Source organism: Streptomyces sp. NPDC005706, assembly GCF_040631045.1.
Taxonomy (GTDB): Bacteria; Actinomycetota; Actinomycetes; order Streptomycetales; family Streptomycetaceae; genus Streptomyces.
This window is the reverse complement of the sequence record NZ_JBEXYS010000001.1, coordinates 229,640-287,310: the sequence shown is the minus strand read 5'-3', so window position 1 is coordinate 287,310 and position 57,671 is coordinate 229,640. Positions and strand designations below refer to the sequence as shown.

At 72.2% G+C, this 57,671-nt stretch carries 43 protein-coding genes and 2 pseudogenes (2 of these 45 running past the window's edge); 21 read left to right on the top strand and 24 right to left on the bottom strand.

Features of this window, described 5'->3' with window-relative positions; translation table 11 throughout:
• The 9 genes from ABZ478_RS01255 to iolC form a co-directional block, all read right to left on the bottom strand.
• Positions 1-425 carry the 5' end (the start) of an AMP-binding protein gene (locus ABZ478_RS01255; protein WP_359544435.1) on the bottom strand. 1,537 nt of this gene lie to the left of the window's left edge, so the window shows 425 of its 1,962 coding nt (coding positions 1-425); the start codon lies at positions 423-425; its stop codon lies off the left edge, out of view.
• 104 nt (positions 426-529) lie between these two features.
• Positions 530-1,402, bottom strand: a complete 873-nt coding sequence (locus ABZ478_RS01250) for an ABC transporter permease (RefSeq protein ID WP_359544434.1) — start codon at positions 1,400-1,402, stop codon at positions 530-532.
• Positions 1,399-4,050, bottom strand: coding sequence for a CocE/NonD family hydrolase (locus tag ABZ478_RS01245; protein WP_359544433.1), 2,652 nt, complete (start codon positions 4,048-4,050; stop codon positions 1,399-1,401). Before ABZ478_RS01245 ends, ABZ478_RS01250 begins: the two co-directional genes overlap by 4 nt.
• Before the next feature lie 241 nt (positions 4,051-4,291).
• Positions 4,292-5,698, bottom strand: coding sequence for an APC family permease (locus ABZ478_RS01240; protein WP_359544432.1), 1,407 nt, complete (start codon positions 5,696-5,698; stop codon positions 4,292-4,294).
• Positions 5,699-6,068: 370 nt separating this feature from the next.
• On the bottom strand, positions 6,069-7,571 hold the full coding sequence (mmsA, locus tag ABZ478_RS01235; RefSeq protein ID WP_359544431.1) for a CoA-acylating methylmalonate-semialdehyde dehydrogenase: 1,503 nt from the start codon (positions 7,569-7,571) through the stop codon (positions 6,069-6,071).
• Positions 7,572-7,586: 15 nt separating this feature from the next.
• Positions 7,587-9,464, bottom strand: coding sequence for a 3D-(3,5/4)-trihydroxycyclohexane-1,2-dione acylhydrolase (decyclizing) (gene iolD, locus ABZ478_RS01230; protein WP_359544430.1), 1,878 nt, complete (start codon positions 9,462-9,464; stop codon positions 7,587-7,589).
• Positions 9,461-10,285, bottom strand: coding sequence for a 5-deoxy-glucuronate isomerase (gene iolB, locus ABZ478_RS01225; protein ID WP_359544429.1), 825 nt, complete (start codon positions 10,283-10,285; stop codon positions 9,461-9,463). Before iolB ends, iolD begins: the two co-directional genes overlap by 4 nt.
• Positions 10,286-10,293: 8 nt before the next feature.
• Positions 10,294-11,223, bottom strand: a complete 930-nt coding sequence (locus ABZ478_RS01220) for a deoxyribose-phosphate aldolase (RefSeq protein WP_359544428.1) — start codon at positions 11,221-11,223, stop codon at positions 10,294-10,296.
• Positions 11,224-11,234: 11 nt separating this feature from the next.
• On the bottom strand, positions 11,235-12,200 hold the full coding sequence (iolC, locus tag ABZ478_RS01215) for a 5-dehydro-2-deoxygluconokinase (protein WP_359544427.1): 966 nt from the start codon (positions 12,198-12,200) through the stop codon (positions 11,235-11,237).
• 145 nt (positions 12,201-12,345) lie between these two features.
• Here iolC and ABZ478_RS01210 point away from each other — a divergent pair, with 145 nt between their 5' ends.
• The 3 genes from ABZ478_RS01210 (at position 12,346) to ABZ478_RS01200 (ending at position 14,372) form a co-directional block, all read left to right on the top strand.
• A complete protein-coding gene (locus ABZ478_RS01210) occupies positions 12,346-13,260 on the top strand; it encodes a sugar phosphate isomerase/epimerase (protein WP_359544426.1) in 915 nt (304 codons plus the stop codon).
• Positions 13,261-13,556: 296 nt separating this feature from the next.
• Positions 13,557-13,757 carry a MerR family transcriptional regulator gene (locus ABZ478_RS01205; RefSeq protein WP_199210618.1) on the top strand — a complete coding sequence of 67 codons (201 nt, stop codon included), beginning with the start codon at positions 13,557-13,559 and terminating at the stop codon, positions 13,755-13,757.
• Positions 13,758-13,808: 51 nt separating this feature from the next.
• The gene (locus ABZ478_RS01200) at positions 13,809-14,372 is read left to right on the top strand and encodes a GNAT family protein (protein ID WP_359544425.1); all 564 of its coding nucleotides are present in this window, start codon (positions 13,809-13,811) and stop codon (positions 14,370-14,372) included.
• Here the strand turns inward: ABZ478_RS01200 and ABZ478_RS01195 are convergent.
• Together ABZ478_RS01195 and ABZ478_RS01190 are read right to left on the bottom strand one after the other, a co-directional pair.
• Positions 14,353-15,396 carry a zinc-dependent alcohol dehydrogenase family protein gene (locus tag ABZ478_RS01195; protein WP_359544424.1) on the bottom strand — a complete coding sequence of 348 codons (1,044 nt, stop codon included), beginning with the start codon at positions 15,394-15,396 and terminating at the stop codon, positions 14,353-14,355. The two genes, ABZ478_RS01200 and ABZ478_RS01195, sit on opposite strands and share 20 nt — an antisense overlap.
• 49 nt (positions 15,397-15,445) lie before the next feature.
• Positions 15,446-17,677, bottom strand: coding sequence for an MMPL family transporter (locus ABZ478_RS01190; RefSeq protein ID WP_359544423.1), 2,232 nt, complete (start codon positions 17,675-17,677; stop codon positions 15,446-15,448).
• Between the two features lie 160 nt (positions 17,678-17,837).
• Here ABZ478_RS01190 and ABZ478_RS01185 point away from each other — a divergent pair, with 160 nt between their 5' ends.
• The 4 genes from ABZ478_RS01185 (at position 17,838) to ABZ478_RS01170 (ending at position 22,217) form a co-directional block, all read left to right on the top strand.
• Positions 17,838-18,476: a TetR family transcriptional regulator gene (locus tag ABZ478_RS01185; protein ID WP_359544422.1), complete on the top strand. Its 639-nt coding sequence runs from the start codon at positions 17,838-17,840 to the stop codon at positions 18,474-18,476.
• Positions 18,477-18,563: 87 nt separating this feature from the next.
• Positions 18,564-19,511 (top strand): PrsW family glutamic-type intramembrane protease, encoded by a 948-nt coding sequence (locus ABZ478_RS01180; protein ID WP_359544421.1) that lies wholly within the window; start codon positions 18,564-18,566, stop codon positions 19,509-19,511.
• A 75-nt stretch (positions 19,512-19,586) separates the two neighbouring features.
• Positions 19,587-19,826, top strand: a complete 240-nt coding sequence (locus ABZ478_RS01175) for a heavy-metal-associated domain-containing protein (protein WP_359544420.1) — start codon at positions 19,587-19,589, stop codon at positions 19,824-19,826.
• Between the two features lie 87 nt (positions 19,827-19,913).
• On the top strand, positions 19,914-22,217 hold the full coding sequence (locus ABZ478_RS01170; protein WP_359544419.1) for a heavy metal translocating P-type ATPase: 2,304 nt from the start codon (positions 19,914-19,916) through the stop codon (positions 22,215-22,217).
• A gap of 629 nt (positions 22,218-22,846) precedes the next feature.
• Here the strand turns inward: ABZ478_RS01170 and ABZ478_RS01165 are convergent.
• Positions 22,847-24,136, bottom strand: coding sequence for a citrate synthase (locus tag ABZ478_RS01165; RefSeq protein WP_199210623.1), 1,290 nt, complete (start codon positions 24,134-24,136; stop codon positions 22,847-22,849).
• A 239-nt stretch (positions 24,137-24,375) separates the two neighbouring features.
• Complete coding sequence (locus ABZ478_RS01160) at positions 24,376-26,631, bottom strand: ATP-dependent RecD-like DNA helicase (RefSeq protein WP_359544418.1); 2,256 nt, start codon at positions 26,629-26,631, stop codon at positions 24,376-24,378.
• A gap of 148 nt (positions 26,632-26,779) precedes the next feature.
• On the opposite strand from ABZ478_RS01160, the gene ABZ478_RS01155 reads away from it, so the two are divergent.
• The 5 genes from ABZ478_RS01155 to rbsD all read left to right on the top strand — a co-directional run bounded on the left by ABZ478_RS01155 (position 26,780) and on the right by rbsD (position 32,641).
• Complete coding sequence (locus tag ABZ478_RS01155; RefSeq protein ID WP_359544417.1) at positions 26,780-27,808, top strand: LacI family DNA-binding transcriptional regulator; 1,029 nt, start codon at positions 26,780-26,782, stop codon at positions 27,806-27,808.
• Positions 27,805-29,325, top strand: a complete 1,521-nt coding sequence (locus ABZ478_RS01150) for a sugar ABC transporter ATP-binding protein (protein WP_359544416.1) — start codon at positions 27,805-27,807, stop codon at positions 29,323-29,325. Before ABZ478_RS01155 ends, ABZ478_RS01150 begins: the two co-directional genes overlap by 4 nt.
• Positions 29,315-31,264, top strand: a complete 1,950-nt coding sequence (locus tag ABZ478_RS01145; protein WP_359544415.1) for a substrate-binding domain-containing protein — start codon at positions 29,315-29,317, stop codon at positions 31,262-31,264. The genes ABZ478_RS01150 and ABZ478_RS01145 overlap by 11 nt, the downstream gene beginning before the upstream one ends.
• 67 nt (positions 31,265-31,331) lie before the next feature.
• Positions 31,332-32,255 (top strand): ribokinase, encoded by a 924-nt coding sequence (locus ABZ478_RS01140; RefSeq protein WP_359544414.1) that lies wholly within the window; start codon positions 31,332-31,334, stop codon positions 32,253-32,255.
• Entirely contained in the window at positions 32,252-32,641 is a 390-nt protein-coding gene (rbsD, locus tag ABZ478_RS01135) for a D-ribose pyranase (protein ID WP_359544413.1), read from the top strand. Before ABZ478_RS01140 ends, rbsD begins: the two co-directional genes overlap by 4 nt.
• 200 nt (positions 32,642-32,841) lie before the next feature.
• On the opposite strand, the gene ABZ478_RS01130 is transcribed toward rbsD, so the two are convergent.
• Genes ABZ478_RS01130 through ABZ478_RS01120 form a run of 3 tightly spaced genes read right to left on the bottom strand, consistent with a single transcriptional unit; the run spans position 32,842 to position 35,989 of the window.
• Positions 32,842-33,642, bottom strand: coding sequence for a sugar phosphate isomerase/epimerase family protein (locus ABZ478_RS01130; RefSeq protein WP_359544982.1), 801 nt, complete (start codon positions 33,640-33,642; stop codon positions 32,842-32,844).
• 47 nt (positions 33,643-33,689) lie between these two features.
• Positions 33,690-34,841 (bottom strand): dihydrodipicolinate synthase family protein, encoded by a 1,152-nt coding sequence (locus ABZ478_RS01125; protein ID WP_359544412.1) that lies wholly within the window; start codon positions 34,839-34,841, stop codon positions 33,690-33,692.
• Positions 34,838-35,989 (bottom strand): Gfo/Idh/MocA family oxidoreductase, encoded by a 1,152-nt coding sequence (locus tag ABZ478_RS01120; RefSeq protein ID WP_359544411.1) that lies wholly within the window; start codon positions 35,987-35,989, stop codon positions 34,838-34,840. The genes ABZ478_RS01125 and ABZ478_RS01120 overlap by 4 nt, the downstream gene beginning before the upstream one ends.
• Before the next feature lie 278 nt (positions 35,990-36,267).
• Here ABZ478_RS01120 and ABZ478_RS01115 point away from each other — a divergent pair, with 278 nt between their 5' ends.
• The 4 genes and pseudogenes from ABZ478_RS01115 to ABZ478_RS01100 all read left to right on the top strand — a co-directional run.
• On the top strand, positions 36,268-37,320 hold the full coding sequence (locus tag ABZ478_RS01115; RefSeq protein WP_359544410.1) for a LacI family DNA-binding transcriptional regulator: 1,053 nt from the start codon (positions 36,268-36,270) through the stop codon (positions 37,318-37,320).
• Positions 37,321-37,639: 319 nt separating this feature from the next.
• Positions 37,640-38,107 (top strand): annotated as a pseudogene (locus ABZ478_RS01110) (GNAT family N-acetyltransferase); the annotation flags it as partial.
• Positions 38,108-38,123: 16 nt separating this feature from the next.
• Complete coding sequence (locus tag ABZ478_RS01105; RefSeq protein WP_359544409.1) at positions 38,124-38,924, top strand: sugar phosphate isomerase/epimerase family protein; 801 nt, start codon at positions 38,124-38,126, stop codon at positions 38,922-38,924.
• Between the two features lie 9 nt (positions 38,925-38,933).
• Positions 38,934-39,437, top strand: a pseudogene (locus ABZ478_RS01100) (MFS transporter); the annotation flags it as partial.
• 153 nt (positions 39,438-39,590) lie between these two features.
• Here ABZ478_RS01100 and ABZ478_RS01095 read toward each other — a convergent pair.
• Positions 39,591-41,426 (bottom strand): glycoside hydrolase family 3 protein, encoded by a 1,836-nt coding sequence (locus ABZ478_RS01095; protein WP_359544408.1) that lies wholly within the window; start codon positions 41,424-41,426, stop codon positions 39,591-39,593.
• 368 nt (positions 41,427-41,794) lie between these two features.
• Between ABZ478_RS01095 and ABZ478_RS01090 the strand changes: the two genes are divergently transcribed.
• The gene (locus ABZ478_RS01090) at positions 41,795-42,439 is read left to right on the top strand and encodes a dihydrofolate reductase family protein (RefSeq protein WP_359544407.1); all 645 of its coding nucleotides are present in this window, start codon (positions 41,795-41,797) and stop codon (positions 42,437-42,439) included.
• Between the two features lie 76 nt (positions 42,440-42,515).
• Here ABZ478_RS01090 and ABZ478_RS01085 read toward each other — a convergent pair whose 3' ends face one another.
• From ABZ478_RS01085 to ABZ478_RS01070, 4 genes are all read right to left on the bottom strand, one after another.
• Positions 42,516-43,937 carry a S28 family serine protease gene (locus ABZ478_RS01085; RefSeq protein ID WP_359544406.1) on the bottom strand — a complete coding sequence of 474 codons (1,422 nt, stop codon included), beginning with the start codon at positions 43,935-43,937 and terminating at the stop codon, positions 42,516-42,518.
• A gap of 152 nt (positions 43,938-44,089) precedes the next feature.
• The gene (locus ABZ478_RS01080; RefSeq protein WP_359544405.1) at positions 44,090-44,482 is read right to left on the bottom strand and encodes a hypothetical protein; all 393 of its coding nucleotides are present in this window, start codon (positions 44,480-44,482) and stop codon (positions 44,090-44,092) included.
• A 126-nt stretch (positions 44,483-44,608) separates the two neighbouring features.
• Positions 44,609-48,328, bottom strand: a complete 3,720-nt coding sequence (locus ABZ478_RS01075; RefSeq protein WP_359544404.1) for an ABC transporter ATP-binding protein — start codon at positions 48,326-48,328, stop codon at positions 44,609-44,611.
• 123 nt (positions 48,329-48,451) lie between these two features.
• Positions 48,452-49,375 carry a serine hydrolase gene (locus ABZ478_RS01070; RefSeq protein ID WP_359544403.1) on the bottom strand — a complete coding sequence of 308 codons (924 nt, stop codon included), beginning with the start codon at positions 49,373-49,375 and terminating at the stop codon, positions 48,452-48,454.
• A gap of 72 nt (positions 49,376-49,447) precedes the next feature.
• On the opposite strand from ABZ478_RS01070, the gene ABZ478_RS01065 reads away from it, so the two are divergent.
• Together ABZ478_RS01065 and ABZ478_RS01060 are read left to right on the top strand one after the other, a co-directional pair.
• Entirely contained in the window at positions 49,448-49,825 is a 378-nt protein-coding gene (locus tag ABZ478_RS01065) for a hypothetical protein (RefSeq protein ID WP_359544402.1), read from the top strand.
• 169 nt (positions 49,826-49,994) lie between these two features.
• Positions 49,995-50,798, top strand: a complete 804-nt coding sequence (locus ABZ478_RS01060) for an endonuclease (protein WP_359544401.1) — start codon at positions 49,995-49,997, stop codon at positions 50,796-50,798.
• Between the two features lie 70 nt (positions 50,799-50,868).
• Here ABZ478_RS01060 and ABZ478_RS01055 read toward each other — a convergent pair whose 3' ends face one another.
• Genes ABZ478_RS01055 through ABZ478_RS01045 form a run of 3 tightly spaced genes read right to left on the bottom strand, consistent with a single transcriptional unit; the run spans position 50,869 to position 55,054 of the window.
• Entirely contained in the window at positions 50,869-52,554 is a 1,686-nt protein-coding gene (locus ABZ478_RS01055; protein ID WP_359544400.1) for a thiamine pyrophosphate-binding protein, read from the bottom strand.
• 5 nt (positions 52,555-52,559) lie between these two features.
• Positions 52,560-53,531, bottom strand: coding sequence for an agmatinase (gene speB / locus ABZ478_RS01050; RefSeq protein WP_358937901.1), 972 nt, complete (start codon positions 53,529-53,531; stop codon positions 52,560-52,562).
• A gap of 56 nt (positions 53,532-53,587) precedes the next feature.
• Entirely contained in the window at positions 53,588-55,054 is a 1,467-nt protein-coding gene (locus ABZ478_RS01045; protein ID WP_359544399.1) for a sodium:solute symporter, read from the bottom strand.
• A 192-nt stretch (positions 55,055-55,246) separates the two neighbouring features.
• Between ABZ478_RS01045 and ABZ478_RS01040 the strand changes: the two genes are divergently transcribed.
• Both ABZ478_RS01040 and ABZ478_RS01035 read left to right on the top strand, forming a co-directional pair.
• Complete coding sequence (locus ABZ478_RS01040; RefSeq protein WP_359544398.1) at positions 55,247-56,824, top strand: PucR family transcriptional regulator ligand-binding domain-containing protein; 1,578 nt, start codon at positions 55,247-55,249, stop codon at positions 56,822-56,824.
• Positions 56,825-56,927: 103 nt separating this feature from the next.
• Positions 56,928-57,671, top strand: the 5' portion of a protein-coding gene (locus ABZ478_RS01035) for a phosphatase (protein WP_359544397.1). 45 nt of this gene lie beyond the right edge of the window; the window shows 744 of its 789 coding nt (coding positions 1-744); the start codon lies at positions 56,928-56,930; its stop codon lies off the right edge, out of view.

Here is a 57,671-nt window from a genome sequence, read left to right as displayed (position 1 = left end):
CACTTGACCTGCGCGGCGGAGGAGGTCGGGTAGACGGGCACGGACTGGCCGCCGGCCGCCCAGATCGCGAAGTCCAGGACCGTCCACTCGTAGCGGGTGCGGGACATCACCGCGACCCGGCCGCCCGGTTCCAGACCGGCGGCGATCAGCCCCTTGGCGACGGAGGTGACCTCGGCGGCGAAGGCGGCCGCGGTCACCGGGCGCCAGGTCCCCCCGGCGCGGCGGCGCAGGAGTACCGCGTCCGGGGTCCCGGCCGCGTGGGAGTACGGGAGGTCGGCCATGGAGCCGCCGGTGAGCGGTGCCGCCAGGAGCGCTGCCCGCACCTCGCGCACGGTGCCCCCGGGATCCCTGACGATCTCCACCGACCCGCGCGCCGCCAGGTCGGCTCGCCGTCGTGCTCGTTTCAGATCCCTGCGTACGCCCATGACGGCTCCCGGTCGCGGCTGTGGCGAAGGTTCTTACTGCCGGGTCAACTTACCCACAAGTAAGGAAACGTCAATGGGGTGTGCGGCGGCTGGTCCGGCCGTGGTCAGGAGACGATGTCCTTGCGTGCGAAGCCCCGGAAGGCCAGGGCGAACAGCACCACGGCGTACGTCACGGAGACCGTCGCGCCCTGGACCATGCCGGACCACTCCGGGTCCGGCTGCACGGCGTCTGCCCAGGCGAACTGCCAGTGCGCCGGCAGGAAGTCGCGCCAGTGGCCGAGGGCGGTCACGGCGTCCAGGACGTTGCCGACGATCGTCAGGCCGACCGCGCCGCCGACCGCGCCGAGCGGGGCGTCCGTCCTCGTCGACAGCCAGAACGCCAGACCGGCCGTGACCAGCTGGGACACGAAGACGTAACCCACGACCACCACGAGCCGCTGCGCCGCCGTGCCCGGATCGAGCGCGCCGCCGGTGGGGATCTGCAGCGGGCCCCAGCCGTAGGCGGCCGTGCCGACCGCGAGGGCCACGACCGGCAGCAGCACCATCGCGGCGAGGCTCAGCCCGAGCCCCACGGCGAGCTTGGACAGCAGCAGCCGGGTTCTCGGCACGGGAGCGGCGAGCAGATAGCGCAGGGAGGACCAGCCCGCCTCGGAGGCGACCGTGTCCCCGCAGAACAGGGCGACCGGGATCACCAGCAGGAAGCCCGCCGAGACGAACAGGTTGACCGCGGCGAAGTTGGCGCCGGAGGCGGTGGCCGTGTCCATCAGCGTGACCCGGCCGTCGCGGCCCGAGGGCTCGCCGCCGATCGCGAACGCGACGAGCAGCACGAACGGCAGGACCGCGAGGACGCCGCCCATGATCAGCGTGCGGCGCCGCTTGAGCTGGCGGACCAGCTCCACGCGCAGCGGCAGCGTACGGCCCGCGCGGTATCCGGGGGCGACCTCGACGGGCTCGACGGGCTCGGTGAGCGTGCTCACGGGGCACCTCCGATCAGGGTGAGGAAGGCGTCTTCCAGGCGCCGGTGGGGGCCGACCGAGGCGACGGGCACCTCGAGGCGCACCAGTTCCACGACCAGTTCCTCGGCGGTGCCGCCGGGTTCGAGACGGATGAGCAGCCCGTCCTCGGTGCGGACGGCGGAGACGACACCGGGCAGGGCCGTGACCTTCTCCACCACCGGCTCCTCCACGGGCGTGCCGGTGCCGACCAGCAGCGTGTCGCCGGAGCCGACTATCTCCCGCACCGGTCCCGCCTGGACGAGCCGGCCGCGGTCCATCACCACGAGGTGGGTGCAGGACTGCTCGACCTCGGCGAGGAGGTGGCTGGAGACGATGACGGTGCGGCCGGCGGCCGCATAGCGGATCATCACCTCGCGCATCTCGCGGATCTGGGGCGGGTCGAGGCCGTTGGTGGGTTCGTCCAGGATGAGCAGGTCGGGCAGGCCCAGCATGGCCTGGGCGATGGCCAGGCGCTGGCGCATGCCCTGGGAGTAGGTGCGCACGGCGCGGGCGAGCGCGTCGCCGAGGCCGGCGATCTCCAGGGCCTGGTCGAGATGGGCGTCCTCGGGCGGCCGGCCGGTGGCCCGCCAGTAGAGCTCCAGGTTCTCCCGGCCGGACAGATGGGGCAGGAAGCCCGCGCCCTCCACGAAGGCGCCGACTCTCGACAGCACCGGCGCGCCGGGCCGGACGGCGTGACCGAAGACGCGGATCTCCCCGCCGTCGGGCCCGATCAGGCCCATCAGCATGCGCAGGGTGGTGGTCTTGCCCGCGCCGTTGGGCCCGAGCAAGCCGAGGACCTGGCCCTTCTCCACGCGGAAGGACAGCTCGCGCACCGCGTACCGGTCGGCGGACCTGGTGTACCGCTTGCTCAGGTCCGTTATCTGCAGCGGGACGTCGGCGAGCGCCGGATCGGGCGCGGGGGCGGCCGTGGGCCGGCGGCCGGTGACCAGCAGGGCGAGCGCGCCCACCGCCCCGGCCAGGGGCAGCCACCACACCCAGGCGGGCAGCGGGGCCGCCGCGGTGGCGACGGCGGGCGCGGTCGGCACGCTCAGGTCCGACCTGAGCGACACGGTGTACGTGGCCGGGGCGGCCGGTGAGGCGTAGCCGAGGTCGGTGGAGGCGAGGACCAGGCGGAGCCGGTGGCCCTTGCGCACCTCGTGGTCGATCGCCGGGAGGGTGACCGTGACGTCCTTGCCGGCCTTGGCGCCGGTGACCCGCAGGGGTGTGACGAGCTGGGAGGGCAGCACCTGCCGGGTGCCGTCGGGGCCCACGTCGTACACCTTGCCGAACAGGACGGCGTCGCCGGTGCTGGAGGTGACGTGGACGGTGGCGGTCGGCGTGCCGGTGATCCGCAGGTCGCGGGTGAGCGGGGCCGAGTCGAACCGGGCGTACTGGCCGGGGAAGTCGAGGGAGACTCCGACGCCGAGCGCGGAGAGCTGGGAGAGTCCGCCGGAGCCGCCGAGGCCGGGCAGCGCGGAGACGCCGGGCGGGCTGGCGCCGGCCGGGTTGGTCACGTGCTGTTCGCGGCCGGTCAGGGCGATGGCGCGCGGGTGGTCGCGCAGGCCCGGGTAGGCGCCGGCGCTCGCACCGCGCAGCCGGGCGGCGCCGTCGGTGGAGTCGACGCCGCCGGTGCGGGTGACGCGGAAGGCGGGGCCGGTGCCGGCGGACTTCTCGCCCTTGAGGTAATGGTCGAACCAGGCGGTCACCCGCTCCCGCACCCGGCCGTCCTCCATGTCGCCGCCGTCGTGTCCGCCCGCGATCCAGTCGACGTCCACGGGGGCGCCGTTCGCGCGGATCGCCTTCTCGGCGGCGTCGGACTGGGCGAGGGTGAACAGGGAGTCGGTCTGGCCCTGCAGCAGCAGCGTGGGCACCTTGACGCGGCCGGCGACCGCGACCGGCGAGCGTTCCCGGAGCAGTTCGCGGGCGGCGTCGTCCGGGGTGCCGGACTCGGCGACCCGGTCGTACATCCGGCACAGGGCGGGCTCGAATCTGGCACAGCCGCCGCCGGTGTTGAAGAAGACGCCGGCCCAGAGCTTCTTGAAGACGCCGTTCGGGAAGAGGGCGTCGGCCAGGTTCCAGTAGGTGACGGCCGGGGCGATGACGTCGACACGGCGGTCGTGTCCGGCGGCGAGCAGGGAGATCGCGCCGCCGTAGGAGCCGCCGGTCACGCCCACCCGCGGGTCGCCCTCGCCGTCGAGGCGGACCTGGGGCTGCTCGGCCAGCCAGTCGATGAGCCGGGAGACGTCGGCGACCTCGTGCTCCGGGTCGTTCAGGCCGATCTTCCCGGTGGAGCGGCCGAAGCCGCGGGCCGACCAGGTCAGCACCGTGTATCCGGCGCGGGTGAGGTCTTCGGCCTCCTGCCGCACGTCGTTCTTGCTGCCACCGAAGCCGTGGCCGATCAGGACGGCGGGGCGGCGGCCGGCGGAGGCGCCGGTGAAGTACGAGGTGTCCAGACGGGTGCCGTCGGCCATGGTCATGACCCGGTCGGTCCGGCGCACCCCGGGCGGGTCGTCGGACGCGACGGCCGACCACGTCCCGGCCCCGGCGAGCACCACGACGGCGGCCGCGGCGGCCAGCAGCCGGCGCGGCCCCTTCAGCAGTCCCCGCGGTCCGGGCACTCGAAGATCCATGCATCAACGGTACGGGCCGCCACCGACAGCGCATGCGGCCCAGGGGCTGAACGCCCACCCTCCTTGCGGCGTACGGGCGCGCTCCCCCGTACTCCAGGCGTGGTACCGGACCGGGTGGCGCCGCCGCGGAAGGGGGCCGGCGTGAGCCGCGGGAACGAGGTCGCCCTCGCCGCCCGGCGGAGTGCGGGCGGCGAGGGCGAGGGGTCGTGCGCGGTGGTGGCCAGGGGCTTCGGCCGGGTCCTCAGGCCTGCTCGTCCTCCGGGATCGACACCAGCCAGCGGGTGTCGCGGCGCGGGCGCAGGTAGAAGGCCCAGTAGAGGGTGGCGACCGCGGTGATGCCGCCGGTCCACAGCAGGTAGCCCGCCTCCTGCTGGGTGAGGATGTAGGCGAGGACCACGATCAGCAGGATCGGCATCGCGGGCCACAGCGGCATCCGCCAGGCGGAGGTGTGCTTGTGGGAGCCGCGGCGGCACAGCAGGGCGGCGACCGCGACGAGGATGTACATGCCGGTCACGGAGACACCGGTGACGCCGTACAGGGTGTCCAGGTTGACGAAGCAGAGCAGCGCGCCGGGGACACCGACCGCCAGGGTGGCGACCCAGGGGGAGCCGAAGCGGCCGAGCTTGGAGAAGACGTTGTTGACCGGCTCGGGCCAGGCCTTGTCGCGGGCGGAGGCGAACAGGACGCGGGAGTTCTGGATGACCATGACGATGCCCGCGTTGATGATCGCGAGGGCCACGCAGAGGCTCACGAAGGTACCGACCGCCGAGTTGGACCAGGCGGTGACCATGGAGCTGATGTCGCCGCTGGTGAGCTCCTTGATGTCGGAGGCGCCCATGGTGATCGCGGCGACCGGCACGATGATGACGACCGAGGAGATGGCGAGGGTGGCCAGCACCGTGCGGGCGACGTTGCGGCGCGGGTGCTCCAGTTCCTCGGAGAGGTAGACGGCGGTCGAGAAGCCCTGGGTGGCGAAGAGGGCGATGGCGAGCCCGGATATGACGAGCATGGCCGTCACCGGGTCGGTGTGGCCGCTCGGGCCGGCCACCTGCATGGAGACCAGGCTGCCGACGCCGCGGTGGCTGTGCGAGAAGCCCAGCAGGGCGACCACGCCGGCCGCGATGACCTCGAGGACCAGGAAGATGCCGGTGATCCAGGCGTTGGCCCGCAGGTCGAGCAGTCCGGCGAGGGTGGCGAGCAGCATCACGCCGGCGCCGGTCATGGCCGGGTCCAGGTGGACGATCGGGGCCAGGTAGTCGGCCGTGCCCATCGCGATCACGGGCGGGACGATCATCACCACCAGCAGGGACAGCACGAAGACCAGCCAGCCCGCGAGCCGCCCGGCCATCGTCGACACCATGGCGTACTCGCCGCCCGCGCTGGGGATGAGGGTGCCCAGCTCGGAGTAGCAGAACGCCACGGCGATACAGAGGAGGGAGCCGATGGCGATCGTCAGGGCGGTGGCGGTGCCGAGGGAGCCGAACAGGTCCGGGATGACCACGAAGAGCGTGGACGCGGGCGTGACGCACGAGAGCGTCAGCAGGGTGCCGCCGACGACGCCGATGGAACGCTTGAGCTTCTGGGGGCCGTCAGGGATGCCGGAAGCGTCTGTGACGGCTGTGTCGACAGGGCGGAGCGTGTCGGTCATGCGGCGGGGTTCCGATCGACTCGTGCGACTGAGGTGGGGGTCGGGAGCGCTATCGCCTCCGGCGGATCGTCGTACGTCTCTCTCGTCCGCTCCCGGCGCTGCTTAGAGAACCCCTTCGAAAACCGCCGCGTCAATGGGGGTTTACCTTCGGATTCCGCACTCGTAAAGCGACGCAGTTCACATCGCTTTCGTAGGCACTGATCACACAGCAGTTCATTCAGCAAGTCGAAGGGATCAATGACCTTGCTTTCGAAGGCAAGAGACAGATCCCTCATGGCTTGCCCGTTTCATCCGCGAAAACGGGAACCGCAGGTGCCGGGGCAAAAAAATGTCGGGCCGTCCGGTATCCGGACGGCCCGACGGGGCGTTCTCAGTGGTTGCGCGGGAAGCCCAGGTCGACGCCCGCGGGGGCGTCCGCCGGGTCCGGCCAGCGGGTGGTGACGACCTTGCCGCGGGTGTAGAAGTGCGTGCCGTCGTTGCCGTAGATGTGGTGGTCGCCGAAGAGCGAGTCCTTCCAGCCGCCGAAGGAGTGGTAGCCGACGGGGACCGGGATCGGGACGTTGACGCCGACCATGCCGGCCTCGACCTCGAGCTGGAAGCGGCGGGCCGCGCCGCCGTCCCGGGTGAAGATCGCGGTGCCGTTGCCGAACGGCGAGGCGTTGATGAGGGCCACGCCCTCCTCGTACGTCTCGGCGCGCAGCACGCACAGGACGGGGCCGAAGATCTCGTCCTGGTAGGCACTGGCGGTGACCGGAACCCTGTCGAGCAGCGAGAGGCCGATCCAGTGGCCGTCCTCGAAGCCCTCCACGGTGTGGCCGGTGCCGTCCAGCACCACTTCGCAGCCCTCGTCCGCGGCGCCCTTCACGTAGGAGGCGACCTTGTCGCGGTGGACGGCGGTGATCAGCGGGCCCATCTCGGACGCCGGGTCGTTGCCGGGACCGATCTTGATCTTCTCGGCCCGCTCGCGGATCTTCTCCACCAGTTCGTCGCCGATCGCGCCGACCGCCACGACCGCGGAGATCGCCATGCAGCGCTCGCCGGCCGAACCGTAGGCCGCCGAGACCGCCGCGTCGGCGGCCGCGTCCAGGTCGGCGTCCGGCAGCACCAGCATGTGGTTCTTGGCGCCGCCGAGGGCCTGCACCCGCTTGCCGGCCGCGGAGGCGGTGGTGTGGATGTAGCGGGCGATCGGGGTCGAGCCGACGAAGGAGACGGCCTTGACGTCCGGGTGCTCCAGCAGCCGGTCCACGGCCACCTTGTCACCGTGCACGACGTTGAAGACACCGTCGGGCAGTCCGGCCTCGGCGAGCAGCTCGGCCAGCCGGACGGCCGCCGACGGGTCCTTCTCGCTCGGCTTCAGCACGAACGTGTTGCCGCAGGCGATGGCGATCGGGAACATCCACATCGGGACCATCGCCGGGAAGTTGAACGGGGTGATGCCCGCGACGACACCCAGCGGCTGCCGGATCGACGACACGTCCACCCGGCTCGCCACCTGCGTGGACAGCTCGCCCTTGAGCTGCACGTTGATGCCGCAGGCCAGCTCGACGATCTCCAGGCCGCGCGCCACCTCGCCGAGGGCGTCCGAGTGCACCTTGCCGTGCTCGGCGGTGATCAGCTCGGCGATCTCGTCCCGGTGCGCGTCGAGCAGCGCCCGGAACTTGAAGAGGATGTTGGTCCGCTGGGCCAGCGAGGACCGGCTCCAGGTCTGGTAGGCGTCCTTGGCGGCGGCGACCGCCGCGTCCACCTCCTCGACCGACGCGAACGCGACCTTCGTGGTGACCGCGCCGGTCGCCGGGTCCGTGACCGGCCCGTACGTACCCGACGCGCCTTCGGCGGTCTTGCCGCCGATCCAGTGGTTGACGATCTTCGTCATGCCCTAAGACTCCTTCTACAGATGGCGGCGTCGGGTCGAGACGTGCCGTTCGTACAGCTCACGTGCCTTGACCGCGGACGATCGGGTCGCGGTCTCGGCCACAGGAACATCCCACCAGGCCTGCGCCGGAGGCGCGCCCGACACAGTGTCGGACGTTTCGGTCTCCACGTAGACACATGTGGGAGTGTCGGCCGCGCGTGCCTCGGCGAGCGCCGCCCGCAGGTCCCGGACCGTCCGCGCGCGCAGCACCCGCATGCCGAGGCTGGCCGCGTTGGCGGCGAGGTCCACCGGCAGCGGGGCGCCGGTGAAGGTGCCGTCGGCCGCGCGGTGACGGTAGGCGGTGCCGAACCGCTCGCCGCCCACCGACTCCGACAGGCCGCCGATCGACGCGTACCCGTGGTTCTGCACCAGCAGGACCTTGATCGCGACGCCCTCCTGGACGGCGGTCACGATCTCCGTCGGCATCATCAGATACGTGCCGTCGCCGACCAGCGCCCACACGTTCCGCCCGGGCGCGGCGAGCTTGACGCCGATCGCGGCCGGGATCTCGTAGCCCATGCAGGAGTAGCCGTACTCCAGGTGGTACTGGTCCCGGGACCTGGTCCGCCACAGCTTGTGCAGGTCGCCGGGGAGCGAGCCGGCCGCGTTCACGATGATGTCGGACTCGTCGGCCAGGGCGTCGAGGGCGCCGATGACCTGCGGCTGGGTGGGCCGTACGTCGGGCTCGTCGGCCTCGAAGCAGGCGTCCACGCGCTGCTCCCAGCGCTCCTTGTCCTCGGTGTACTCGGTGACGTAGGAGCCGGCGGCCCGGTGGCCGTGCATCACCAGCGCCTCGGTGAGTTCGCCCAGGCCGCTGCGGGCGTCCGCGACGAGCGGGAGCCCGGCGAGCTTGTGGCCGTCGAAGGGCGCGATGTTGAGGTTGAGGAAGCGGACGTCCGGGTTCTCGAAGAGGGTGCCGGAGGCGGTGGTGAAGTCGGTGTAGCGGGTGCCGACGCCGATGACGAGGTCCGCGGTGCGGGCCAGTTCGTCGGCGGTGGCGGTGCCGGTGTGGCCGACGCCGCCGACGTCCTGCGGGTGGTCGTGGCGCAGGGAGCCCTTGCCGGCCTGGGTTGAGGCGACCGGTATCCGGGTGGCCGCGGCGAACTCCGCGAGGGCCTCTTCGGCGCGGCTGTGGTGGACGCCGCCGCCCGCGACGACGAGCGGCCTGCGCGCCCGGCGGACGGCCTGGACCGCCTCGGCCAGCTCGGTCGGGTCCGCGCCGGGGCGCCGTACCACCCACACGCGCCGGGCGAAGAACTCCTCGGGCCAGTCGTACGCCTCGGCCTGTACGTCCTGCGGCAGGGCGAGGGTGACCGCGCCGGTCTCCACCGGGTCGGTGAGGACCCGCATGGCCTGCAGCGCGCCCGGGATCAGCTGCTCGGGCCGGGTGATCCGGTCGAAGTACCGGGACACCGGGCGCAGGGTGTCGTTGACCGAGAGGTCGCCCGCGTAGGGCACCTCGAGCTGCTGCAGGACCGGGTCGGCGGGGCGGGCGGCGAAGACGTCGCCGGGGAGGAGCAGGACCGGGAGGTGGTTGACGGTGGCGAGGGCGGCGCCGGTGACCAGGTTGGTGGCACCGGGGCCGATGGAGGTCGTGACGGCGTGGGTGGACAGGCGGTTGGACTGACGGGCGTAGCCGACCGCCGCGTGCACCATGGCCTGCTCGTTGCGGCCCTGGTGGTACGGCATGACCTCGGCGTACTCGACCAGCGCCTGGCCGAGCCCGGCGACGTTGCCGTGCCCGAAGATGCCCCAGGTGGCGCCGATCAGCCGCCGCCGCTCGCCGTCGCGTTCGGTGTGCTGGGCGGCGAGGAAGCGGACGAGCGCCTGGGCGACGGTCAGCCTGATCGTCATCGGTAGCCCCCTGTGTTCTCTGCTTGGCCGGGGTGGAAGCGGATCCGCCACTCCCGCTTCTCGCCGGGTCCCGCCATGACGTTGAGGTAGTACATGTCGTGGCCGGGCTGGGCGATCGACGGGCCGTGCCATCCGTCGGGGACGAGGACGGCGTCGCCGGAGCGGACCTCGGCGAGGACGTCGGAGCCGCCCTCCCGCGAGGGGAATACGCGCTGGTAGCCGAAACCGTTCGGGCCGTCGATCTCGAAGTAGTAGATCTCCTCCAGCCGGGACTCCTCACCCGGCAGATGCTCGTCGTGCTTGTGCGACGGGTAGGAGGACCAGTTGCCGCCGGGGGTGACGACCTCCACGGCGATCAGCCGGTCGCAGTCGAAGGTGTCGGCCGCCGCGAAGTTGCGCACCCGGCGGGCGCAGGTGCCGCTGCCGCGGTGTTCGACGGGGACCTCCGGCGCGGGGCCGTAGCGGGCGGGGAGTCGTCGCTCGCACTTCGCTCCTGCCAGGGCGAAGCGGCCTCCCGCGCCGGAGGCGATCTGGACCCGGGCGTCGCGGGGCGCGTACACGAAGTCGGAGACCTCGGTGAACACGCTCTCCCGCCCCAGGAGTTGGAACTCGTCTTCCTCGATTCGCACGGTACATCCGCCTTGCAACGGAAGCACGATCCATTCACTGCCCCCGGTGGTGAACGTATGGCTGCCGCCGGGTGTCAACTCCACGACGCGCAGGCCGCTGTACTCCCATCCGGCGCGCTCGGGGCCGATGTCGAGGGTGTACCCGCCGTTCGCGGCGGTTCCCCGGGGCAGGTGCAGATCGGTACTGGTCATGCGGCCCCTCACAGCAGTCCGGCGGCGGTGTCCACGGCGGCGGCCACATCGCCGTCCGCCGGGTACAGCAGCGAACGGCCCACCACCAGGCCGCGCACGGTGGGCAGTTGCAGAGCGCCGCGCCACTTCTCGAAGGCGGCGGCCTGCTCCTGAGAGCCGCCGACGTCACCGCCGAGGAGTACGGCCGGCAGGGTCGAGGTCTCCATGACCCGGGCCATGTCGTCGGGGTTCTCGGTGACGGGCACCTTGAGCCAGGTGTAGGCCGAGGAGCCGCCGAGGCCGGAGGCGATGGCGATGGATCTGGTGACGGCGTCGGCGGACAGGTCGTTGACCAGCCGCCCCTCGGGGGTGCGGCTGGTGATGAACGGCTCCACGAAGACCGGCAGCCGGCGAGCGGCCATGTCGTCGATGACGCGGGCGGCGGACTCCAGGGTGGTCAGGGAGCCGGGGTCGGCGTAGTCGATGCGCAGCAGCAGCTTGCCGGCGTCGAAGCCGAGCCGCTGGATGTCCTCGGGGCGGTGACCGGTGAAGCGGTCGTCCAGTTCGAAACTGGCGCCCTGCAGGCCGCCGCGGTTCATGGAGCCGAGGACGACCTTGTGGTCCAGGGCGCCGAGGAGCAGCAGGTCGTCCAGGATGTCGGCGCTCGCGAGGACGCCGTCGACGCCGGGCCTGGACAGTGCGAGGCACAACCGCCGCAGCAGATCGGCGCGGTTGGCCATGGCGAGAGCGCGGCCGCCGGCACCGAGCGCGCCCCGGGCCGGGTGGTCAGCGGCGACGATCATCAGGCGGCCGCTCGTGGTCAGCAGCGGGCGCCGGGCGCGGCGGGCGGCGGCCTCGGCGACGGCTTCGGGGTGGTGGGTGCGGACGCGGACCAGTTCGGAGACGTCGACGGGCGGCAGCCGGGTCCCCGACCCGCCCTCGGTGTGCGTTCCCGCCACGCGGCCGGCCCTCACAGCACCGCTCCGGCTTCGAGCGCGGCGGCCACCTCGGCGGGGGTCGGCATCGCGGAGGAGCACTCCAGGCGGGAGGCGACGATGGCGCCGGCCGCGTTGGCGTACCGCATGGTCGTCTCCAGGTCCCAGCCCGCCAGCAGGCCGTGGCAGAGGGCGCCGCCGAAGGCGTCTCCGGCGCCGAGTCCGTTGAGGACGGTGACCGGCAGGGGCGGGACCTCCGCGCACTCGCCGGTCCGGTCGACGGCGAGGACGCCCTTGGGTCCCTGTTTGACCACGGCGATCTCGGCCCCGGCGGCCAGCAGGGCGCGGGCCGCCGCATGGGGTTCGCGGACGCCCGTCGCGATCTCCACCTCGTCCAGGTTGCCGACGGCGACCGTGGTGTGCCGCAGCGCCTCGGCGTAGTGGGGCCGGACCTCGTCGGGGTCGGTCCGGGCCGTGCCGTTCCAGAGAACGGGGCGCCAGTCGAGGTCGAAGACCGTCGTACCGGACCGGGCCCGGTGGGCGAGGGCCGTGAGGGTCGCCGTACGGCTCGGCTCCTCGCTCAGGCCGGTGCCGGTGACCCAGAAGATCCGGGCGGCGGCGATGGCGTCCAGGTCCAGGTCGCCGGGGTCGATCTCCAGGTCGGGCGCCTTGGGGTGGCGGTAGAAGTAGAGGGGGAAGTCGTCCGGCGGGAAGACCTCGCAGAAGGTGACCGGCGTGGGCAGTCCGGGGACCGGGGTGACCCAGCGGTCGTCGACGCCGAAGCCGCGCAGGGCCTCGTGCAGATAGGTGCCGAAGGGATCGTCGCCGGTACGGGTGATCACGGCCGTGCGGCGGCCGAGCCGGGCGGCGGCGACCGCGACGTTGGTCGCCGATCCGCCGAGGAACTTGCCGAAGGCCGACACCTGGGCGAGGGGGACGCCGGTCCGCAGCGGGTAGAGATCCACTCCGATCCGCCCCATGGTGATCAGGTCGTACGCCATCGGCATCCCTTCCGTGCTGTCCGGTTCACCCCGCGTATCTCCTCCCGGGCTTTCTAGTCCTGCCGGACGAACCCTGTCAATCTTTTGTCCGGACATTCGGACGACAGCTTGACACCGCTTTCCGGGCGCCCGCAGGCTGGCGGCCATGACGTCCTTGTCACCCTCCTCACTTTCCCGCATCCGGATCGGTTCGGCGCCCGACTCCTGGGGCGTGTGGTTCCCGGACGACCCGCGGCAGGTGCCCTGGCAGCGGTTCCTCGACGAGGTCGCCGGCTCGGGCTACGAGTGGATCGAGCTGGGCCCCTACGGCTATCTGCCGACCGACCCCGCGGTGCTCGCCGAGGAGACCGGCCGCCGCGGCCTGAAGGTGTCGGCCGGCACGGTCTTCACCGGCCTGCACCACGGCGCCGCCGTCTGGGAGCGGACCTGGGAACATGTCTCCGGCATCGCCGCCCTGACCCGGGCCATGGGCGCCCGCCACCTGGTCGTCATCCCGTCCTTCTGGCGGGACGACCGGACGGGCGAGGTGCTGGAGCCCGACACGCTGACCGCCGGGCAGTGGCGCGACCTGACCTCGCTGACCGAACGGCTGGGGCGCGAGGTGCGGGAGCGGTACGGCCTCACGGTCGTGGTGCACCCGCACGCCGACACGCACATCGACACCGAGGAGAACGTCACCCGGTTCCTCGACGGCACCGACCCCGATCTGGTGTCACTGTGCCTGGACACCGGGCACTACGCGTACTGCGGCGGCGACAGCGTCAAGCTGATCGAGACCTACGGCGAGCGGATCGGCTATCTGCATCTCAAGCAGGTGGACCCGGAGATCCTCGCCGACGTGCGGGCCAAGGGCACGCCGTTCGGGCCCGCGGTCGCCCAGGGGGTGATGTGCGAACCGCCGTCCGGGGTCCCCGCGCTGGGGCCGGTACTGGAGGCCGCCGGACGGCTGGCCACAGATCTGTTCGCGATCGTCGAGCAGGACATGTACCCGTGCGACCCGGACGAGCCGCTGCCGATCGCCCGGCGCACCCGGGCGTTCCTGAGGTCCTGCGGAGCCTGAACGCCGGCCTCGCTGCATCGCCGCCCCGCTCCTCCCTCCCTCCCTCCTCGCGCCCCACGTCGCCCGAACCGGCCGCATCACGCGCCACTTTGCTGCGGCCGTGTCACAAACTCCCCTTTCCTGTCACAGATGTCGCACCTACGCGGGTTCTCGGTCACACCCGGCCAACAGCCGCTTGCCCGTCGCCCCTCGGTCTCGTTCACCGGGCACAGGCTTGGTGATCACCAGTGCACCGCCCGGCTCCCCCGACGGCCGTCCCCCGGCCGCGCCGCGGCGTGCGCGGGGAGGTACGACGCATGACCGACCGAAGGCTCTGGTCCTACAAGGAGATCGCGGCGCACATCAGGGTGCAGCCGGACACCGTGCGGTCCTACCGCAAGCACGGCCTGCTGCCCCCGCCGGACCAGGTGGAGGCCGGCAAGCCCTACTGGTACGCCGACACCGTCCGCGCCTGGGTCGCCTCCCGGCCGGGCAACCGGGGCCGAAGAGCGGACTGAGCGCCGGAAAACCACCTGTGCCCCACCTGCCGTGTGGGGCACAGTCGCCCCATGAGTTTCTCCGTCAAACCCGTTCTGACCGGCCGCAGGACCGTTCTGCGGCCGTTCGCCGAGGCCGACGCCGATGTCATGGGGGAGATCGTCGCCGACCCCGAGGTCGTCCGCTTCACCTTCGAGCCGTCCACCGACCTGACACCGGAGCGGCTGCGCACCTGGTACGGCTCCCGGGCCACCGCCCCCGACCGCCTCGACCTGGCCGTCACCGATCCGCAGACCGGCGAAGTGCTGGGCGAGGTGGTGCTGTACGAGTACGACGCCGCCGCCCGGAGCTGCACCTTCCGCACCCTCGTCGGCCCCCGCGGCCGGGGCCGTGGCATCGGCACCGAGGCGACCCGGCTGATCGTCGCCCACGGCTTCGAGTCGCTCGGCCTTCATCGCATCGAGCTGGCCGCCTGGGCCCACAACCAGCGGGCCCTGCGCGTCTACGAGAAGGCCGGGTTCGTGGTCGAGGGGGTCCGGCGGGAGGTGCAGGTACGCGACGGCGAGTGGGCCGACGAGGTGATCATGGCGATCCTGGACCGTGAGTGGGCCGCGCTCAGCGCCACGGCTCGATGACGGTCACGCCCGGTCCCGGAGCCGCTCCCATGGCGGCGAGGGCGGCCGGGGCCTCGTCCAGCGGGATCGTCCGCGTCACCAGCAGGTCCGGGCGCAGCGCTCCGCTGCCGACCAGGTCCAGCATCCCGGGATAGGCGTGGGCGGCCATGCCGTGGCTGCCGAGGATCTCCAGTTCCAGGGCGATGGCGCGGGCCAGCGGGACCGGGGTGGTGCCGTCGGCCGAGGGCAGCAGGCCCACCTGGACATGCCGGCCGCGGCGGCGCAGGGAGCCGACGGAAGCGGCGCAGGTGGCGGGCGAGCCGAGGGCGTCCAGGGAGAGATGGGCGCCCCCGCCGGTCAGCTCCGTCACGGCCGCCGCCGTGTCCGGTACGGCGGAGGCGTCCACCGTCGCGGCCGCGCCGAACGTCCGGGCCAGTTCGAGCGCCCGGGGCGAGACGTCCACGGCGACCACCCGGGCCCCCGCGGCGGCCGCGATCATCACCGCCGACAGCCCGACCCCGCCGCAGCCGTGCACCGCGACCCACTCCCCCGCCGCCAGCCGGCCCTGCCGCACCACCGCGCGGAAGGCGGTGGCGAAGCGGCAGCCGAGGGCGGCGGCCGTGCCGAAGGCCATCGAGTCCGGCACCGCGACCAGGTTCACGTCGGCGTGGCCGAGCGCCACGTACTGGGCGAAGGACCCCCAGTGGTGGAAGCCGGGCTGGGTCTGACGCTCGCACACCTGCTGGTCGCCGGCCGCGCAGGACGGGCAGCTTCCGCAGGCGCAGACGAAGGGCACGGTGACCCGGTCGCCCGGCCGCCAGCCGGTCACCCGGGCGCCCACCGCCTGGACGACTCCGGCGAGTTCGTGCCCGGGGACGTGCGGCAGGGTGATGTCCGGGTCGTGGCCCATCCAGCCGTGCCAGTCGCTGCGGCACAGTCCCGTCGCCTCGACCCGCACCACGACCCCGTGCTCGGCCGGCTCCGGGTCCGGCACCTCCCGCACCTCGGCCGGCTCCCCGTACTTCTCGAACACCACCGCTCTCATGCGGCCCACCTTCGCACGCGGTGACGCCGCTCCACACCCCGCCGTCGGCTCACACCCCCGCCGTCTCCTTCTCCGGCGCGGGCGCCGGCACCTCGCCCTCGCTGAGCCCGAACCGCCGGTGGAAGCGGCGCAGCGGGGCGGGGGCCCACCAGGTGGCGCGGCCGGTGAGCCGCATGATCGCCGGGACCAGGAGGCTGCGGACGACCATCGCGTCCATCAGGACCGCGAGCGCGATGCCGAGGCCCAGCATCTTGGTGTTGGTCACCCGTGAGGTGCCGATGGCGACCATCACCACCGCGAGGATGACCGCCGCCGCGGTGATCAACCCGCCGGTGCGCTGCAGCCCGTGGCGGACCGCCTCGTTGTGGTCGCCGGTGCGGTCGTACTCCTCCTTGATGCGGGAGAGCAGGAACACGCCGTAGTCCATGGAGAGTCCGAAGGCCACGCAGAACATCAGGACGGGCAGGGTGGTCTCGATGGAGCCGGGGCTGGTGAAGCCGAGCGCGCGGGACAGATGGCCGTCCTGGAAGACCCAGACCACCGCGCCGAACATCGCGGTCAGGCTGAGCGCGTTGAGCACCACGGCCTGCAGGGGTATCAGCACGCTCCCGGTGAGCAGGAAGACCAGCAGCAGGGTGACGACCGCGATGAACGCTCCAGCCCAGGGCAGGCGTTCGCCTATCGCGTGCTTGGAGTCGACCAGGACGGCGGCGGTGCCGGTCACCTCGGTGTCGAAGGGGGCCTTCAGCGAGCGCAGGTCGCCGACGAGGTTCTGGGCCCCGGTGTCGACGGCCTCGCCCTTCGGCTGGACGGTGAAGTAGCCCGTGTCGCCCTTGATCAGGGGGCCGTCGACCCGGACGACGCCGGGCAGGGCGGCCACCCGCTGTTTCCAGTCGGCGTACTGGGCCTTGGTGGCGCCGCCCTCGGTGAGGACCTCGAGGCCGCCGCCGGGGGTGCCCGGGAAGCCGTCGCGGAGGTGCTGCTGCACCACGTGCGACTCGGCGCCCGAGGGCAGCTGGCGGTCGTCGGCGGTGCCGAACTTCACGCCGAGGAACGGCAGTCCGAGGACGACGAGGAGGGCGCTGGTGCCGATCGCGAAGAGCGGGGCGCGGCGCATCACCAGCGCGGCGGTGCGCGTCCAGCCGGTGCCGCCCGTCGCCTCGGTGCCGGAGCCGGCGCTCTCCCGGCCGCGGCGGAACAGGCGCCGCAGGTCGAGGGAGTTGACCCGGTGGCCGAGCAGGACCAGCGTTGCCGGGAGCAGGATGAGGGCGGCGGCGGCGGCCAGCAGGACCACGGCGATACCGGCGTAGGCGAAGGACCGCAGGAAGTACTGCGGGAAGAGCATCATGGCGGCCAGGGACACCGCGACGGTGAGGGCGGAGAACAGCACCGTGCGCCCGGCCGTGCGCAGGGTCGTGCCGACGGCCGTCAACGGGTCGGCCCCGCCGGACAGTTCCTCCCGGTAGCGGCGGACGATGAAGAGTGCGTAGTCGATGGCCAGGCCGAGGCCGAGGGCCGTGGTGAGGTTGAGCGCGAAGACCGAGACGTCGGTGAAGGTGGTCAGGCCGCGCAGCACCGCGTTGGTGCCGAGGATCGCCACGATGCCGATACCGAGGGGCAGCAGGGCCGCGACGGCGCTGCCGAAGACCATCACCAGGAGCACCAGTGTGATCGGCAGGGCGATCATCTCGGCCCGGGTGAGGTCCTCCTTGATGATGGTCTGCATCTCGTGCCGGACGGCGACGATGCCGCCGACCTTCACCCGCACCGGACCGTGCGCGCCCCGGTAGTGGGGTGCTATGCGGTCCAGCGTCCGGCCCATGGAGTTCTCGTCGCCGGTGATGCGGGCGGCGATCAGCGCCTCGTGGCCGTCCTTGGCACGCAGGCCGGGCGCCGCCGAGGGGCCGGCCTGCCAGTAGGAGCCGACGCCGGTCACGCCGCGCTCCGCGGCCAGCCGCTCGGCCAGGCCGCGGGCCTTGGCAGCGACCGCCGGGGCGTCGACGGAGGCGCGGCCGGCGTCCACCAGGAGCAGCAGATTGGGCTGGGAGTCGGGGAACTCGCGCTCCAGCGCCTTGGTGGCGTACGTCGACTCGGCGGCCGGATCCTCCCAGCCGCCGCTGCCCAGATGGTCCGCGACCCCGCTGCCGGCCAGCACGGCGAGCGCGGTCAGCACCAGGGCCACCAGCAGCGACAGGCGCGGGCGGGCGGTGACGAAACGCGTCCAGCCGCCGGGCCGGGGAGGTCCGTCCCCGGGGCGCGGCGCCTTGTTGACTTCGGTCATCGTGCGGTGTCCCCTTCACCGTGACCCATGTCCGTGCAGGCAGGCGGCATGGGTCGGTCATTGCCATAAACTGGCAAACACGAGAGATCGCTCGCGTTTCCCAAGAATGCGAGCGACCACTCGCGTTTGTCAATCGCCTTCGAAGGGCTGGGGATAACGCGTGTCCGACACCTCGGAGAACGAGCAGCCGCGCCGCCGTCAGGCACGCGGCGAACGCCGCATCGCCCAGCTCCTCCAGGCCGCCGCCCAGGTCTTCTGCACCACCGGCTACACCGCCGCCAGCACCAACGCCATCGCCCGCGAGGCGGGCGTCTCGCCGGGCACGCTCTACCAGTTCTTCCCGAACAAGGAAGCGATCGCGATCGAGCTGGGCGACCGCCTGATGCACGAGATGCGGGAGACCTACGGCGAGGCGCTGGCCCCGGTCGATCCCGCCACCCCGCTGGAGGAGGCCATCGGCTCGGCCGTCGACCGGTTCATGGCCTTCAACACCGAGCACCCGGTGTTCTTCGCGCTGATGCACGGACCCGACCTGCCCGGCGGGATCACGGAGGCGCACGACCAGCTGCACGCGACCCTGATCGGCCGCGTCGAGGGCCTGCTCGCCTCGCTGCTGCCCGAGGCCCCGCCGGCCGACCTCACCCGCACGGCACACGTCTGCCTCGGCATCTACAAGGCCGGACTCGAGCTGGTCCTGGCCCACGAGGGAGCCGAGCGCACCGCCTACGTGCAGGAGGTCAAGAACGTGCTCGTCCGCTACCTCGAACCTCTGGTGGGCGACCGGCTCGGCCGCGCCTGACCCCACAGGGTCACCCGGACTGCGGCAGAAGGCGCACCTGCTTAGGGTGCGGATAAATCGCCCCGCAGCAGTCCGAGGGGGACCCACGTGACCCACTCCCCGCCGCCCGGCAGGCCCCGGGCCCGCATCCCCGGCCCGCAGCAGCCGCCACCGCCGTTCCCCCGCATCGGCGCGGGCTTGTGGCGGCGCTGCCTCAAGGGGGGCCTCGCCCTGTGGGCGCTGACCGCGGTGGCTACGTACACGACACGCGACGTCGCGCCGCTGCCCGCCCTCGTCCTGCTCGGCGGCTTCCTGATCCCCGTCGTCTTCGTACTGTGGGCGTACGAGCGGCACGGCCGGGACCTGGGCGTCAGCGCGGTCCTCGGCTGCTTCCTGGCCGGCGGCGCGCTCGGGGTGCCCGGCGCCGTGCTGATGGAGTCCCATCTGCTCCACCCCTCCCTGGGGCGGTTCACCTGTGTCGCCCTGGCCGAGGAGGCGGCCAAGCTCGGCGCACTGGCCTTCGCGCTGCGCCGGCAGCCGGGCCTGCGCGGGGCGCGGGCCGGGCTGGTGCTCGGCGCGGCCGTCGGCCTCGGTTTCGCGGCGTTGGAGAGCTGCGCCTACGCCTTCGACGCGGTGCTCCTCTCCGACGCCGCCGATCTGCGGGTGGTGCTGGAGACGGAGTTCCCGCGCGAGCTGCTCGCCCCGCTCGGGCACGGACTGTGGACCGCGATCGCGGGCGCCGCGCTGCTGTCCCAGCGCCGCCCGAACGGGCGCTTCCGCCTCGCCGCGCCGGTGGCCGGCACCTGGCTCGGCGTCTGCGTGCTGCACGCTGCGTGGGACGCCACGCGCGGCGTCGCCGGCCGGCTGGTGACACGGGTGTACGGCACCGAAGCCGTCCCGGGGCCGTTCGGGCAGCCGTACCTCCCGCGGACCGGCGCGGGACAGGAGCACCTGTTCACGTTGCTCTCGGCGGGCGGCCTGGTACTCGTCGCCCTGCTCGGCGTCGCCTGGGTGTGGTCGCTGGCCCCCGGAGATGCTTGGAGAAATACCCCCTAGGGGTATAGTGTGGTGAACATGGGAGTTCCACCGCGAGCCCCACTGGCCCCACCTGCCTCGACGAGGAGTAACGACATGACCGCCCAGACCGACACTTCGGGCTCCGTCACCACCGTCTACAAGGTGACCGGCATGAGCTGCGGCCACTGCGAGGGATCCGTCTCCGGCGAGATCTCCGGGATCCCGGGTGTCAGCTCGGTGAAGGCCGTCGCGTCCACCGGCGAGGTGACCGTCGTCTCCGTGGCCCCGCTCGACGACGAGGCCGTCCGCGCCGCCGTGGACGAGGCCGGCTTCGAGCTCGCCGGCCGGGCCTGAGAAAAACCCTCTCCCTTCCCCGACCGGGCCGTTCCGACCAGCTGATACTGGATCCGTACGGCCCGGTCCGATGTCTGGAGTCCGGACATGACCAGCACCACCGCCCAGCCGGCGAGCGCGATAGGCGACACCTCGGAGGTCGAGCTGCTCATCGGCGGGATGACCTGCGCCTCCTGCGCCGCGCGGGTGGAGAAGAAGCTCAACCGCATGGACGGCGTGAGCGCCTCCGTGAACTACGCGACCGAGAAGGCGAAGGTCAGCTACGCCGGGGACGTCCAGGTCGCCGACCTGATCGCGACCGTGGTGAAGACCGGCTACACCGCCGAGGAACCCCCGCCCCCGGAGCCCGAACCCGCGGCCGCCGAGACCCCCCGGGGCGCCGGCCAGGACCCGGAACTCGGCGCCCTGCGGCACCGCCTGCTGGTCTCCGCGCTGCTCGCCGCCCCGGTCGTCCTGCTCGCGATGGTCCCCGCCCTGCAGTTCGACAACTGGCAGTGGCTCTCGCTCACCCTCGCCGCACCGGTCGTGGTCTGGGGCGGAGCTCCGTTCCACCGGGCCGCCTGGACCAACCTCCGGCACGGCGCCGCGACCATGGACACGCTCGTCTCGGTCGGCACCCTGGCCGCCTTCGGCTGGTCGCTGTGGGCCCTCTTCTTCGGCGACGCGGGCATGCCCGGCATGCACGACGAGTTCCGGTTCACCATCTCCCGCATGGACGGCGCATCCACCATCTATCTGGAGGTCGCCTCCGGAGTCGTGACGCTGATCCTGCTCGGGCGCTATCTGGAGGCCCGCTCCAAGCGGCGCGCCGGGGCCGCCCTGAAGGCGCTGATGGAGCTGGGCGCCAAGGACGTGGCGCTACTGCGTGACGGGCGCGAGGTGCGGATCCCGGTGGCCTCCCTGGCCGTCGGCGACCGGTTCGTCGTCCGGCCCGGCGAGAAGATCGCCACCGACGGCACGGTCGCCGAGGGCGTCTCCGCGGTGGACGCGTCCATGCTGACCGGCGAGTCGGTGCCGGTGGACGTCGGGCCCGGCGACCGGGTCACCGGCGCCACCGTCAACGCCGGCGGCCGGCTGGTGGTCGAGGCGACCCGGGTCGGCGCCGACACCCAGCTCGCCCGGATGGCGAAGCTGGTGGAGGACGCGCAGAACGGCAAGGCCGAGGTGCAGCGGCTCGCCGACCGGATCTCCGCCGTGTTCGTCCCGGTGGTCATCCTCATCGCGCTCGGCACCTTCGGCGCCTGGCTGGGTGTCACCGGCGACACCGTCGCCGCGTTCACCGCCGCCGTCGCCGTCCTGATCATCGCCTGCCCCTGCGCGCTGGGCCTCGCCACCCCGACCGCGCTGATGGTCGGCACCGGCCGGGGCGCCCAGCTCGGCATCCTGATCAAGGGCCCGGAGGTGCTGGAGTCCACGCGCCGCGTCGACACGGTCGTCCTGGACAAGACCGGGACGGTCACCACCGGACGGATGACCCTTCAGGAGGTGTACGCCGCCGACGGGGAGGACGAGAAGGAGCTGCTGCGGCTCGCGGGCGCTCTGGAGCACGCCTCCGAGCACCCCGTCGCCCGGGCGATCGCCGCGGGCGCCGAGGAACGCCTGCACGGGGCGATCGCGCAGCGCTCTCCGGCAGGGGCGGTGGCGGGCGACGGGTGGGGCCTGCCGGCCGTGGAGCACTTCGAGAACGTCCCAGGCCGGGGCGTACGCGGACGTGTGGCGGGCCGTGAGGTGTCCGTGGGGCGGCTCTACGACGAGCTGCCCGAGGAGCTGGCACACGCCCGGGAGGCGGCCGAGCGGGACGGGCGCACCGCCGTCACCGTCGGCTGGGACGGGCGGGCCCGCGGGGTGCTCGCCGTCGCCGACGCGGTGAAGGAGACCAGCGCGGAGGCGGTGCGCGAGCTGCGCGCGCTCGGACTCACGCCGGTGCTGCTCACCGGGGACAACCGGACGGTCGCCGAGTCGGTCGCCCGTACGGTCGGCATCGACGAGGTGATCGCCGAGGTGCTCCCCGAGGACAAGGTGGCCGTCGTACGGCGGCTGCGGAGCGAGGGCCGGACCGTGGCCATGGTCGGCGACGGCGTCAACGACGCGGCCGCCCTCGCCACCGCCGATCTGGGGCTGGCGATGGGAACCGGCACGGACGCGGCGATCGAGGCCGGCGACCTGACCCTGGTCCGCGGCGACCTGCGGGTGGCCGCGGACGCGATCCGGCTCTCCCGGCGCACCCTCACCACCATCAAGGGCAACCTGGTGTGGGCCTTCGGCTACAACGTGGCCGCGCTGCCGCTGGCCGCCGCGGGACTGCTGAACCCGATGATCGCGGGCGCCGCGATGGCGTTCTCCTCGGTGTTCGTGGTGACCAACAGCCTGCGGCTGCGCGGCTTCCACTGAACTCGCACAGGGTTACCGGCGGTTAGCCGCAGTTGAAGTGGCAGTCCCCCTGGAGTCGGGCGCGAGCCTCACATAAGCTCTTCACAAGGCTCGCGCATCTTCCTTACGCTTGGGTCCCGATCGTCGTATCGGGGCTCTTGCGCACCTAAAGGACAAATGCAAGAGACGCAGATCACAGTGACGCGAACGTAACCATCGAAGGGGTTCGAAGGTCTAAGTTGGCGATGTCAGTCCAGCGTCTTGGGGGGCGCTGACTGGCATCTGGGGATGTCTTGGGGGACTTCCTCAGAGATGCGTTGCCGGGGCACGTACACCGGGAAGCTTTGAGCGGCCCTCCCAGCGTGCGTTGTCCCGGCAGATCGCACCGCGTCACTGGAGCACGACGGGTTCTGCCCGTGGTGTTCAGACAGCGAATTCAGGCGCTGTCCTCTCCGAGCGCCCGGCCGGATCCCGTGGGGGGAATCCGCACCGGGACATGGGAAGGCGCCCTGGTCGTCGGCCCGTGGGGGGACCGGCGTCAGGGCGCCTTCCGCTTTTCGCTCATCACCGTCGGCTCAGGGCCCGCCCTTGACGGCAGGCCCTGTGCGGCGGGCGGGGCACCGGATCGGCGCCCCTCGACCGGCAGGTGCTCAGCGCTCCTCGACCGGCACGAAGTCGCGCTCCACCACGCCCGTGTAGATCTGGCGCGGGCGGCCGATGCGGGAGCCCGGCTCCTTGATCATCTCGTGCCACTGGGCGATCCAGCCCGGCAGACGGCCGAGGGCGAACAGGACCGTGAACATCTCGGTCGGGAAGCCCATGGCCCGGTAGATCAGACCGGTGTAGAAGTCGACGTTCGGGTAGAGGTTGCGCGAGACGAAGTAGTCGTCGGAGAGCGCGTGCTCCTCCAGCTTGAGCGCGATGTCCAGCAGCTCGTCGGACTTGCCGAGGGCGGACAGCACGTCGTGCGCGGCGGCCTTGATGATCTTCGCGCGCGGGTCGAAGGACTTGTAGACCCGGTGGCCGAAGCCCATCAGGCGGACGCCGTCCTCCTTGTTCTTCACCTTGCGGATGAAGGAGTCGACGTCGCCGCCGTTGGCCTGGATGCCCTCGAGCATCTCCAGGACGGACTGGTTGGCGCCGCCGTGCAGCGGGCCCCACAGGGCGTTGATGCCGGCCGAGATCGACGCGAACATGTTCGCCTGCGACGAGCCGACCAGGCGGACCGTGGACGTCGAACAGTTCTGCTCGTGGTCAGCGTGCAGGATCAGCAGCTTGTCGAGCGCGGAGACGACGACCGGGTCGAGCTCGTACTCCTGCGCGGGGACCGAGAAGGTCATGCGGAGGAAGTTCTCGACGTAGCCGAGGTCGTTGCGCGGGTAGACGAACGGGTGGCCGATCGACTTCTTGTACGCGTACGCCGCGATGGTCGGGAGCTTCGCGAGCAGGCGGATCGTGGAGAGGTTGCGCTGCTTCTCGTCGAACGGGTTGTGGCTGTCCTGGTAGAAGGTGGACAGCGCCGAGACGACCGAGGACAGCATGGCCATCGGGTGGGCGTCGCGCGGGAAGCCCTTGTAGAAGTTCTTGACGTCCTCGTGCAGCAGGGTGTGCCGCGTGATGTCGCCCTTGAACGTGGTCAGCTCGTCGACGGTCGGCAGCTCACCGTTGATCAGCAGGTAGGCCACCTCCAGGAAGGTGGAGCGCTCGGCCAGCTGCTCGATCGGGTAGCCGCGGTACCGGAGGATGCCCGCCTCACCGTCGAGGTAGGTGATGGCGGATTTATAGGCGGCCGTGTTGCCGTAACCGCTGTCCAGAGTCACCAGACCGGTCTGGGCGCGGAGCTTCCCGATGTCGAAGCCCTTGTCACCGACGGTGCTGTCGACCACCGGGTAGGTGTACTCGCCGTCGCCGTACCGCAGTACTACAGAGTTGTCGCTCACGTCTTCCCTCACCGACGTAGTGCCTCATCTTCGAGGTGCCCTGACTGTCTCTACCATCCCCCATTTGGCTCAGGAGAGTGCACTCGGGGTCGACCATTGGGCCCATCGGCGGCACTCAGTGCCGCCAACCTGCTCATCCTGCCCGCTTCGACCGGTAACCGGAAGTGCTCTGTGACCTTCGTGACTCATTTGATCGATCATTTTTTGTGACGCGTGTCGGAGCCGCTGGTCAGAGGCGCTCAGGAACCGCGGAGCCGGAAGTCCAGAGCCGTGCAGCGCCGGCCCGCCGACACCGTGCGCACCGCCTGTCCGATCGCTTTGCGTGAACCCACGAGTACCACCAGCCGTTTCGCCCGTGTCACCGCCGTGTACAGCAGGTTCCGCTGGAGCATCATCCACGCCCCGGTGGTGACGGGGATCACCACGGCGGGATACTCGCTGCCCTGCGACCGGTGGATGGTCACCGCGTACGCGTGGGCCAGTTCGTCCAGTTCGTCGAAGTCGTAGGGAACCTCCTCGTCCTCGTCGGTCAGCACCGTCAGACGCTGGTCGACCGGGTCGAGCGAGGTGACCACGCCCACGGTGCCGTTGAAGACACCGTTCTCCCCCTTCTCGTAATTGTTGCGGATCTGGGTGACCTTGTCGCCGACACGGAAGACCCGGCCACCGAACCGCTTCTCCGGCAGCTCGGGCCGGCCCGGTGTGATGGCCTGCTGGAGCAGCCCGTTGAGGGTGCCGGCGCCGGCCGGGCCCCGGTGCATCGGGGCGAGCACCTGCACGTCCCGGCGCGGGTCCAGGCCGAACCGGGCCGGGAGCCGGCGGGCGGCCACGTCCACGGTGAGCCGGCCGGCCTCCTCGGTGTCGTCCTCGACGAAGAGGAAGAAGTCCTTCAGCCCGTCGGTGAGCGGGTGCTGCCCGGCGTTGATGCGGTGCGCGTTGGTGACGACGCCGGACTGCTGGGCCTGCCGGAAGACCCGGGTGAGCCGCACCGCCGGCACCGGGCCGCCCTCGGCGAGCAGATCGCGCAGCACCTCCCCGGCGCCGACGCTGGGCAACTGGTCGACGTCGCCGACGAAGAGCAGGTGGGCCCCCGGCGGCACGGCCTTGACCAGCTTGTTGGCGAGCAGCAGGTCCAGCATCGAGGCCTCGTCCACGACCACCAGATCGGCGTCCAGCGGGCGGTCCCGGTCGTAGGCCGCGTCGCCGCCGGGCTTGAGCTCCAGCAGCCGGTGGACCGTGGAGGCCTCGGCGCCGGTCAGCTCGGCCAGCCGCTTGGCGGCCCGCCCGGTGGGCGCGGCGAGCAGCACCTTGGCGCGCTTGGCGCGGGCCAGCTCCACGATCGAGCGGACCGTGAAGGACTTGCCGCAGCCGGGGCCGCCGGTGAGCACGGCGACCTTCTCGGTCAGCGCGAGCCGTACGGCGGCCTCCTGCTCGGGGGCGAGGTCGGCGCCGGTGCGGCCCCTGAGCCAGCCGAGCGCCTTGTCCCAGGCCACGTCCCGGAAGGCGGGCATGCGGTCCTCCGGCGTGCGCAGCAGCCGCAGCAGCTGGGCCGACAGGGAGAGTTCGGCGCGGTGGAAGGGCACCAGGTAGACGGCGGTCACGGGCTCCGCGTCGCCGTCCGGGCCGGGCACCTTCTCCCGGACGACGCCCGGGTCCTCGCCCTCCTCGGGCGGCCCGGCCAGTTCGGCGAGGCACTCGATGACCAGGCCGGTGTCGACCTGGAGCAGCTTCACCGCGTCCGCGATCAGCCGTTCCTCCGGCAGGAAGCAGTGGCCCTGGTCCGCGGACTGCGACAGGGCGTACTGCAGGCCCGCCTTCACGCGCTCGGGGCTGTCGTGCGGGATGCCGACGGACCGGGCGATCCGGTCGGCGGTGAGGAAGCCGATGCCCCAGACGTCGGAGGCCAGCCGGTAGGGCTGGTTCTTCACGACCGAGATGGACGCGTCGCCGTACTTCTTGTAGATCCGTACGGCGATGGAGGTCGAGACCTCGACGGTCTGGAGGAAGAGCATGACCTCCTTGATCGCCTTCTGTTCCTCCCAGGCGTCGGCGATCTTCTTGGTCCGCTTGGGGCCGAGGCCGGGGACCTCGATCAGCCGCTTCGGCTCCTCCTCGATGACCGCGAGGGTGTCCAGGCCGAAGTGCTGGGTGATGCGGTGGGCGAAGACCGGGCCGATGCCCTTGACCAGCCCCGATCCCAGGTAGCGGCGGATGCCCTGGACGGTGGCGGGCAGGACGGTCGTGAAGTTCTCGCAGACGAACTGCTTGCCGTACTGCGGGTGCGAGCCCCAGCGGCCCTCCATCCGGAGGGACTCCCCGACCTGGGCGCCGAGCAGCGCGCCGACCACCGTCAGGAGATCCGCGCCGCCCCGGCCGGTGTCGACGCGGGCGACGGTGTAGCCGTTCTCCTCGTTGGCGTAGGTGATCCGCTCCAGCACGCCTTCGAGCACGGCGAGCCGCCGCTCGCCCGTGGGGTTCCCCGCCTGTTGAGCCATGACCCGAAGGTACCGGCCGGGTCTGACATCACGATCCGGTCTCAGGAACCCGTCGAGGGGTTGATTTGCACGCGTGTAATCGATTCCAATCCTTCGTGCATGTCGATGTAATCGATTCCATGAGTTCCACAAGGAGGTGGAGCCCGCGATGGCGAGCATCAAGGACGTCGCCGCCGCGGCGGGCGTCTCGGTCGCCACGGTGTCGCGCGTCCTGAACGAGCACCCGTCGGTCAGCGCGGACGCACGCACACGCGTGCTGGCCGCCGTCGAGGCGCTGGGCTACCGCCCCAACGCCGTCGCCCGTTCCCTGCGCACCGACCAGACCCGCACCCTCGGCCTGGTCATCAGCGACGTCATGAACCCGTACTTCACCGAGCTGGCCCGCTCCGTCGAGGAGGAGGCCCGCGCGCTCGGCTACAGCGTGATCATCGGCAACGCCGACGAGCGGCCGGATCTCCAGGACCACCATGTGCGGACCCTGCTGGACCGCCGCATAGACGGCCTGCTGGTCTCCCCCACCGACGGCGGCTCCCCGCTGATGCTGGACGCCGCGCGCGCGGGGACGCCGATGGTCTTCGTCGACCGGTGGATCCCGGGCGTCGAGGTGCCCGTGGTGCGGGCCGACGGGCGGCGCGCCGTTCGGGACCTCGTCGCGCACCTGTACCGGCTCGGCCACCGGCGGCTCGCGATCATCTCCGGGCCCGCGGCCACCACCACCGGCAGCGAGCGCGTCGAGGCCTTCCGGGCCGCCCTGGCCGAGTACGGGCTGGACCTGCCGGACGCCTACACCGGCCAGGGCGACTTCCAGGCCGAGAGCGGCCGGCGGGTCACCGAGGGCTTCCTCGACCTGCCGGAGCCGCCCGAGGCGGTCTTCGCCGCGGACAACCTGATGGCGCTCGGCGCCCTGGACGCGATCCGCGCGCGCGGGCTGCGCGTCCCGGACGACATCGCGCTCGCCGCGTTCGACGACATCCGCTGGTTCGTGCACACCGATCCGCCGGTCACCGCGATCGCCCAGCCCACGGGCGAGCTGGGCCGGGCCGCCGTACGGGCCCTGGTGGACCGCATCGAGGGACGGCCCGGCGAGTCCGTCACCCTCCCCGCCCGCCTTGTCGTGCGCCGCTCGTGCGGCGCGCCCCCCGCCGAGAACCCCGTGACGAACAGGAGCGAGTCGTGAGCGACCAGGACGAGTTGCTGCGCATCGAGGGCATCCGGAAGACCTTCCCCGGCGTGGTGGCGCTGGACGCCGTCGACTTCGACCTGCGCCGGGGCGAGGTCCATGTGCTGCTCGGTGAGAACGGCGCGGGCAAGAGCACGCTGATCAAGATGCTCTCCGGTGCCTACACCCCCGACGCCGGGCGGATCCTCGTCGGCGGCGAGGAGGTGCGCATCCACGGTGCGCAGGACTCCGAACGCCTCGGGATCGCCACCATCTACCAGGAGTTCAACCTCGTTCCCGACCTGACGGTCGCCGAGAACATCTTTCTCGGCCGGCAGCCGCGCCGGTTCGGGCTGATCGACCGGAACCGGATGGAGGCCGACGCCGAGGTCCTGCTGAAGCGGGTCGGCGTGAACGTGTCCCCCCGCGCGCGGGTGCGCGAACTCGGCATCGCGCGTCTGCAGATGGTCGAGATCGCCAAGGCGCTCAGCCTGGACGCGCGCGTACTGATCATGGACGAGCCGACCGCCGTGCTCACCTCCGAGGAGGTCGACAAGCTCTTCCGCATCGTGCGCCAGTTGCGCGAGGACGGCGTCGGGATCGTGTTCATCACCCACCACCTGGAGGAGATCGCCGCCCTGGGCGACCGGGTCACCGTCATCCGGGACGGCAGGAGCGTCGGGCAGGTCCCGGCCGCCACACCGGAGGCCGAACTCGTCCGGCTCATGGTGGGCCGCGCCATCGAGCAGCAGTACCCGCGCCAACGGGCCGACCGGGGCGGCGCGCTGCTCAGCGTCGAGGGCCTGACCCGCGACGGCGTCTTCCACGACGTCAGCTTCGAGGTGCACGCCGGTGAGGTGGTCGGCATCGCCGGGCTGGTCGGCGCCGGCCGTACCGAGGTCGTCCGGGCGGTGTTCGGGGCGGACCGGTACGACAAGGGGGCCGTGAAGGTCGCCGGCACGGCGCTGAGGGGACACGACGTCAACGCCGCCATGGCGGCCGGCGTCGGACTGATCCCCGAGGACCGCAAGGGCCAGGGGCTGGTGCTCGACCAGTCGGTCGAGGAGAACCTCGGCCTGGTGACCATGCGCGCCGCCACGCGCGCGGGGCTCGTCGACCTCAAGGGCCAGCGCGAGGCCGCCGCGAGGATCGCCGGGCAGCTCGGCGTGCGGATGGCCGGACTCGGCCAGCACGTGCGGACCCTGTCCGGCGGCAACCAGCAGAAGGTCGTCATCGGCAAGTGGCTGCTGGCGGACACCAAGGTGCTGATCCTCGACGAGCCGACGCGCGGCATCGACGTCGGCGCCAAGGTCGAGATCTACCAGCTCATCAACGAACTCACCGCGGCCGGCGCCGCCGTACTCATGATCTCCAGCGATCTGCCCGAGGTGCTCGGCATGAGCGACCGGGTGCTGGTGATGGCCCAGGGCCGGGTCGCGGGCGAACTGTCCGCCGACGAGGCCACCCAGGACTCCGTGATGGCACTCGCCGTCAGCAACCCCACGACCGACAAGGAGGCCGCTCGTGGCCACTGACACGCTCAAGAGCACGACGGGCGCCGGTGGCGCCACGGCGGTACGCCGTCTGCTCCTGGAGAACGGCGCGCTGACCGCGCTGATCGTCCTCGTCATCGCCATGTCGGCGCTGTCGGGCGACTTCCTGACCACCGACAACCTGCTCAACGTAGGCGTCCAGGCGGCCGTGACCGCCGTCCTCGCCTTCGGCGTCACCTTCGTCATCGTCTCGGCGGGCATCGACCTGTCGGTCGGCTCGGTGGCGGCCCTTTCGGCCACCGTCCTCGCCTGGACCGCCACGTCGCACGGCGTACCGGTCGTCGTGGCGGTGCTGCTGGCCGTCGTGACCGGCATCGCCGCCGGACTCGTCAACGGCTTCCTCATCGCGTACGGCAAGCTCCCGCCGTTCATCGCGACGCTCGCCATGCTGTCGGTCGCCCGCGGTCTGTCACTGGTGATCTCCGGCGGCTCCCCGATCCCCTTCCCCGACTCCGTCTCGCACCTCGGTGACACGCTCGGCGGCTGGCTGCCGGTGCCGGTCCTCGTGATGATCGTGATGGGCCTGATCGCCGCCCTCGTGCTCGGCCGGACCTACATCGGCCGCTCGATGTACGCGATCGGCGGCAACGAGGAGGCCGCGCGTCTTTCCGGCCTGCGGGTGAAGAAGCAGAAGCTCGCCATCTACGCCCTGTCCGGCGTGTTCGCCGCCGTCGCGGGTGTCGTGCTCGCCTCCCGGCTGTCCTCCGCGCAGCCCCAGGCCGCCGACGGCTACGAGCTGGACGCGATCGCCGCGGTCGTGATCGGCGGCGCCTCGCTCGCGGGCGGCACCGGCAAGGCGTCCGGCACGCTGATCGGCGCGCTGATCCTGGCGGTGCTGCGCAACGGCCTGAACCTGCTGAACGTCTCCGCCTTCTGGCAGCAGGTCGTCATCGGCGTCGTGATCGCGCTGGCCGTGCTCTTCGACACGCTGCGCCGCAAGGCCGGCGCGGCCCCGGCGGCGGCCGGTGCCTCTCCCGGCGGCAAGGGCAGGCAGGCGGGGACATACGCGCTCGCGGCGGTCGTCACCGTGGCGATCGTCGGCGCGACCTCCTTCCTGCACAACGGCTCCTCCTCGTCCACGAACCCGAAGATGGGCCTGTCCCTGTCCACCCTCAACAACCCGTTCTTCGTGCAGATCCGGTCGGGTGCCCAGGCCGAGGCGAAGAAGCTGGGCGTGGACCTGACGGTGACGGACGCCCAGAACGACGCCTCGCAGCAGGCCAACCAGCTCCAGAACTTCACCAGCTCGAAGCTCGGCGCGATCATCGTCAACCCGGTGGACTCCGACGCGGCCGGCAACTCGGTGAAGGCCGCGGACAAGGCCGGTATCCCGGTCATCGCCGTCGACCGCGGGGTCAACAAGGCGACCGTGAACGCCCTGGTGGCCTCGGACAACGTGGCCGGCGGTGAACTGGCCGCGAAGACGGTCGCCGAGAAGCTCGGCGGCAAGGGGAAGATCGTCATCCTGCAGGGCCAGGCGGGCACCTCCGCCGCGCGTGAGCGGGCGGCGGGCTTCGCCAAGGGGCTGAAGTCCTACCCGGGCATCCAGGTCCTGGCCCAGCAGCCGGCCGACTTCGACCGCACCAAGGGGCTCGACGTGATGTCGAACCTGCTGCAGGCGCACCCCGACGTGCAGGGCGTCATCGCCGCCAACGACGAGATGGCCCTCGGCGCGATCAAGGCGCTGGGCGCCAAGGCCGGCCGGTCGGTCCAGGTGGTCGGCTTCGACGGCACCCCGGACGGACTGAAGGCGGTCGAGGGCGGCACCCTGTACGCGTCCGTGGCACAGCAGCCCAGCCAGCTCGGCCGGATCGCGGTCGACAACGCGCTGAAGGCGGTCCAGGGCAAGAAGGTCGGGGCGGCCGTCAAGGTGCCGGTGAAGGTGGTCACGAAGGAGAACGTGGCCGGGTTCACCGGCTGACATCGGCGAGCGGGCGGGCGGTCCTCGGGGCCGCCCGCCCCGGTCATCTCTCAGGGGAGTCAATTCCATGTACGACTACGACCTCCTGGTCGTGGGTTCGGCCAACGCCGACCTGGTGATCGGGGTCGAGCGGCGGCCGGCCGCCGGCGAGACGGTGCTGGGCGGCGACCTGGCCGTCCATCCGGGCGGCAAGGGCGGCAACCAGGCGGTCGCGGCCGCCCGGCTCGGCGCGCGCACGGCCCTGCTGGCCCGGGTCGGCGACGACGCGCACGGCCGGCTGCTGCTGGACGCGCAGCGGGCGGCCGGGGTGGACACGGCGGGCGTGCTGGTGGGCGGGGCGCCGACCGGTGTCGCGCTGATCACCGTCGATCCCTCCGGGGACAACAGCATCGTGGTGTCGCCCGGGGCCAACGCCCGGCTCACCCCGGCGGACGTGCGGGAGGCCACCGGTCTGCTGCGCGCCTCGCGGGTGGTGTCGGCGCAGCTGGAGATCCCGCTGGAGACGGTCGTGGAGGTCGTACGGAACCTGGCGGACGGCAGCCGGTTCGTGCTGAACCCGTCCCCGCCGCGCGCGCTGCCCGCGGAGGTGCTGGCGGCCTGCGATCCGCTGATCGTCAACGAGCACGAGGCCAGGGTGCTCCTCGGTGAGGACGGCGCGAGCGGTGAACCGGCGGACTGGGCACCCCTGCTGCTGGCCCGGGGCCCGCGCTCGGTGGTGGTGACGCTCGGCGCGGCCGGGGCGCTGGTGTGCGACTCCTCCGGTGTCACCCGGGTGCCGTCGGTGCGGGTCGACGCGGTGGACACCACCGGCGCGGGCGACGCCTTCACGGCGGCCCTGGCCTGGAAGCTGGGCTCGGGCGCCGCGCTGCCGGACGCTGCGGCCTACGCGGCCCTGGTGGGCGCGGCGGCGGTGACGCGGCGCGGTGCGCAGGAGTCGTATCCGACGGCGGCGGAGGCCGAGGCACTCGGTGAGCGGGGCGGTGACCGGTGAAGCGGGCGGGCATTCTCAATCGTCATCTGGCCGGTGCGCTGGCCGCGCTGGGGCACGGTGACGGGGTGCTGGTGTGCGACGCGGGCATGCCGATACCGAACGGACCGCGCGTGGTGGACCTCGCCTTCCGCGCGGGTGTGCCCTCGTTCGCGGAGGTCCTGGACGGGCTGCTGGCCGAACTGGTGGTGGAGGGGGCCACGGCCGCCGAGGAGGTGCGGGACGCCAATCCGGCGGCGGGCGCGCTGCTGGACGGCCACTTCCCGGAGCTGGCGCTGGTGCCGCACGAGCGGCTGAAGGAGCTGTCGGCGGGGGCCCGGCTGGTGGTGCGCACGGGGGAGGCGCGGCCGTACGCGAACGTGCTGCTTCGGTGCGGGGTGTTCTTCTGAACCCCGCCTTCCGAAGCCCCGGGCGGCGGCGCCCGGACGTTTCGAGGGGGTGCGCCCGGTCCGTCGACCGGGCGCACCCCCTCGGCTTTCCCCTCCGTGCCGGAACCCCTCGATACCCCCCCGGGTCCCTCCCCAGGAGTTCCAGACGACCGGTTCGACACGGGATGCGGAAGGAGGGTTGTACGGGATCCGGAATTTCTTTACCGGATCACATGGGCGGCGAACCGCTCCGCCGTCTCGGCCAGCACTTCGCGGCCGTCCCGGGCCCACAGTCCCTCGTTGAACAGCTCGACCTCGATGGGTCCGGTGTAGCCGGCCGCCTCCACGTACCCCTTCCACTCCCGCATGTCGATCGAGCCGTCGCCGATCTGCCCGCGGCCGTTGAGGACGCCCTCGGGGAGCGGGGTGGTCCAGTCGGCGAGCTGGAAGGTGTGGATGCGGCCGCCCGCGCCCGCGCGGGCGATCTGTTCGGGCGCCCGGTCGTCCCACCACAGGTGGTAGGTGTCCACGGTCACGCCCACCTGGTGCGCGGGGAAGCGCTCGGCGAGGTCCAGGGCCTGGGCGAGGGTGGAGACCACGCAGCGGTCGGACGCGTACATGGGGTGCAGCGGTTCGATGGCGAGGCGTACGCCGTGCTCCTCGGCGTACGGCCCGAGTTCCGCGAGGGCGTCCGCGATGCGCTCGCGGGCCGCCCGCAGGTCCTTCGAGCCGGACGGCAGACCGCCGGAGACGAGGACCAGGGTGTCCGTGCCGAGGGTGGCGGCCTCGTCGATCGCGAGGCGGTTGTCGGCCAGGGCCGCCGCCCGCTCGCCCGGTCCGGTCGCAGTGAGGAAGCCGCCCCGGCACAGGGTCGTGACCGTCAGACCCGCGTCCCGCACCAGTTCGGCGGTCGCCTCCACGCCGTACGACTGGACGGGTTCGCGCCAGAGGCCCACGCCCGGCACGCCCAACCGTACGCAGGCGTCGACCAGTTCGGGCAGGGAGAGCTGCCTCACCGTCATCTGGTTGATGGAGAAGCGGGCGAGATCGGTGCGTGCGGGATCGGTGCTCACTGGTTCACCCCGTACAGCGACAGCAGGTTCCTCATGCGCTCCTCCGCCTGCTTCGGGTCGGGGAACAGGCCCAGGCCGTCGGCGAGTTCGTAGGCGCGGGCGAAGTGGGGCAGGGAGCGGGCCGACTGCAGGCCGCCGACCATCGTGAAGTGGCTCTGGTGGCCGGCCAGCCAGGCCAGGAACACGACTCCGGTCTTGTAGAAGCGGGTCGGGGCCTGGAAGAGGTGCCGGGACAGGGCCACGGTCGGATCGAGCAGGGCGCGGAAGCCGGCCGTGTCGCCCGTGTCGAGGACCCGTACCGCCTCGGCGGCCAGCGGGCCGAGCGGGTCGAAGATGCCGAGCAGGGCATGGCTGAAGCCCTGGTCGTCGCCCGCGATCAGCTCGGGGTAGTGGAAGTCGTCGCCGGTGTAGCAGCGGACGCCCCGCGGGAGCCGGCGGCGCAGCTCGACCTCGCGCCCGGCGTCGAGGAGGGAGACCTTGATGCCGTCGATCCTGTCGGGGTGGGCGGCGACGACCTCCAGGAAGGTCTCGGTGGCCGCGTCCAGGTCGGACGAGCCCCAGTAGCCCTCCAGCGCCGGGTCGAACATCGGGCCGAGCCAGTGCAGGACCACCGGCTCGGTGGCCTGGCGCAGGAGGTGGCCGTAGATCTCCAGGTAGTCCTCGGGGCCGCGCGCGGCGGACGCGAGCGCCCTGGACGCCATCAGGATCGCCTGCGCGCCCGCCTCCTCGACGACCGCGAGCTGCTCCTCGTACGCGGCGCGGATGGCGGCGAGGGTGCCGCCGGTGATCTGGTCGGTGCCGACGCCGCAGGCGATACGGCCGCCCACCGCCTTCGCCTCGGCGGCGGAGCGGCGGATCAGCTCGGCCGCGCCCGCCCAGTCCAGGCCCATGCCGCGCTGGGCGGTGTCCATCGCCTCGGCGACGCCGAGCCCGTGGGACCACAGGTGGCAGCGGAAGGCGAGGGTGGCGTCCCAGTCGACGGCGGCGGGCGAGTCGGGGGTGGCGTCGGCGAACGGGTCGGCCACGACGTGCGCCGCCGAGAAGACCGTACGGGAGGTGAAGGGGGTGCCGGAGGTGACGGCGAGCGGTTCGGTCCTGGGCTCGTACGTCCGCAGGCCCCCGTCCGCGTCCGGGAGTCGGATGGTCACAGCGAGATCTCCGGGACCTCGAGGCGGCGGCCCTCGGCCGAGGACTTGAGGCCCAGCTCGGCGAGCTGGACGCCACGGGCGCCGGCCAGCAGGTCCCAGTGGTACGGGGTGCCGGCGTGCACGTGCTTGAGGAACAGCTCCCACTGGGCCTTGAAGCCGTTGTCGAACTCCTGGTTGTCCGGGACCTCCTGCCACTGGTCGCGGAAGACCTCGGTGGCGGGGATGTCCGGGTTCCAGACCGGCTTGGGGGTGGCCGAGCGGTGCTGGACACGGCACCTGCGCAGGCCCGCGACCGCGGAGCCCTCGGTGCCGTCGACCTGGAACTCGACCAGTTCGTCGCGGTTGACGCGCACCGCCCAGGAGGAGTTGATCTGGGCGATCGCGCCGCCCTCGAGCTCGAAGACGCCGTACGCGGCGTCGTCCGCCGTCGCGTCGTAGGGCTTGCCGTTCTCGTCCCAGCGCTGCGGGACATGGGTGGTGGCCAGGGCCTGGACGGAGGTCACCCGGCCGAACAGCTCGTGCAGGACGTACTCCCAGTGCGGGAACATGTCGACGACGATGCCACCGCCGTCCTCGGCGCGGTAGTTCCAGGAGGGGCGCTGGGCCTCCTGCCAGTCGCCCTCGAAGACCCAGTAGCCGAACTCGCCCCGGACGGACAGGATCCGGCCGAAGAAGCCGCCGTCGACGAGCCGCTTCAGCTTGAGCAGTCCGGGCAGGAAGATCTTGTCCTGGACGACGCCGTGCCTGACGCCCTTCTCCCGGGCCAGCCGGGCGAGTTCGAGGGCGCCGTCGAGTCCGGTGGCGGTGGGCTTCTCGGTGTAGACGTGCTTGCCCGCCGCGATCGCCTTCCTGATGGCCTCCTCGCGGGCGGAGGTGACCTGGGAGTCGAAGTAGATGTCGACACTCGGGTCGGCGAGCACCGCGTCCAGGTCGGTGGAGACGTGCTCCAGGCCGTGCCGGTCGGCGATCTCCCGGAGGGCGTGCTCGCGGCGGCCGAGCAGGATCGGCTCGGGCCACAGCACGGTGCCGTCGCCGAGGTCGAGGCCGCCCTGCTCGCGCAGGGCGAGGATCGACCGGACGAGGTGCTGGCGGTAGCCCATGCGTCCGGTCACGCCGTTCATGGCGATACGCACCGTCTTGCGTGTCACGTGAGTCCCCTTCGTAACGCCGGGAGAGCCTTGATCGGCGGCGCCGGCGTCGTCATCATCAGCAAGTGCAGCAAGCGCTTTCTACGATGAGAAGCTAGCCTCTGCACGGGGCTCCGGACAAGACCGTGTCCTCTTCGAGTTGTTCGAGGGGGCGAACAAACAGCCTGGTTGGCCTTATGGTCTGCTCGGCACGGACGGAACCGTGACCGTGCCCGGCCTGTCTACGAGGACGTACGAGCACCAATGCGCGACCCCTTGCGCGACCGGAGGACGACGAGATGACGGTGACCCTGGCGGACGTGGCGGCCCGCGCACAGGTCTCCCCCGCGACGGTTTCGCGCGTACTGAACGGCAACTACCCGGTGGCCGCGTCCACCCGGGAGCGGGTGCTGCGGGCGGTCGACGAACTGGACTACGTCCTCAACGGCCCGGCCAGCGCGCTCGCGGCGGCCACCTCCGACCTCGTGGGCATCCTCGTCAACGACATCGCGGACCCGTTCTTCGGGATCATGGCGAGCGCGATACAGGCCGAGATCGGGGGGCCGGGCGGCCGGGCGGGCGGTGAGCGGCTGGCGGTCGTGTGCAACACCGGTGGCTCGCCGGAGCGGGAGCTGACGTACCTCACCCTGCTGCAGCGGCAGCGGGCCGCGGCGGTGGTGCTGACCGGCGGGGCCGTGGAGAACGAGCCGCACGCGGCGGCGGTCTCGGCCAAGCTGCGCAAGCTGGCCGAGGCGGGCACCCGGGTGGTGCTGTGCGGGCGGCCGCCCGCGCCGGACACCGAGGCCATCGCGCTGACCTTCGACAACCGCGGCGGCGCCCGCGCCCTGACGGACCACCTCATCGGCCTCGGCCACCGGCGGCTCGGCTACATCGCGGGCCCCGAGGAGCGCACCACCACCCGGCACCGGCTGGAGGGGCACCGGGCGGCACTCGAAGCGGCCGGCGTCGAGGAGGACCCGCGGTGGACGGTGTACGGCCGCTACGACCGCCGGTCCGGTCACGAGGCCACGCTGGAGCTGCTGCGCCGGGACCCGTCCCTGACGGCGATCGTCGCCGCGAACGACTCCGTCGCGCTGGGCGCGTGTGCCGCGCTGCGCGAGTCCGGGCTGCGCATCCCCGAGGACGTCTCGGTGGCCGGCTTCGACGACCTGCCGTTCAGCATCGACGCGGTGCCGTCGCTGACGACGGTGCGGCTGCCGCTGTCCGAGGCGGGCGCCCGGGCGGGGCGTATCGCCATGGGCCGCGAGGAGGCTCCGCCCGGGGGGATCGCCTCGGTGCGGGGGGAGTTGATGGTGCGGGGGTCCTCCGGGGTTCCGCGGGGCGCCCAGTAGCTCGGGTTCGCCGGAGTCTGGGCGGGTGCGGGTCGGTGGGGGTTGTTCGCGCAGTTCCCCGCGCCCCTTCTTGTGTGAGCGAGTGACTTGTGGGCGCCCAGTAGCTCGGGGGCTTGGGTCCTTGGGCGGGTGCGGGTTCGTGGGGGTTGTTCGCGCAGTTCCCCGCGCCCCTTTGGGGTGGGCGGATGTCTTTTTTTGGGGGGCCAGTGGGTTGCTGGGCGCGCGGTTCCCTGTGCCCCTCTTGGGCTCGGCGGCGTTGGGTTGTGGGCCTAGGCTCGGTGGCATGGGTTCTAGTGCTTCGCTGCGTGCGCCGGTGGCCGGTGATCTCGGCTGGATCGTGCAGCGCAACGGTGCTCTGTACGCGGCCGAGTACGGCTGGAACGCCGAGTACGAGGGGCTGGTGGCGCGGATCGTCGCCGACTTCGCCGAGGACCACGACCCGCGTCTGGAGCGGGTGTGGATCGCCGAGCTGGACGGCCGGGCGGTGGGGTGCGTGATGTGTGTGCGGGATTCGGCTCCGGCCACCGCGCGGCTGCGGCTGCTGCTCGTCGAGCCCTCCGCGCGCGGGCACGGGATCGGCGACCGGCTGGTGCGCGCCGTCGTCGGTTTCGCGCGCGAGGCCGGCTACCGGGACCTGGTGCTGTGGACCAACGACGTGCTCGGCGGGGCCCGGCGTCTGTACCGGCGGCACGGCTTCGTGCTCGTCGCCGAGAAGCCGCACCGTTCCTTTGGCAAGGATCTGGTCGGCCAGGACTGGCGGTTGGATCTCCGCGGATCGGGCACCTGACGAGTAGGGTCCGAGCATGAAGCTGGCGTTCTCCACTCTCGGTGTCCCCGGCCTGCCCATCCCCGATGTCCTGGCGCTCGCGACCGCGCACGGTTACCACGGTGTGGAACTGCGCGCCCATCCCGAGGAGCCCGTGCACCCGGGTCTGTCTCCCGCCGAGCGGGCGGATGCGGCCGCACTGTTCAAAGCGGCCGGAATCGAACTGCTCGGCCTTGCCGGATACACGCGCGTCGCCGCTCCCGGCGACGACGCCCCCGTTCTCGACGACATCCGACTGCTCCTGCAACTCGCCCACGATCTGGGCGCCCCGTTCGTCCGGGTCTTCCCCGGCGCCGATCCGGACCGGCCCCGCGAGGAGTCCGACGCCCTCGCCGCCCGGCGGCTCGGTGCCGCCGCCGAGGACGCCGCCGCGCTCGGCGTCCGGATCCTGCTGGAGACCCACGACTCGCACCGCACCGGCGCCGACGTGATCCGCGTGCTGGGCCCCGTCGGGCACCGACAGGTGGGCGCGCTGTGGGACGTGATGCACACCTGGCTGGGCGGCGAACAGCCCGCCGACAGCTATGCGGCGCTCGCCCCGCACCTGGGATACGTCCAGGTCAAGGACATCGCCTCGGCCGAGGACAGCTCCCCGCTGCCGCTCGGTGCGGGCGTCCTGCCGCTCACCGAGTGCGTGGACGTGCTGTGCCGCAACGGCTGGGACGGCTGGCTGTGCTGGGAGTACGAGAAGCGCTGGCACGAGTCCGCCACCCCGCTCCCCGACCTCCTGACCGCCGGCCGCGACCACCTCGTACGCCTGCTCGGCGAGGCGGCCTAGCCGTACCGGGTCAACGCCGAGCGGTTCGGCGACGACCCGCGCACCCTCGGCCTGTTCCTGTCGGCCCTCGCGGTGGGCGGCGTCACGGCGACGGCCCTGTCCGGCTCGCTGACCCGGCTCGGCAGGCCGGGCGCGGTGATGCTGTGCGCCTCCGGCACCTGGGGCGTGGCGCTGGTCCTGTTCGGGCTGTCGAGCAGCCCCTGGGCCGGCCTCGCCCTGCTCACCCTGGCGGGGGCGGCGGACGCCACCGCGGTCGTCTCCCGCTCCACGATCGTGCAGACCCGCACCCCGGACGCGCTGCTGGGCCGGGTCACGGCGGCCGAGCAGATCGTCGGCCAGGCGGGCCCCAGCCTCGGCAATGTGCGCGGCGGTCTGCTCGCGGGCTTCAGTTCCGGGGCGACGGCTCTGGTCAGCGGCGGCCTGATGTGCGTCCTCGCGGTGGCGGCGGTCGCGGCGGCGACCCCCGAACTGCGGGAAGGGGCCGGGGAGCTTCCCGTTCCGGAGGCGCCCTGAGAGCGGCACGGCGGCCGCCCGGCGCCACCCGGGGGCGGCCTGCTCCCCCGGGCGCCCCCGTCCGGCGTGGCCCCGGACTCGGGCCACGCCGGACACGCGGGGCGCCTTCCGCCCTTCACGGGCGGGCGTTCGCGTCCGGTGCGCGGCGGACGTCTAGTACGTCAGCCCGTACCCCAGGGGGTACAGCTCCCGCGCCGGATCGTCCGCCCGCTGCACCGGCACCGGGAGCCTGCCGTGCGGTGCCACCCGGCCGGCGATCACCCGTGCGGCGGCGCGCAGTTCGACGTCGGTCCAGGAGTAGGTCGCCAGGAATCCCTTGACGGCGGGGAGCTGGGCGACGTCGTAGGGGTTCCGGACGGCGACGGCCACCACCGGTTTCCCGGTGGCGAGCAACTGCTCCACCAGGGTCCGCTGGCTGCTGCCCGACGTCACGTTGTACGTGGCCACGACCACCGCGTCGGCGTCCCGCGCGGCCGTCACCGCCTTGCCGATGACCGTCGCGGAGGGCGCGGTGCCGGTGGACAGGGCGGTGGCGGTGAAGCCGAGTTCGGTGAGGGCGGCCGCCAGGACCGTGGTGGGCGGTCCGGTGGTGCCGGACGGGGAGGCCGGGTCGGCGCCGACGACGAGGACCCCGGGCCGGTCGCGGTGGTCGAGCGGGAGGACGCGGTCCTCGTTGACGAGCAGGGTCGTGGTGCGCTCGGCGATCCGGTCGGCGGCGGCCAGATGGGCCTTGGTGCCCACCGTGCGGTCGACGCCGGCCCCGGTGACGTAGGGCGGCCGGTCGAGGAGTCCGAGCCGGTCCTTCAGCCGCAGGATGCGCAGGATCGATTCGTCCAGGCGGGCCTCGGTCAGCTCGCCGTCCTGGACGGCCTTGAGCACCGCGTGCCACGCGACGTCCAGCGACGGCGGGTTGAGGAGCTGGTCGACACCGGCCTTCAGGGCGAGCACCGGCACCCGGTCGTCGCCGTACTTGGTGCGCACGCCCTCCATGCCGAGCGAGTCGGTGACCACGACGCCGTCGTAGCCGAGTTCACCGCGCAGGATGCCGGTGAGGATGGGGTGGGAGAGGGTGGCCGGGTCGCCGGCGTCGTCGAGGGCCGGGAACTGCAGGTGCGCGGTCATGATCGAGTCGATGCCCGCCGCGATCGCCGCCCGGAAGGGCACCGCGTCCAGCCTCTCCCACAGCTCCCGGCTGTGCGTGATGACCGGGAAGCCGGTGTGGCTGTCGACGGCGGTGTCCCCGTGGCCGGGGAAGTGCTTGGCGGTCGCCGCGACCGCGGAGGCCTGATAGCCCTTCACCTCGGCGGCCACCAGCCGGGCCACCGCCTCCGGGTCGGCCCCGAAGGACCGTACGCCGATGACCGGGTTGGCCGGGTTGACGTTCACGTCGGCGTCGGGGCTGTAGTCCTGGTTGATGCCCAGGGCGCGCAGTTCGGCGCCGGAGACGCGGCCGAGGGTGTGGGCGTCGGCGGGGCGGCCGCCCGCGCCGATCGCCATCGCGCCGGGGAACAGTGTGGCCGGCTGCCCCACCCGGCAGACGATGCCGTGCTCCTGGTCGGTGGCGATGAGCACCGGCAGGCCGCGGGGCTGTCCCAGGGAGGCCTTCTGGATGCCGTTGGACAGGTCGGCGATCTGGTGCGGGTCCCGGGTGTTGTGGGCCCAGGTGAAGTAGATGATGCCGCCGACCCGGTACTTCGCGATCAGCTCGGCGGCCGTGCGGACCCCGATCTCCGCGAGGTTGGCGTCGATGTCGGCCTGGTCGGGGGCGGTGGCGGAGTGGCCGTAGACCCGCATCACGAAGAGCTGGCCGACCTTCTCCTCCAGCGACATGCGGGAGATGAGGGCGCGCAGCCTGGTGTCGCCGGAGGCGGCGGCGTGGGCGGTGGCCGGTACGGTCAGCGCGGCCGTGATGCCCGCGGTGGCGGCGAGAACGGTCCGTCTGGACGGCCGCGGGGTGTTTCCCGTGCTTCCCGTGCTGCTGTCGTGCACGCGTGCTCCTTCCGGAGGAGAACCGCTGAAGGAAACTTCCAAGGAGCCACCAATATCCGGGAAGTTTCTTTCCGTCAAGGGAACGCACAGGAAGCCGCGATGAGCCGCCGCCGGCGCTCGGGAGGGGGGCGCGCCGACGGCGGCGGCCGCCCGGCCCGGTGCGGCGGAGAGGGTGCGCCGGCCTCGCGTCCGGGGCCGGCACCGCACCGCGGGCTCGTTCGGCGGCCTGAGCGTTGGACGGCAGCGGGTGGCGACGGGTTCCGTCCGGGCGGACGGCCGCACGGGTGAGTTTCGGCGACCCGCCGCACCGGTGAGTTTTCGTCGCCCGGGGAGTCTGCACCACAGTGGCCGATGACACGGGAGGAACCATGGCTCAACTGCTGAGAGTGCAGAACTTCAACGTCTCGAGTGACGGGATCGCCGCCGGGGAGGACCAGAGTTTCGAGCAGCCGTTCGGCCTGGCCGGTGCCGAGCGGCTCTTCGGCTGGGCCGGGGCAACGGCGAGCTGGCCCAACCGCACCGACCCCGGGGGCAGCCGGGGGCTCGACGACTACTTCACGCGGGACTTCGCCCACGGCATCGGGGCGGAGATCATGGGCCGCAACAAGTTCGGACCGCAGCGCGGGCCCTGGCAGGACCACGAGTGGCGCGGCTGGTGGGGTGAGGAACCCCCGTTCCGCACGCCGGTGTTCGTCATGACCCACCACCCGCGTCCCTCGTTCACGCTCTCGGACACCACGTTCCACTTCGTCGACGGCGATCCGGCGACGGTCCTGGAGCAGGCGCGCGAGGCGGCGCGGGGCGAGGACGTCCGGCTCGGCGGCGGGGTGACCACCGTCCGGCAGTTCCTGGACGCCGACCTGGTGGACACCCTGCACGTGGCGGTCTCGCCGGTGAAGTTCGGGTCCGGGCTCCGGCTCTGGGAGTCGCCGGACGAGCTGCTCGACCGCTTCCACCTGGAGGTCGTGCCCAGCCCGAGCGGCGTGACGCACCACCTGTTCTGGCGGAGGTGACGGCGGGCGCCGGACACCGTCGTCCCGGCGCCGGGCGGTGCCGGCCCCTCCGTGTCGAGGGACCGGCACCGGCGGGTCAGGGACGCAGCGCGGGCTCGCGCTCGACGTCCCGGACGTCCAGCTTCGCGTCGTGGCGCGCCAGCGGCCTGGCCGCGGACGGGTCCGCCTGGACGGCGGCGGGCGCGACGCCCGCCCACTCCAGGATGCGGGCCGTGGCCAGCGCCTTCTGGTCGGGCACCAGGCCCGCCACGTTGGCCCCGTGGTTCATGCCGGGGGCGGTGAAGACGTACGAGTCACGGGCACCCGCGCCGACGCGGAACCGCTCCGAACCCCACGGGTCGTTCTCGCCGTAGACGAAGAGCATGTGCCGGGCGTGCTGCCGGACCCAGCTGTCCACGTCCCGCATCGCGTCCGGCTGGAAGCGCATCGGGATGGAGCGGGGCACGAAGTTGCGCGGCGGCTGGTAGCCGTAGCGGATCAGCTTCTTCTCGATGTACGGGAAGTGGATGCTGGGCGCGCCCAACTGGGTGCCCGCCTGGTAGTAGTACGGCGTGTACGTCTCCAGGCCCTGGTCGGTGTAGGCGGAGAAGCCGGAGATGGCGTCGACCGAGTCCCAGATCGCGTCGTCGGTCGCGGTCGCCGCCGCGGCGGGGATCGTGTCGCAGTCCTTCAGCAGGCTGTACTGCCAGAAGCCCCAGACGTAGTCGAGGACGACCGCCTCGTAGGCCTTGTCCAGACCGCCGATGGTGTCGAAGGTGTAGCCATTGTCGGCGGCGTACTGCGCGTACCTCTTCTCCAGCGGCTCGCGGCGGACCAGCGCCTCCCGCTGGACGGCGTTCAGCCGGTCCCGGCACTCCTTGGTGCCGACGCCCGCGAAGAACCGGTCGTACGCCGAGTCCTCCTTGTTGACGACGTCGTTGGGGGCGACGTAGGCGATCACGCCGTCCATGTCGCGCGGGTAGAAGCGCTCGAAGTAGGTGGCCGTCATGCCGCCCTTGGAGCCGCCGGTGGCCAGCCAGTTGGCGGAGTAGATCGGCTTCAGGGCCTGGTAGACCCGGTGCTGGTCACTGGCCGCCTGCCAGATGTCCAGCTTGGACCAGTCGGCCGGTGCGGGCCGGGACGGGGTGAAGAAGCGGTACTCCAGGGAGACCTGGTTGCCGTCCACGATCTGGGTGGGTTCCCGTCGGGACGGGGTCGTGGAGACGTTGTAGCCGCCGGTGTAGAAGACCGTCGGGCGGCTGGTGTCCTTGTGCAGCACGGTGATCCGCTGCTGGAAGGTGCCCTTGGACGGGTGCCGGTGATCGACCGGCTGGGTGTAGTTCAGTACGAAGTACCGGTAGCCGGGGTACGGCTTCTCCTGGACCAGGCTCATGCCGGGTATCGCCAGGAGCCGGTCCTTGATGTCGGGCTCGGACTGGGCGGCGGTGGCCGCGCCCGCTGTGCTCAGCGTGCCTATGAACACCGTGAGCGCCAGCAGCCATCTGAGCGCCTTGCGCATGCGCACTCTCCCCTGTGAGACAGATGTCCGCCGGAAGCTAGCGGAGCAACTGGCGTGACACCAGAGGGGGTTGTGCGGTTTGGGGCGGTCTGCGGTCACATGGCCGTACGGATCGATGGCCAAAGAGCTCAGGGGCTCGGGGATTCAGCGGTTCAGCACAGGAACCAGCCGGAGCTGACCGAGGCGCGGCCCACCGAGCCCCGCACCCACACGCAGCGCTGCCCGGCGTGCACGGTCACCGGGCCGGCGTGGTGCTTGAACCGGCCCGCGTCCGCGACCGGCCGGTTGCCGCGGGCCTGGACGCTGACCGACATGAGGCGTCTGGCGCCGGGGTGCCGGGCCACGGTGACGGCACAGACGTAGCCGTTGCGCTTGTAGACGTGCACGACGCCGGCGCTGAAGGGCAGGGTGCGTACCTCGCGTCCGGCGCAGGAACCGGCCGGGGCCGCCTGGGCGGCGCCGGGCACCGCGAGGGCGAGCGCGCCGGAGGCGGCCAGCGCGGCCGCGCCGAGCGCCAGACGCCGGCGTATCGCACCACAGTCCATCGTCGTCCTCCCCCTACCGCGGTCATACGTCCCCGGCATACGTCACCGACGACCGTACTGATGTACGGACGCACGACATGTGTCGGATGGTTGCACGACCGTCGGCGGGAAGGCCCTCCGGGGTGCTCAGCGGGTGGCGCCGACCGGCTCCTCCGGTTCGGACTGGCCGACGAAGGTCCGCCACAGCTCGGCGTACCGGCCGTCACGCGCCAGGAGTTCGTCGTGGGTGCCGTCCTCCACCACCCGGCCGTGGTCCATGACCACCACCCGGTCGGCGCGCGCGGCCGTGGTCAGCCGGTGCGCGACCACCAGCGTGGTGCGGCGGCCCGCCAGCCGGTCGGTGGCCTGGTTGACCTGGGCCTCGGTGGCCAGGTCCAGGGCGGCCGTGGCCTCGTCGAGGAGCAGGACGTCCGGGTCGACCAGCTCGGCGCGGGCGAGCGCGATGAGCTGGCGCTGGCCGGCCGAGAGGTTGCGGCCGCGCTCGGCGACCTCGTGCAGGTAGCCGCCGTCGAGCGTGGCGATCATCTCGTGCGCGCCGACCGCCCGCGCCGCCGCCTCGACCTCGGCGTCGGTGGCGTGGGGGCGGCCGTAGGCGATGGCGTCCCGGACGGTGCCCGGGAAGAGGTACGCCTCCTGCGGGACCACCCCGAGGCGGTGCCGGTACGAGGTCAGGTCCAGGGCGCGCAGATCCGTGCCGTCGGCCGTGACCCGGCCGGAGGTGGGGTCGTAGAACCGGGCCACCAGCTTGACCAGCGTCGACTTGCCGGCCCCGGTCTCGCCGACGAAGGCGACCGTCTGCCCGGCCGGGATCGTCAGGTCGATGCCGGTCAGCGCCTCCTCGTCGGCGCCGTAGGCGAAGCACACGTCCTCGAAGGCGATGTCGCCGCGCAGTGAGCCGACCTCGCGGGGCTCGTCGGCGGCGCCCGTGGAGGTCGGTTCGCGCAGCAGCTCCTGGATACGGCCGAGGGAGACGGTGGCCTGCTGGTAGCCGTCGAAGACCTGGGAGAGCTGCTGGACCGGGGCGAAGAACAGGTCGATGTAGAGCAGGTACGCCACCAGCGCGCCCGTGGTCAGCGTGGCCGCCTCCACCCGGCCGGCGCCGGTGATCAGCACGGCGGCCGCGGCGACCGAGGACAGCAGCTGGACGAAGGGGAAGTAGACCGAGATCAGCCACTGGCCGCGGATGCGGGCGGCGCGGTAGCTGTCGCTGCGCTCGGCGAACCGGCGGGCGCCGTCCGGCTCGCGCCGGAACGCCTGCACGATCCTGAGCCCGGCCACCGACTCCTGCAGGTCCGCGTTGACCAGCGACACCCGCTCACGGGCGAGTTCGTACGCCTTCACGCTGGCCCGGCGGAAGAAGAAGGTGGCGATGATCAGCGGGGGCAGGGTGGCGAAGACGACCAGGGCGAGCTGTACGTCGAGCACCAGCAGGGCGGCCATGATGCCGAAGAACGTGACGACCGAGACGAACGCGGTGACCAGGCCGGTCTGCAGGAAGGTGGAGAGGGCGTCGACGTCCGTCGTCATCCGGGTCATGATCCGGCCGGTCAGCTCGCGCTCGTAGTAGTCGAGGCCGAGCCGCTGGAGCTGGGCGAAGATCTTCAGCCGCAGCGCGTACAGCACCCGCTCGCCGGTGCGGCCGGTCATCCGGGTCTCGCCGATCTGCGCGACCCACTGCACCAGCACGGTGAGCAGGCCCAGCAGCGACGCGGCCCACACCGCGCCCAGGGCCGCCCTGCTGACGCCCTGGTCGATGCCGTGCCGGATCAGCACCGGCAGCAGCAGGCCCGCGCCCGCGTCCACGGCGACCAGCAGCAGGCTGACCAGCAGCGGCAGGCCGAAGCCGTGCAGCAGGCGGCGCAGGCCGTACGCCGCTTCGGCGCGCACCGCGCGGGCCTCGTCGACGTCGGGGACGTCGGTGGCCGGGGGCAGCGCCTCGACCTCGGCCAGGAGCTCGGGGGTGGCGGGGGTGCCGGCCATGGCCGCGTCCCTGGGCCGGCGCTCGCCCGTCCACAGCCTGGGGGTGATGCCGGCCTCGGCGTCGAACTCGGCGTCCAGCTCCTCGCGCAGGCTGGTGTCCTCCTGCGGCTCGGCGGGACCGGTGTGGCCCGGGGAGACGCCGCCCAGCTCGTCGGGGTCGGTCAGCAACCGGCGGTACAGGGCGCAGCGCTCCTGCAGTTCCTCGTGGGTGCCGAGGTCGGCGAGCCGGCCGCCGTCCAGGACGGCGATGCGGTCGGCGAGGTTCAGGGTGGAGCGGCGGTGGGCGATGAGCAGGGTCGTACGGCCCTCCATCACGTGCTTCAGCGCCTCGTGGATCTCGTGCTCCACGCGGGCGTCCACGGCGGAGGTGGCGTCGTCCAGGACCAGCAGGCGGGGGTCGCTGAGCAGGGCGCGGGCGAGCGCGACGCGCTGGCGCTGGCCACCGGAGAGGGTCAGGCCGTGCTCGCCGACCTTGGTGTCGTAGCCCTCGGGCAGCTCGCTGATGAACCGGTCCGCCTGGGCGGCGCGGGAGGCGGCCTCGATCTCCTCCTCGGTGGCGTCCGGGCGGCCGTAGGCGATGTTCGCGCGGACGGTGTCGGAGAACAGGAACGAGTCCTCGGGGACCAGGCCGATCGCGGCCCTGAGCGAGTCCAGGGTCAGCTCGCGCACGTCGTGCCCGCCGATCAGGACGGCGCCCCCGGTGACGTCGTAGAAGCGCGGCAGGAGCAGGGAGACGGTGGACTTGCCGGAGCCGGAGGAGCCGACGACGGCCAGGGTCTCGCCGGCCCGGATCCCGAAGCTGAGCCCGTCGAGCACGGGGCGCTCGTCGGCGTAGCCGAACGACACGTCGTCGAACTCGACGGTCGCCGGCGCGTCGGCGGGGAGGGTCTTGGTGCCGTCCTTCATGGTCGGCTCGGTGTCGATCAGCTCCAGCACGCGCTCGGTGCCGGCCCGGGCCTGCTGCCCGACGGTGAGCACCACGGCGAGCATGCGGACCGGGCCGACGAGCTGGGCGAGGTAGGTGGAGAAGGCGACGAAGGTGCCGAGGGTGATGTGGCCGCGGACGGCCAGCCAGCCGCCGAGGGCGAGCATGGCGACCTGGCCGAGGGCGGGGACCGCCTGCAGGGCGGGGGTGAACCTGCTGTTCAGCCGGATGGTGCGCAGCCGCCCCGCGAAGAGCCGGCGGCCGACCTCGCGCAGCTTCCCGGTCTCCTGCTCCTCCTGCCCGAAGCCCTTCACCACGCGGACACCGCTCACCGCGCCGTCCACGACACCGGCCACGGCCGCGGCCTGGGCCTGGGCGTACCAGGTGGCGGGGTGGAGCTTGCTGCGGCTGCGCTTGGCGATCGCGTACAGGGCGGGGGCCACGGCGAGGGCGACCAGGGTCAGCGGCAGCGACAGCCACGCCATGATCACCAGGGAGATCAGGAAGAGCAGGACGTTCCCGATGGTCATCGGGAGCATGAAGAGCAGGCCCTGGATGAGCTGGAGGTCGCTGGTGGCCCGGCCGACCACCTGCCCGGTGGACAGCTCGTCCTGGCGGCGGCCGTCGAGGCGGGTGATCGTGCCGTACATCTCGGTCCGCAGGTCGTGCTGGACGTCGAGGGCGAGGCGTCCGCCGTAGTAGCGGCGGATGTAGGTGAAGACGTAGACCAGGACGGCCGCGCCGAGCAGGGCCCCGGCCCACACGGCCATGGAGCGGGTGTGGGCGCCGATCACATCGTCGATGATCACCTTGGTGAACAGCGGGACGACGGCCATGACGGCCATGCCGCCGAGGGAGGAGCCGAGGGCGAGGACCACGTCCTTCGGATACCGCCAGGCGTAGCCCGCCAGCCGCCGTGCCCATCCCCGTTGCGCTGCCACGCCGGTGCCTTCCTGTCGTCCTGCTCTACCGGAAGGCACCAACGCCGGGGCGTGCGGATTTCATCCCCCCGCAACAAAACGGGGCCGGGCACCAGGACCGTGCCCGTGAGCGGCGGAGCCGCTTCAGCCCTGCGGGGGCACCGCGACGTGCGCCTCGCTCGGCGTGCTGGTCGGGGTGTAGCGGGCCACGGCGGACGTCGTCGGCACCAGGTCCTTGTGGATCGCCTTGGCCACGTTCTGGATGGTGGTGACGCCGTAGCCCATGGTGCTGTTGTCCTGCGTCAGCACGGACATCATGTAGTCGTGGCCGCCGCCGTTGAAGGTGCCGAGGCTGTGCACCCGCCAGCCGTGCGTGGCGCGCTCCAGCCAGCCGTTCTTGACGTGCACGGTGACCGTGGCCGGAGCCCCGGCCGGCGTGCCCCAGCGCTGCGAGGAGACGACCTGGTTCATGAGCTTGAGGATGTAGGCGCGCGAGTTGTCGCTCAGCACGGTGTTCTTCGCGGTGACGAGCTTGAGGAGCTTCTGCTCGTCGGTGACGTTCTCCTGGGTCAGCCCCCAGTAGCCGTTCGCACCGGGGACCGTCTTCGTCATCCCGGCGGCGGACAGGAAACCCTTGATCTTCGTCATGCCCAGCTGCTTCCAGAGCGTGCTGGTCGCGTTGTTGTCCGACTTGGTGATCATGGCCTTGGCGAGCGAGGCCTCACGGTCGGTCAGGTACCGGTTGTGCTTCTTGGCGTCCCACAGCAGCGTGGCGAGCACGGTGACCTTTACGGTGCTCGCCGAGTCGTAGGCGGTGGTGGCGCGCAAGGTGCAGGTCGTCTTGGTGGACCGGTCGTAGAGGCCGATCGCGACGGTGCCCCTGCGGTTCGCGAGCGCCGCGGTGATGTCCTTCTTCAGTTTGTCGGCCAGGCCCGCCTTTGCGGACGTACAGCTGACGGTGGGCGCGGTCGCCGCCGCGGCCGGGGCGGCGGCGACGGCCGGTATGAGCACCGCGGCGCCGAGGGCGGCCGCGAGCGCTCCGGTGCGTACGGATGTGCGGGAAGTCATGCATGCGTTGACTCACCGGGGCGGGTGACGGTTGTACGTGTGGCCGGTCACGGGGGTGGCAATGCTGCACTCATGCCGGAGGAGAACGAAAGCGGATTCAAGCGGTCGGGGCGCCTGTTCGCCGCGCTGGCGGTGCTGCGCTACCTCGCTTCGTCCGACGACAGGCTGCTCAGCCCGGACGAGTTCGACCCGAAGGACAACATCTGGGACCGCATCGGGGAGACGCATTACAAGCAGCACTACTCGTACGACGAACTCGTGCGTCTACGCGGAAAGGGCGGAACGGGATGGGAGGCCGCGAAGGAGGCCTTCCAGTCGGTACCGGATCTCCTGCAGCCCGGGCTGCCGCGGACCAACACCTTCAACGCCCGTGAACTCGCACAGCACAAAGCCGGTTACGACGCCCAGATGGCCGAGTACAGGAAGAAGTTCTCCCGGCTCTTCGACTGACCTGAAAGGGCGCCCCGGGCGGGGGCCGCCGCCGCGTCAAATGACCCTTTCCGCAGGCGACTTGCCGGGTTCCGACACACAACGGTCACCTCTCCTTCACCGCCATTTACGCATGTCCATGTCACGCTCCGGCTGTCCGCTCAATCAACCCGCGTAGATCGGCCCCCACATGCCCGTGACGCACATGCACCGCTGGAAGGCTCCGGCACTGGCCGTCTCGGCTCTGCTCGTCGGCCTCACCCTGCCCACGGCGATCGCCTCCCCGGCGAGCGCGACGACGACCTCGTACGACAGCACGTACTACAAGAACGCCGTCGGCAGGACGGGCGCGAGCCTCAAGTCCTCGCTGCACACCATCATCAGCAGCCAGAGCAAGATCTCGTACTCGGCGGTCTGGAACGCCTTGAAGGTCACCGACCAGGACCCGAACAACAGCGGCAACGTGATCCTGCTCTACAGCGGCGTCTCACGCGCCAAGTCCCTCAACGGCGGCAGCACCGGCGACTGGAACCGCGAGCACGTGTGGGCCAAGTCGCACGGCGACTTCGGCGAGGTGACCGGTCCCGGCACCGACCTGCACCACCTGCGCCCCGCGGACGTCCAGGTCAACAGCATCCGTGGCAACAAGGACTTCGACAACGGCGGCAGCGCGGTCAGCGGCGGGGGCGGCAGCCTCACCGACTCCGACTCCTTCGAGCCGCGCGACGCGGACAAGGGCGACGTGGCCCGCATGATCCTCTACATGGCGGTCCGCTACGACGGGGGCGACGGCTTCGCCGACCTGGAGCCCAACGAGAAGGTCAGCAACGGCAGCAACCCGTACATCGGCAAACTGTCCGTCCTCAAGCAGTGGAACGACGAGGACCCGCCGAGCGCCTTCGAGGAGAAGCGCAACCAGGTCATCTACGACACCTACCAGCACAACCGCAACCCGTTCATCGACCACCCGGAGTGGGTCGACGCGATCTGGTAGACGCACGACGGCGGCGAACCTCCCCCTGCACAGGGGAGGTTCACCGGCGTCCGGCGTCCGGCGCGGCCGGTCAGCCCAGATGGGTCGGCGCGAACATCCGCAGGACCGCGGGGAGTACGACCACCGAAGGACCGGGCGTGGCCAGCGCCTTGGTGAGGTCCGCCTCCAGGGTCTCTGGGGTCGTACGGACCCCCGGCACCCCGAAGGACTCGGCCAGCGCCACATAGTCCGGGCGGGTCAGTTCCGTCGCCGTCGCCTGGCCGAAGGCGTCGGTCATGTACTCGCGGAGGATGCCGTAGCCGCCGTCGTCGACGATCAGCCAGGTGACCGGCAGGTCGTACTGGCGGGCCGTGGCCAGTTCGGCGATCGAGTACAGGGCGCCGCCGTCACCGGAGACCGCGAGGACGGGTCGGGTCGGGTCGGCCGCCGCCGCGCCGAGTGCCGCCGGGAAGCCGTAGCCGAGGCCGCCGGCGCCCTGGGCGGAGTGCATGGTGTTGGTGCCCCGGGGGTCGAAGGCCGACCAGGCCCAGTACGCCAGGATCGTCATGTCCCAGAACGACGGGGAGCCGGGGGGGAGGGCGCCGCGGACGGCGGCCAGTACGTCCTGTTCCAGGGTGAGCTCCTGGCCCGCGATACGGTCCGCGACCTTGGCGAGCAGCTCCCGTACCCGCTCCGGCGCCGACTCGTCCGCGCGCTCCTCCACCGTCTCCAGCAGGGCCTGGAGGGCGAGGCGGGCATCCGCGTGGATGCCGAGGGCCGGGTGGTTGGACTCCAGCTTGCCGAGGTCGGCCTCGATCTGGATCACCCGGCCGCGCGGCTTGAACGTGTGGTAGTTCGAGGAGAGTTCGCCGAGGCCCGAGCCGACGACCAGGAGGACGTCGGCGTCCTCCAGGAAGTCGGTGGTGTGGCGGTCCTCCAGCCAGGACTGGAGGGAGAGGGGGTGCTCCCAGGGGAAGGCGCCCTTGCCGCCGAACGTCGTCACCACCGGGGCGTCCAGCTTCTCCGCCAGCGCCTTCAGCTTGCCGCACGCGTCCGACCGTACGACTCCGCCGCCCGCGATGATCGCCGGGCGGGCCGCACGGGACAGCAGGTCGGCCGCCACCGCGGTCAGCTCGGGGCGCGGGAGAAGGTCGTCCGGGGTGGCGTCCATCGCCGTCACCACCGGAAGCGGGGTCGGGGAGAGCAGTACGTCCTGGGGGATCTCCACCCACACCGGGCCGTGCGGAGCGGAGAGCGCCGACTTCCACGCCTCGGCGATCGCCGACGGGATCTGGGACTGGGTGCGGACGGTGTGCACCGACTTGACCACTCCCCGGAACGAGGCCGCCTGGTCGGGGAGTTCGTGGAGGTAGCCGTGTCGGCCGCCGCCCAGGCCGGCCGTCGGGATCTGGCTGCTGATCGCCAGCACGGGCGCGGAGGCCGCGGCGGCCTCCTGGAGCGCGGCCAGCGAGGTCAGCGCGCCCGGGCCGGTGGAGAGCAGCAGCGGGGCCGCCTCACCGGTGACCCGGCCGTACGCGTCGGCCGCGAAGCCCGCGTTGTTCTCCACCCGCAGGCCGATGTAGCGCAGCGACGAGCGGCGCAGGGCGTCGAACATGCCGAGGGCGTGCTGGCCCGGCAGGCCGAACACGGTGGTCGCGCCGAGCCCGGCCAGGGTTTCCACGACCAGGTCCCCGCCGGTGCGCCCCGGGGGAGGGTTCAGCGCGGTCGAGATCTGTGCCTCGGTCGGGCGGAGCACCAGGTCGTGGTCGTGAGTCACTTCGCTTACGCGTCCTTCCGGGCCGCCGCGATCTGGCGGCTCATGATGGTGGTCAGTTCGTAGGCCGTGTGGGAGGCCGCCACCGAGGTGATCTCCGCGTGGTCGTACGCGGGGGCGACCTCCACGACGTCCGCCGACACCAGGTTGCAGGACGCCAGCCCGCGCAGGATCTCCAGCAGCTCGCGGGAGGTCATGCCGCCCGCCTCCGGGGTGCCGGTGCCCGGGGCGTGGGCCGGGTCGAGGCAGTCGATGTCGATGGAGATGTACAGCGGACGGTCGCCGATCCGCTGGCGGAGCTGGTCGGCCACCTCGTCGGCGCCGCGGCGGTAGACGTCCGCCGAGGTGACGATGCCGAAGCCCATCTTCTCGTCGTCGGTGAGGTCCTGCTTGCCGTACAGCGGACCGCGGGTGCCGACGTGGGAGAGCGCCTCGGTGTCGAGGATGCCCTCCTCCACGGCGCGGCGGAACGGGGTGCCGTGGGTGTACTCGGCGCCGAAGTAGGTGTCCCAGGTGTCCAGGTGGGCGTCGAAGTGGAGCAGGGCCACCGGGCCGTGCTTCTTCGCCACCGAGCGCAGCAGGGGCAGCGCGATGGTGTGGTCGCCGCCGAGGGTCATCAGCCGGGCGCCCGTACCCAGGAGGTCGTCGGCCGCCGCCTCGATGGTCTCCACGGCCTCGTTGATGTTGAACGGGTTCACGGCGATGTCGCCGCCGTCCGCGACCTGCGCGAGGGCGAAGGGGGAGGCGTCCTGCGCCGGGTTGTAGGGGCGCAGCAGCCGGGACGCCTCGCGGATCGCGTTGCCGCCGAAGCGGGCGCCCGGCCGGTACGAGACGCCGGAGTCGAACGGCACGCCCACCACGGCGACGTCGGCGGTGCCGACCTCGTCGAGGCGGGGCAGCCGGGCGAAGGTCGCGGGCCCGGCGTACCGCGGGACGCGGGAGGAGTCGACGGGGCCGCGGGGCGTCTCGTTGCTGCTCATGGTCAAATGCCTTCTTTCCAGCGCTTCATCACGCTTGTAACGCTTCCTGTACGACTCTACTGGTGCGCCGCTACCGGTTCGGACGCGAGTTCGGGTTCGGGGGACCGTCCCGCGAGGCGTTCCCGCCAGGCGGCGAGGACGGTCTCGTCGGTGGGCCTGGTCACCAGGGAGACGGCGACGTAGACGACGAGGGAGGCGAGCAGGCCGTAGTAGACGGGCTCGTTGGCGAGGATGCCGTAGCCCGCCATCAGGCCGATCACGGCGAGGCCGCCGACGATCACGGAGGCCAGCGCGCCCTGCGCGGTGCCGCGCTTCCACAGCAGGCCGCCGAGGATGGGCACGAGCAGGCCGCCGACGAGGAGGTTGTAGGCGACCGTCAGGGCCTCGACGACGTTGTTCAGCGCGATCGCGGTGCCGATCACCCCGACGCCCATGATCAGGATGAAGACCCGGTTGCCCCGGACCTCGTCGTGCTCCTCGCCGGAGGGCCTGACCACGCCCCGCAGCCGCGACCAGATGTCGTTGTTGGCGACGGTGGCGCAGGCGATCAGGGCACCGGAGGACGTCGACATCACGGCGGCGAGGGCGGCGGCCAGCACCAGGCCGCGCACACCGACGGGCAGTTCGTCCTTGACGATGGTGGCGAACGCGTCGTCCGGGCTGCCCAGCTTGGGGTAGAGCACCTTGGCCGCCGTGCCGATCACGGCGCCGGCGAGGGCGTAGGCGAGGCAGTAGGTGCCGGCGACCGTGCCGCCCCACTTCGCCGTCCTGTCGCCGCGGGCGGTGAACACGCGCTGCCAGATGTCCTGGCCGATCAGCATGCCGAAGGTGTAGATCAGCACGTAGGTGAAGATCGTCTCGCCGCCGATGCCCAGCGGGTCGAAGTACGTGGTCGGCAGCTTGGCCTTCATCTCGGAGAAGCCGCCCGCCTTGATCACCGCGATGGGCAGGAGCAGCAGGAGCACACCGATCGTCTTGACCACGAACTGCACCATGTCGGTGACGGTGATCGACCACATGCCGCCCAGCGTCGAGTACGCGACGACGATCGAGCCGCCGAGGATGATCGCGACGGTGCGGTTCATGTCGAAGAGGACGTCGAAGATGGTGGCGTACGCGATGGTGGACGTCACCGCGAGCATGAGGGTGTAGGCCCACATGACCAGCCCGGAGATCACACCGGCACGGCCGCCGTATCTGAGGTCCAGCATCTCGGAGACCGTGTAGACCTTCAGCCGGGCGATGCGCGCCGAGAAGAAGACGGACAGGGCCAGCAGACCGAGGCCGATGGTGAAGACCATCCACGCGCCGGAGAGGCCGTACTGGTAGCCGAGTCCGACGCCGCCGATGGTGGACGCGCCGCCGAGGACGATCGCCGCCATGGTGCCGGAGTACATGGCGGGCCCGAGACGACGGCCGGCGACCAGGAACTCGCTCTTGGACTTGGCGCGGCGCATGCCCCACCAGCCCATGGCCAGCATGCCGGCGAGATAGACGACGATCACTGTGTAGTCGACGGCCATGTGGGGCCCTCCTTCGCGCACATCCGGTGGCGTGTCGTGCGGGTTGCAACGGGGACGTGACGGCAGCGGATCGCGGGGACATCCGCCCGTACCCGCGGCTGCCGGTCTGAGTTGACACTAGGTGGCCGGAAAGCGACTGCGAAGTGTACGTTTCATCCATGTGAACGGGGCTGGATGGAGGGAACGCACACTATGCCGGAACCGGTCGCCCCAGCCGTCCCACCGACCCCACCGGTCGCGCTCTCGGCCCTGCTGTCCCGGGAGGACCTCGCCCTGCGCCAGATCGCGGGCCCGTCCGGTCTGTCCCTGGTGATCCACGGGGCGCACACCTCGGAGATGGCCGATCCGTACCCGTATCTGCTGGGCGGCGAGCTGCTGCTGACGGCCGGGGTGCACATCCCGCAGGCGGCGGAGGCGGGCACCTACTTCGACGACTACGTCTCCCGGATCGTGGCCGCCGGCGGCGCGGCCCTCGGCTTCGGACTGGCACCGGTGCACGACACCGTGCCGCCCGCCCTGATCGAGGCCTGCGAAGCGCGGAACCTCCCGCTGCTCGAAGTCCCGCCCCGGACCACCTTCTCGGGCGTGGCCCGCGCGGTCTGGCAGCTCATGGCACAGGCCCGGCTGGCCGAGCTGCGCCGGGTGACCGACGCCCAGCAGAGCCTCGCGGCGGCGGCCTCCCGCCCGGACCCGGTGCCCTCGGTGCTGCGCCAGCTCGCCCAGCGCCTGGGCGGCCACGCGGTCCTCCTCGGCCCGGACGGCGCCGACGTCGCGGAGGCGGGCCGGGCGGTCTCCGGCGAGGTGCGGGAAGCCCTGGCGGAACTGGCGGAGGTGGTCCGGCCGAGCGGCCCGCGGCCCCCGGAGCCGGAACGCGCCCCGGAGGGCGACGGCGGCACCGGGCGGCCCGGCGGCACCGCCGGACCCGCACCCACCGCCCCCGCCACCCCGTCCCCCCGGCCGGTGCCCTCCTCCGCCACCGACACCCTCGGTGACACCCACCTCGCCGCCTACGCCCTCGGAGCCGGCGAGGGGTTCGTGCTCGCAGTGGCCTCCGGGCAGCGCGGCCCCGGGGACCACACGATCGCCTCCGTCGCCGCCGTACTGCTCTCCCTGCTGACCGGCGGGCAGCGGAGCGGGTCCGGCGCGGCCCGGTCGGCCGCGCTCGTGCGGCTGCTGCTCGGCTCGTCCCCCGAAGAGGTGGCGCCGCTGCTCGGGGACGGCGACTGGATCGTCGTGCACGCCCGGCCGGAGGCCCAGGCACCGGACGCGGTGGCCGCCTCCGCACTGGGCGCCGCTCTCGGATCGCCGCTGGTGGACGTGGCCCGTGACGTCGTACGGGTGCTGGTGCCCGCCGAGCGGGAGCCCGTGCCGCAGCCGGGCTGGACCCTCGGGGCCAGCGCGGCGGCCAGACCCGGCGAGTGGTCCGCCGCCGACACCCAGGCGGCCCGCGCGCTGTCCCGCGCCCGCGCCACCCGCGTCCCGCTGGTCCGGCACGGCGCCCGGCCGGGCCTGGCGGACCTGGTGCCCCGCGCGGACGCCCGGGCGCACGCCCGTGCGCTGCTCGCGCCGCTCGGCGGCCGGCCCGCGCTCGCCGAGACGCTGCGCACCTGGCTGTCGCTGCACGGCAGTTGGGACCGTACGGCGGTGGCGCTGGACGTGCACCGCAACACGGTGCGGCAGCGGATCGCCCGCTGCGCCGCGCTGTTGGACGCCGACCTCGACGACGCGGACGCGCGCATGGAGCTGTGGTTCGCGCTGCGGCAGCACTGAGCGGGGCGCGGGGGCCGGGTGTTGCGGTGAGCCCCAGTGATCCGAGTCCCAGCCTGCGGTATGCCGAGGACGCGCCCGGTCCGCTGCCCTCACAATGGGAGGCATGCCGATACCCGGGACACCCAGCCGCCCCCAGCTCGTCGACCACCTGGTGAGGACCCGTATCGCGGGGGACGTCGCCACGCCCCGCGAGAACAACCTCTCCCACTACCGCCGGCTGGCCAACGGCGAGCGCAACTTCTGGCTGGGGCTGGAGCTGGGCGACCGCTGGGCGGACGAGCAGGACGTGCTCGCGGTGATGGCCGAGCGGGTGGGCGTCAACGACGACCCGGAGTACCGGTTCGGGCAGGACACCATCGACCCCGAGCTGACCGTGGACGCGCTCGACCGGCTGGCCGCCCGGCTGCGCAAGGCGGCCGAGGGACAGCAGCGGGTGCTGTTCGCCACCGGTCACCCGGGCGGTCTGCTGGACGTGCACCGGGCCACGGCCGGGGCGCTGCGCGCCGCCGGCTGCGAGATCGTGGTCATCCCGGACGGGCTGCAGACGGACGAGGGTTACGTCATGCAGTTCGCCGACGTGGCCGTCCTGGAGCACGGCGCGTCGTTGTGGCACACGCACTCCGGCGAGCCGATGCGGGCCATTCTGAACGGACTTGAGCGCGAGGGGCGTCCACTGCCGGACCTGGTGGTCGCCGACCACGGCTGGGCCGGGTACGCGGGACAGCACGGTGTCGACTCCGTCGGGTACGCCGACTGCAACGACCCGGCGCTGTTCCTCGCCGAGTCCGAGGGCACCGTGCAGGTGGTGGTCCCGCTCGACGACCACGTCGTCAGCCCGCGCCACTAC

Coding starts and splice junctions, on each gene's coding strand:
- mmsA (WP_359544431.1), bottom strand. CDS start 7,571: ATGACGAAGATCGTCAACCACTGGATCGGCGGCAAGACCGCCGAAGGC.
- ABZ478_RS01065 (WP_359544402.1), top strand. CDS start 49,448: ATGCCGGAGGAGAACGAAAGCGGATTCAAGCGGTCGGGGCGCCTGTTC.
- ABZ478_RS01240 (WP_359544432.1), bottom strand. CDS start 5,698: ATGACCGACACGCTCCGCCCTGTCGACACAGCCGTCACAGACGCTTCC.
- ABZ478_RS01155 (WP_359544417.1), top strand. CDS start 26,780: ATGGCGAGCATCAAGGACGTCGCCGCCGCGGCGGGCGTCTCGGTCGCC.
- ABZ478_RS01060 (WP_359544401.1), top strand. CDS start 49,995: ATGCCCGTGACGCACATGCACCGCTGGAAGGCTCCGGCACTGGCCGTC.
- ABZ478_RS01175 (WP_359544420.1), top strand. CDS start 19,587: ATGACCGCCCAGACCGACACTTCGGGCTCCGTCACCACCGTCTACAAG.
- iolD (WP_359544430.1), bottom strand. CDS start 9,464: ATGACGATCAGGCTGACCGTCGCCCAGGCGCTCGTCCGCTTCCTCGCC.
- ABZ478_RS01200 (WP_359544425.1), top strand. CDS start 13,809: ATGAGTTTCTCCGTCAAACCCGTTCTGACCGGCCGCAGGACCGTTCTG.
- ABZ478_RS01195 (WP_359544424.1), bottom strand. CDS start 15,396: ATGAGAGCGGTGGTGTTCGAGAAGTACGGGGAGCCGGCCGAGGTGCGG.
- ABZ478_RS01130 (WP_359544982.1), bottom strand. CDS start 33,642: ATGACGGTGAGGCAGCTCTCCCTGCCCGAACTGGTCGACGCCTGCGTA.
- ABZ478_RS01040 (WP_359544398.1), top strand. CDS start 55,247: ATGCCGGAACCGGTCGCCCCAGCCGTCCCACCGACCCCACCGGTCGCG.
- ABZ478_RS01190 (WP_359544423.1), bottom strand. CDS start 17,677: ATGACCGAAGTCAACAAGGCGCCGCGCCCCGGGGACGGACCTCCCCGG.
- iolB (WP_359544429.1), bottom strand. CDS start 10,285: ATGACCAGTACCGATCTGCACCTGCCCCGGGGAACCGCCGCGAACGGC.
- ABZ478_RS01170 (WP_359544419.1), top strand. CDS start 19,914: ATGACCAGCACCACCGCCCAGCCGGCGAGCGCGATAGGCGACACCTCG.
- ABZ478_RS01115 (WP_359544410.1), top strand. CDS start 36,268: ATGACGGTGACCCTGGCGGACGTGGCGGCCCGCGCACAGGTCTCCCCC.
- speB (WP_358937901.1), bottom strand. CDS start 53,531: ATGAGCAGCAACGAGACGCCCCGCGGCCCCGTCGACTCCTCCCGCGTC.
- ABZ478_RS01205 (WP_199210618.1), top strand. CDS start 13,557: ATGACCGACCGAAGGCTCTGGTCCTACAAGGAGATCGCGGCGCACATC.
- ABZ478_RS01045 (WP_359544399.1), bottom strand. CDS start 55,054: ATGGCCGTCGACTACACAGTGATCGTCGTCTATCTCGCCGGCATGCTG.
- ABZ478_RS01210 (WP_359544426.1), top strand. CDS start 12,346: ATGACGTCCTTGTCACCCTCCTCACTTTCCCGCATCCGGATCGGTTCG.
- ABZ478_RS01105 (WP_359544409.1), top strand. CDS start 38,124: ATGAAGCTGGCGTTCTCCACTCTCGGTGTCCCCGGCCTGCCCATCCCC.
- ABZ478_RS01245 (WP_359544433.1), bottom strand. CDS start 4,050: ATGGATCTTCGAGTGCCCGGACCGCGGGGACTGCTGAAGGGGCCGCGC.
- ABZ478_RS01085 (WP_359544406.1), bottom strand. CDS start 43,937: ATGCGCAAGGCGCTCAGATGGCTGCTGGCGCTCACGGTGTTCATAGGC.
- ABZ478_RS01140 (WP_359544414.1), top strand. CDS start 31,332: ATGTACGACTACGACCTCCTGGTCGTGGGTTCGGCCAACGCCGACCTG.
- ABZ478_RS01080 (WP_359544405.1), bottom strand. CDS start 44,482: ATGGACTGTGGTGCGATACGCCGGCGTCTGGCGCTCGGCGCGGCCGCG.
- ABZ478_RS01090 (WP_359544407.1), top strand. CDS start 41,795: ATGGCTCAACTGCTGAGAGTGCAGAACTTCAACGTCTCGAGTGACGGG.
- ABZ478_RS01160 (WP_359544418.1), bottom strand. CDS start 26,631: ATGGCTCAACAGGCGGGGAACCCCACGGGCGAGCGGCGGCTCGCCGTG.
- ABZ478_RS01070 (WP_359544403.1), bottom strand. CDS start 49,375: ATGACTTCCCGCACATCCGTACGCACCGGAGCGCTCGCGGCCGCCCTC.
- iolC (WP_359544427.1), bottom strand. CDS start 12,200: ATGGCGTACGACCTGATCACCATGGGGCGGATCGGAGTGGATCTCTAC.